At 60.2% G+C, this 57,671-nt stretch carries 46 protein-coding genes, 6 tRNA genes and 1 pseudogene (1 of these 53 running past the window's edge); 15 read left to right on the top strand and 38 right to left on the bottom strand.

The window, feature by feature from the left end; translation table 11 throughout:
- From DXD56_RS01315 to DXD56_RS01290, 6 genes are all read right to left on the bottom strand, one after another.
- A protein-coding gene (locus DXD56_RS01315; protein ID WP_199411523.1) for a DNA-directed RNA polymerase subunit beta' crosses the window boundary here: on the bottom strand, positions 1-3,805 show its 5' portion. Its footprint begins 671 nt before the window's first position; only the first 3,805 of its 4,476 coding nucleotides appear in the window; its start codon is at positions 3,803-3,805; its stop codon lies beyond the left edge, outside the window.
- A 6-nt stretch (positions 3,806-3,811) separates the two neighbouring features.
- Positions 3,812-7,240 carry a DNA-directed RNA polymerase subunit beta gene (locus DXD56_RS01310; protein WP_233524902.1) on the bottom strand — a complete coding sequence of 1,143 codons (3,429 nt, stop codon included), beginning with the start codon at positions 7,238-7,240 and terminating at the stop codon, positions 3,812-3,814.
- A gap of 572 nt (positions 7,241-7,812) precedes the next feature.
- Complete coding sequence (locus tag DXD56_RS01305; protein WP_117639561.1) at positions 7,813-8,721, bottom strand: UTP--glucose-1-phosphate uridylyltransferase; 909 nt, start codon at positions 8,719-8,721, stop codon at positions 7,813-7,815.
- Positions 8,722-9,035: 314 nt separating this feature from the next.
- On the bottom strand, positions 9,036-9,413 hold the full coding sequence (gene rplL / locus DXD56_RS01300; RefSeq protein ID WP_006235005.1) for a 50S ribosomal protein L7/L12: 378 nt from the start codon (positions 9,411-9,413) through the stop codon (positions 9,036-9,038).
- Between the two features lie 102 nt (positions 9,414-9,515).
- Positions 9,516-10,037 carry a 50S ribosomal protein L10 gene (gene rplJ / locus DXD56_RS01295; protein ID WP_117639559.1) on the bottom strand — a complete coding sequence of 174 codons (522 nt, stop codon included), beginning with the start codon at positions 10,035-10,037 and terminating at the stop codon, positions 9,516-9,518.
- Between the two features lie 505 nt (positions 10,038-10,542).
- Positions 10,543-11,679, bottom strand: coding sequence for a pyridoxal phosphate-dependent aminotransferase (locus DXD56_RS01290; protein ID WP_117639557.1), 1,137 nt, complete (start codon positions 11,677-11,679; stop codon positions 10,543-10,545).
- 93 nt (positions 11,680-11,772) lie between these two features.
- On the opposite strand from DXD56_RS01290, the gene DXD56_RS01285 reads away from it, so the two are divergent.
- On the top strand, positions 11,773-12,444 hold the full coding sequence (locus tag DXD56_RS01285) for a hypothetical protein (protein WP_117639555.1): 672 nt from the start codon (positions 11,773-11,775) through the stop codon (positions 12,442-12,444).
- A gap of 1 nt (position 12,445) precedes the next feature.
- Here the strand turns inward: DXD56_RS01285 and DXD56_RS01280 are convergent, their stop codons facing one another.
- The 5 genes from DXD56_RS01280 to DXD56_RS01260 form a co-directional block, all read right to left on the bottom strand.
- The gene (locus DXD56_RS01280) at positions 12,446-13,009 is read right to left on the bottom strand and encodes a DNA-deoxyinosine glycosylase (protein WP_117639553.1); all 564 of its coding nucleotides are present in this window, start codon (positions 13,007-13,009) and stop codon (positions 12,446-12,448) included.
- A 3-nt stretch (positions 13,010-13,012) separates the two neighbouring features.
- A complete protein-coding gene (locus DXD56_RS01275) occupies positions 13,013-14,389 on the bottom strand; it encodes an alpha-amylase family glycosyl hydrolase (protein WP_117639551.1) in 1,377 nt (458 codons plus the stop codon).
- Positions 14,390-14,543: 154 nt separating this feature from the next.
- Positions 14,544-15,740, bottom strand: a complete 1,197-nt coding sequence (locus tag DXD56_RS01270) for an MFS transporter (RefSeq protein WP_117639549.1) — start codon at positions 15,738-15,740, stop codon at positions 14,544-14,546.
- A gap of 121 nt (positions 15,741-15,861) precedes the next feature.
- Complete coding sequence (gene feoB / locus DXD56_RS01265; RefSeq protein ID WP_117639547.1) at positions 15,862-18,222, bottom strand: ferrous iron transport protein B; 2,361 nt, start codon at positions 18,220-18,222, stop codon at positions 15,862-15,864.
- A gap of 184 nt (positions 18,223-18,406) precedes the next feature.
- Positions 18,407-19,309 carry an alpha/beta hydrolase gene (locus DXD56_RS01260; RefSeq protein ID WP_117639545.1) on the bottom strand — a complete coding sequence of 301 codons (903 nt, stop codon included), beginning with the start codon at positions 19,307-19,309 and terminating at the stop codon, positions 18,407-18,409.
- 244 nt (positions 19,310-19,553) lie between these two features.
- On the opposite strand from DXD56_RS01260, the gene DXD56_RS01255 reads away from it, so the two are divergent.
- From DXD56_RS01255 to DXD56_RS01205, 11 genes are all read left to right on the top strand, one after another.
- Positions 19,554-20,117, top strand: coding sequence for a PTS glucose transporter subunit IIA (locus DXD56_RS01255; protein ID WP_233524900.1), 564 nt, complete (start codon positions 19,554-19,556; stop codon positions 20,115-20,117).
- 181 nt (positions 20,118-20,298) lie between these two features.
- On the top strand, positions 20,299-21,702 hold the full coding sequence (gene asnS, locus DXD56_RS01250; RefSeq protein WP_117639543.1) for an asparagine--tRNA ligase: 1,404 nt from the start codon (positions 20,299-20,301) through the stop codon (positions 21,700-21,702).
- Positions 21,703-21,960: 258 nt separating this feature from the next.
- The gene (locus DXD56_RS01245) at positions 21,961-22,743 is read left to right on the top strand and encodes a hypothetical protein (protein WP_117639541.1); all 783 of its coding nucleotides are present in this window, start codon (positions 21,961-21,963) and stop codon (positions 22,741-22,743) included.
- A 160-nt stretch (positions 22,744-22,903) separates the two neighbouring features.
- Positions 22,904-23,884 (top strand): ABC transporter substrate-binding protein, encoded by a 981-nt coding sequence (locus tag DXD56_RS01240; RefSeq protein WP_117639539.1) that lies wholly within the window; start codon positions 22,904-22,906, stop codon positions 23,882-23,884.
- Positions 23,885-24,088: 204 nt separating this feature from the next.
- Positions 24,089-25,012, top strand: coding sequence for an ABC transporter permease (locus DXD56_RS01235; protein WP_117639537.1), 924 nt, complete (start codon positions 24,089-24,091; stop codon positions 25,010-25,012).
- Positions 25,005-25,799 (top strand): ABC transporter ATP-binding protein, encoded by a 795-nt coding sequence (locus DXD56_RS01230; RefSeq protein WP_022093887.1) that lies wholly within the window; start codon positions 25,005-25,007, stop codon positions 25,797-25,799. Before DXD56_RS01235 ends, DXD56_RS01230 begins: the two co-directional genes overlap by 8 nt.
- Before the next feature lie 149 nt (positions 25,800-25,948).
- A complete protein-coding gene (locus DXD56_RS01225; RefSeq protein WP_117639535.1) occupies positions 25,949-26,716 on the top strand; it encodes a mechanosensitive ion channel family protein in 768 nt (255 codons plus the stop codon).
- 94 nt (positions 26,717-26,810) lie between these two features.
- Complete coding sequence (locus DXD56_RS01220) at positions 26,811-28,730, top strand: BMP family ABC transporter substrate-binding protein (protein WP_117639533.1); 1,920 nt, start codon at positions 26,811-26,813, stop codon at positions 28,728-28,730.
- A complete protein-coding gene (locus tag DXD56_RS01215) occupies positions 28,727-29,437 on the top strand; it encodes a metallophosphoesterase (RefSeq protein WP_117639531.1) in 711 nt (236 codons plus the stop codon). The genes DXD56_RS01220 and DXD56_RS01215 overlap by 4 nt, the downstream gene beginning before the upstream one ends.
- A 231-nt stretch (positions 29,438-29,668) precedes the next feature.
- A complete protein-coding gene (locus DXD56_RS01210) occupies positions 29,669-30,229 on the top strand; it encodes an RNA polymerase sigma factor (RefSeq protein WP_117583099.1) in 561 nt (186 codons plus the stop codon).
- Positions 30,210-31,340 carry a DUF4179 domain-containing protein gene (locus DXD56_RS01205; RefSeq protein ID WP_117639529.1) on the top strand — a complete coding sequence of 377 codons (1,131 nt, stop codon included), beginning with the start codon at positions 30,210-30,212 and terminating at the stop codon, positions 31,338-31,340. The genes DXD56_RS01210 and DXD56_RS01205 overlap by 20 nt, the downstream gene beginning before the upstream one ends.
- A gap of 351 nt (positions 31,341-31,691) precedes the next feature.
- On the opposite strand, the gene DXD56_RS01200 is transcribed toward DXD56_RS01205, so the two are convergent.
- The 19 genes and pseudogenes from DXD56_RS01200 to disA all read right to left on the bottom strand — a co-directional run bounded on the left by DXD56_RS01200 (position 31,692) and on the right by disA (position 44,231).
- Positions 31,692-32,342, bottom strand: coding sequence for an isocitrate/isopropylmalate family dehydrogenase (locus DXD56_RS01200; RefSeq protein WP_233502585.1), 651 nt, complete (start codon positions 32,340-32,342; stop codon positions 31,692-31,694).
- Positions 32,266-32,832 (bottom strand): annotated as a pseudogene (locus DXD56_RS01195) (hypothetical protein). The gene DXD56_RS01200 and the pseudogene DXD56_RS01195 overlap by 77 nt, the downstream one beginning before the upstream one ends.
- 463 nt (positions 32,833-33,295) lie before the next feature.
- A complete protein-coding gene (rplA, locus tag DXD56_RS01190) occupies positions 33,296-34,003 on the bottom strand; it encodes a 50S ribosomal protein L1 (RefSeq protein WP_089572518.1) in 708 nt (235 codons plus the stop codon).
- 117 nt (positions 34,004-34,120) lie between these two features.
- On the bottom strand, positions 34,121-34,549 hold the full coding sequence (gene rplK / locus DXD56_RS01185) for a 50S ribosomal protein L11 (protein ID WP_022093893.1): 429 nt from the start codon (positions 34,547-34,549) through the stop codon (positions 34,121-34,123).
- A gap of 120 nt (positions 34,550-34,669) precedes the next feature.
- The gene (gene nusG / locus DXD56_RS01180; RefSeq protein ID WP_117639527.1) at positions 34,670-35,206 is read right to left on the bottom strand and encodes a transcription termination/antitermination protein NusG; all 537 of its coding nucleotides are present in this window, start codon (positions 35,204-35,206) and stop codon (positions 34,670-34,672) included.
- A gap of 3 nt (positions 35,207-35,209) precedes the next feature.
- The gene (secE, locus tag DXD56_RS01175; protein ID WP_089572519.1) at positions 35,210-35,548 is read right to left on the bottom strand and encodes a preprotein translocase subunit SecE; all 339 of its coding nucleotides are present in this window, start codon (positions 35,546-35,548) and stop codon (positions 35,210-35,212) included.
- A 76-nt stretch (positions 35,549-35,624) separates the two neighbouring features.
- Positions 35,625-35,700 (bottom strand) — tRNA-Trp (locus tag DXD56_RS01170).
- Between the two features lie 13 nt (positions 35,701-35,713).
- Positions 35,714-35,863, bottom strand: a complete 150-nt coding sequence (gene rpmG, locus DXD56_RS01165; RefSeq protein ID WP_022093895.1) for a 50S ribosomal protein L33 — start codon at positions 35,861-35,863, stop codon at positions 35,714-35,716.
- Positions 35,864-36,142: 279 nt separating this feature from the next.
- Complete coding sequence (tuf, locus tag DXD56_RS01160; RefSeq protein WP_089572520.1) at positions 36,143-37,333, bottom strand: elongation factor Tu; 1,191 nt, start codon at positions 37,331-37,333, stop codon at positions 36,143-36,145.
- Between the two features lie 96 nt (positions 37,334-37,429).
- Positions 37,430-37,506, bottom strand: a tRNA-Met gene (locus DXD56_RS01155).
- A 3-nt stretch (positions 37,507-37,509) separates the two neighbouring features.
- Positions 37,510-37,585 (bottom strand) — tRNA-Thr (locus DXD56_RS01150).
- Between the two features lie 10 nt (positions 37,586-37,595).
- Positions 37,596-37,677, bottom strand: a tRNA-Tyr gene (locus DXD56_RS01145).
- A 793-nt stretch (positions 37,678-38,470) separates the two neighbouring features.
- Positions 38,471-38,545: transfer RNA gene (locus DXD56_RS01140), tRNA-Thr, on the bottom strand.
- Positions 38,546-38,769: 224 nt separating this feature from the next.
- Positions 38,770-39,447, bottom strand: a complete 678-nt coding sequence (locus DXD56_RS01135) for an NYN domain-containing protein (protein WP_055309418.1) — start codon at positions 39,445-39,447, stop codon at positions 38,770-38,772.
- Positions 39,448-39,450: 3 nt separating this feature from the next.
- Positions 39,451-40,365, bottom strand: coding sequence for a 23S rRNA (guanosine(2251)-2'-O)-methyltransferase RlmB (rlmB, locus tag DXD56_RS01130; protein ID WP_117639525.1), 915 nt, complete (start codon positions 40,363-40,365; stop codon positions 39,451-39,453).
- A 143-nt stretch (positions 40,366-40,508) separates the two neighbouring features.
- Entirely contained in the window at positions 40,509-41,975 is a 1,467-nt protein-coding gene (gene cysS / locus DXD56_RS01125; RefSeq protein WP_089572522.1) for a cysteine--tRNA ligase, read from the bottom strand.
- A gap of 3 nt (positions 41,976-41,978) precedes the next feature.
- Positions 41,979-42,473, bottom strand: a complete 495-nt coding sequence (ispF, locus tag DXD56_RS01120; protein ID WP_006234975.1) for a 2-C-methyl-D-erythritol 2,4-cyclodiphosphate synthase — start codon at positions 42,471-42,473, stop codon at positions 41,979-41,981.
- Entirely contained in the window at positions 42,463-43,191 is a 729-nt protein-coding gene (gene ispD, locus DXD56_RS01115; protein WP_117639523.1) for a 2-C-methyl-D-erythritol 4-phosphate cytidylyltransferase, read from the bottom strand. The genes ispF and ispD overlap by 11 nt, the downstream gene beginning before the upstream one ends.
- The gene (gene disA, locus DXD56_RS01110; protein WP_369831362.1) at positions 43,191-44,231 is read right to left on the bottom strand and encodes a DNA integrity scanning diadenylate cyclase DisA; all 1,041 of its coding nucleotides are present in this window, start codon (positions 44,229-44,231) and stop codon (positions 43,191-43,193) included. The genes ispD and disA overlap by 1 nt, the downstream gene beginning before the upstream one ends.
- A 374-nt stretch (positions 44,232-44,605) precedes the next feature.
- Here disA and DXD56_RS01105 point away from each other — a divergent pair, with 374 nt between their 5' ends.
- The 3 genes from DXD56_RS01105 (at position 44,606) to DXD56_RS01095 (ending at position 47,048) form a co-directional block, all read left to right on the top strand.
- The gene (locus tag DXD56_RS01105; protein ID WP_117639521.1) at positions 44,606-45,184 is read left to right on the top strand and encodes a manganese efflux pump MntP family protein; all 579 of its coding nucleotides are present in this window, start codon (positions 44,606-44,608) and stop codon (positions 45,182-45,184) included.
- A gap of 127 nt (positions 45,185-45,311) precedes the next feature.
- Positions 45,312-45,743: a helix-turn-helix domain-containing protein gene (locus DXD56_RS01100; protein ID WP_158549257.1), complete on the top strand. Its 432-nt coding sequence runs from the start codon at positions 45,312-45,314 to the stop codon at positions 45,741-45,743.
- On the top strand, positions 45,744-47,048 hold the full coding sequence (locus DXD56_RS01095; RefSeq protein ID WP_117639517.1) for a type II toxin-antitoxin system HipA family toxin: 1,305 nt from the start codon (positions 45,744-45,746) through the stop codon (positions 47,046-47,048).
- Positions 47,049-47,173: 125 nt separating this feature from the next.
- Here DXD56_RS01095 and DXD56_RS01090 read toward each other — a convergent pair whose 3' ends face one another.
- The 8 genes from DXD56_RS01090 to DXD56_RS01055 form a co-directional block, all read right to left on the bottom strand.
- Entirely contained in the window at positions 47,174-48,631 is a 1,458-nt protein-coding gene (locus DXD56_RS01090; protein ID WP_117563799.1) for an aminoacyl-histidine dipeptidase, read from the bottom strand.
- 214 nt (positions 48,632-48,845) lie between these two features.
- Entirely contained in the window at positions 48,846-51,488 is a 2,643-nt protein-coding gene (locus DXD56_RS01085; RefSeq protein WP_117639515.1) for an ATP-dependent Clp protease ATP-binding subunit, read from the bottom strand.
- A 186-nt stretch (positions 51,489-51,674) separates the two neighbouring features.
- Positions 51,675-52,268: a DUF2798 domain-containing protein gene (locus tag DXD56_RS01080; protein WP_117639661.1), complete on the bottom strand. Its 594-nt coding sequence runs from the start codon at positions 52,266-52,268 to the stop codon at positions 51,675-51,677.
- Between the two features lie 314 nt (positions 52,269-52,582).
- Positions 52,583-54,151, bottom strand: coding sequence for a threonine/serine exporter ThrE family protein (locus tag DXD56_RS01075; protein WP_199411521.1), 1,569 nt, complete (start codon positions 54,149-54,151; stop codon positions 52,583-52,585).
- 320 nt (positions 54,152-54,471) lie between these two features.
- Positions 54,472-56,436, bottom strand: a complete 1,965-nt coding sequence (gene lysS / locus DXD56_RS01070; protein WP_117639513.1) for a lysine--tRNA ligase — start codon at positions 56,434-56,436, stop codon at positions 54,472-54,474.
- A 79-nt stretch (positions 56,437-56,515) separates the two neighbouring features.
- On the bottom strand, positions 56,516-56,986 hold the full coding sequence (greA, locus tag DXD56_RS01065) for a transcription elongation factor GreA (protein ID WP_006234960.1): 471 nt from the start codon (positions 56,984-56,986) through the stop codon (positions 56,516-56,518).
- Positions 56,987-57,092: 106 nt separating this feature from the next.
- The gene (gene tatA, locus DXD56_RS01060; protein ID WP_022094895.1) at positions 57,093-57,368 is read right to left on the bottom strand and encodes a twin-arginine translocase TatA/TatE family subunit; all 276 of its coding nucleotides are present in this window, start codon (positions 57,366-57,368) and stop codon (positions 57,093-57,095) included.
- A 112-nt stretch (positions 57,369-57,480) separates the two neighbouring features.
- Positions 57,481-57,557 (bottom strand) — tRNA-Pro (locus tag DXD56_RS01055).
- Positions 57,558-57,671 lie beyond the last annotated feature (114 nt).

The raw sequence follows: 57,671 nt of genomic DNA, 5'->3' as shown, positions 1-57,671 counted from the left end.
GCTTGGCGTTGGCGTACGGCTTGAGGCCGGTACCAGCCGGGATCTTCTTACCGACGATGACGTTGGACTTAAGGTCGAGCAGGTGATCGACCTTGCCCTCAATGGCAGCCTCGGTAAGGACGCCAGCGGTACGGATGAACGAAGCGCTCGACAGCCAGGAGTCGATGTTGGACGCGACCTTGAGCGTACCCAAGATGACGGGCTCGGCCACAGGAGCCTGACCGCCCAGACGGGCAACGCGCTCGACCTCGTCGGCGAACTCGTAGCGATCGACGTACTGACCAAGCAGGTACTTGGAGTCGCCGGGGTTGGTGATCTGAACGCGACGCAGCATCTGACGTGCGAGCACCTCAATGTGCTTGTCGTTCAGGTCGACGCCCTGGCTGGTGTAGACGTCCTTGACGCTCTCGACGAAGGTGTGCATCGTCGACTCGATGTCGGTCAGCTTGCGCAGGTTGCGGAAGTTGACGAAGCCCTTGGTGATCTGGTCGCCGGCGCGAACCTCGCAGCCGTCCTCGATCTCGGGCATAAAGCGCACCGATGCGGGGACACGACGCTCGTCGAGGACACGGGTGTGATCCTCGGAGTCGGTGAGCGTCAGCACGTACTCGGACTTCTCGGGCTTAATCGAGAGGTGGCCGGAGTACGGAGCCAGCTCGGCCTCGCGACCCAGGATCTTCTCGTTGACGTTGCCGACGATATCGAACATACGGCTGACCGTAGGCAGACCCTGCGTAATATCGTCGACGCCAGCGACGCCACCGGAGTGAATGGTACGCATCGTAAGCTGCGTACCGGGCTCGCCGATGGACTGGGCGGCAATAATGCCGACCGCGGTACCGATGGCGACCGGACGACGGGTGGAAAGATCCCAGCCGTAGCACTTCTGGCACACGCCGTACTTGGAGCGGCAGGTGAGCAGCGCGCGAAGCTTGACCTTCTTAAGGCCGGCATCGACCATCTTCTGGATGTCGGCGACCTTCTCGATGTAGCCGTCCTGCTCAAAGAGCACGGTGCCATCGGGGGCCACGACGTCCTCAATGAAGCAACGGCCGACGAGGTCGGTGTTGAGGTCGGTGGTGCCGGGGATGATGAGGTTGTAGGTAACGCCCTCATGCGTACCGCAGTCCTCCTCACGGACGATGACGTCCTGGGCCACGTCGACCAGACGACGGGTCAGGTAACCAGAGTCCGAGGTGTGGGATGCAGTATCGACCAGGCCCTTACGGGCGCCGTAGGTCGAAATGAAGTACTCGAGCGGCAGCAGGCCCTCGCGGAAGTTCGCCTTAATGGGAAGGTCGATCGTCTCGCCGGACATGTCTGCCATCAGGCCACGCATGCCACCGAGCTGACGCAGCTGGGTCTTAGAACCACGGGCGCCGGAGTCGGCCATCATGTAGAGCGGGTTCTCCTCGTCGAACATGTCGAGCATGAGCGCTGCGACCTTGTCGGTACAAGCGGTCCACTCGTTAACGACTTCGATGTGGCGCTCCGTCTCGTTGATGAAGCCCTCCTCGAAGTACTCGTTGATCTGGTCGACGTTGGCCTGGGCGCGATCGAGCAGTTCCTGCTTCTCGGCAGGGATGAGAGCGTCCCATACCGAGATGGTGAGGCCGGCGCGGGTAGCGTAGTGGAAGCCGGAGTACTTGATGGCGTCGAGAATCGGGCCGACTTTGGCCTCGGGATAACGATCGCAGCAGTCGGCAACCAGCTTGGCCACATCGCCCTTGGCCATCTTGTAGTTCATGAACTCGTAGTCTTCGGGCAGGCACTGGCGGTTGAAGATGATGCGGCCGATAGAGGTCTCAAAGCGCGCGGTCTTGTTGCCGGTGACGTCGTAGTCGACAAACTCGTTCTTGCCGTTCTTGACGCGGAAGATACGGGTGCCGTCCTCGTTGATGACGTTGGCGTTCTCGGCGGACACGCGGACCTGGATCTTGGCCTGCATGTCGACCTCGGAGCGGCAGTCATAGGCGTGCAGCGCGTCGTCGAAGCTGGCGAACACGCGGTTCTCGCCGGGCAGGCCGTCGCGGACCTGGGTGAGGTAGTACACACCGATGATCATGTCCTGCGAGGGGATGTTAACCGGCTTGCCGGATGCCGGCGAGCGCAGGTTGTTCGCAGAGAGCATGAGCACGCGAGCCTCGGCCTGGGCCTGGCTGGACAGCGGCACGTGGACAGACATCTGGTCGCCGTCGAAGTCGGCGTTGAAGGGTGAGCAGACCAGCGGGTGCAGGTGGATAGCCTTGCCCTCGACCAGCACCGGCTCAAAAGCCTGGATGGACAGACGGTGCAGGGTCGGTGCACGGTTGAGCAGCACGACGCGGCCGTCGATGACCTCTTCGAGGATATCCCACACAAAGGTGGCACCGCGGTCGATAGCACGCTTGGCGCCCTTGATGTTCTCGACCTTGCCAAGCTCGACCAGGCGCTTCATGACGAAGGGCTTGAAGAGCTCCAGCGCCATGGTCTTAGGCAGACCGCACTGGTGCAGCAGCAGCTTGGGGTCGGTAACGATGACCGAACGGCCGGAGTAGTCGACACGCTTGCCCAGCAGGTTCTGACGGAAACGACCCTGCTTGCCCTTGAGGGCCTCGGCGAGCGACTTGAGCGGGCGACCGCCACGGCCAGAGACCGGGCGACCACGACGGCCGTTGTCGAACAGGGCGTCCACGGACTCCTGGAGCATGCGCTTCTCGTTGTTCACGATGATCGCAGGGGCGTCCAGGTCGAGCAGGCGCTTGAGTCGGTTGTTACGGTTGATCACGCGACGATACAGGTCGTTGAGGTCGGACGCGGCGAAGCGGCCGCCGTCGAGCTGGACCATCGGGCGCAGATCGGGCGGAATGACCGGGATGACGTCCAGGATCATGTTCGCGGGGCTGTTGCCGCCCTTCAGGAAGGCGTCAACGACCTCGAGGCGCTTAACGGCCTTCTCGCGCTTCTGCTTCTGGGAGTCCTCGTCGGCGATGATGGCCTTGAGCTTCTCGGCCTCGGAGGGCAGATCGATGGCGGCGAGCAGGTCGCGGACGGCCTCGGCACCCATGCCACCCTTAAAGTACATGGAGTAGTAGCGGGTCATCTCGCGGAACAGTGGCTCATCGGAGATGAGGTCGCGCTCGGTGAGCTTCATGAAGGCGTTGAAGGCGTCCGTGCGGAGCTGCTTCTCGTCCTTGCACTCTTCCTCGATGTCGACGATACCAGAGGCGATCTCCTCGGGGGTCAGCGGCTCCTCGTCGGAGAACTCGTCAAAGTTCTCGGGGTTGCCCTGCTCCTTGAGGGACTCGATCTGGCGGGCGCACTCGGCATCGATCTCTTCCAGATCGGCGGCGAGCTCCTCGCGCAGGTCGTCAGCGTCGGCCTCGCGGGCCTCGTAGTCGACCTCGGTGATGATGTAGCTGGCAAAGTACAGAACCTTCTCGAGGTCCTTGGACTTGATGTCGAGCATACGGCTCATCGGGAAGCTCGTGGGGCTCTTGAAATACCAGATGTGGGACACGGGAGCGGCGAGCTCGATGTGGCCCATGCGGTCGCGACGCACCTTGGCCGAGGTGACCTCGACGCCGCAGCGCTCGCAGACGATGCCCTTAAAGCGGATGCCCTTGTACTTGCCGCAGGAGCACTCCCAGTCCTTGGCGGGACCGAAGATCTTCTCGCAGAACAGGCCGTCCTTCTCGGGCTTGAGGGTACGGTAATTGATGGTCTCCGGCTTCTTGACCTCACCGTGCGACCAGGAACGGATCTGGTCGGCGGAGGCAAGGGAGATCTTTACCGAGTCAAAATCAGTAGCTTCGAAATCTGCCACAGTCAACTACTCCTTATCAGTGGTCGTGGCGGCGACAGCCTCGGGTGCCTCGGCGGTCTCGGCATCCTGGGCCTCGGCGTCGGCGTCAACGCCGGCGAGCGCAGCCAGGTCGTCGAGAGCAGAGGTCTCCTCGGCGGTCACAGGGGCGGAGGCGTCCTCGTCGGCATCGTGCATGGGCTCGATGTCCAGTGCGAGGGAGCGGATCTCCTTGACGAGAACCTTGAAGGACTCGGGGATACCCGGAACCGGGACGTTCTCGCCCTTGACGATGGACTCGTAGGTCTTGACGCGGCCCACGGTATCGTCGGACTTGACGGTCAGGATCTCCTGCAGGACGTTGGAAGCACCGTATGCATACAGTGCCCAAACTTCCATCTCGCCGAAGCGCTGGCCGCCGAACTGAGCCTTGCCGCCCAGCGGCTGCTGGGTAACCAGGCTGTAAGGGCCGGTCGAACGGGCGTGGATCTTGTCGTCGACCATGTGGCCGAGCTTGAGGATGTAAGACGTACCCACGGTAATGGGCTCGCGGAACTCCTCACCGGTGCGGCCGTCGAACAGGCGGGTCTTGCCGCGCTCGTCAAGCTGGGTAACAAACTCGGGGCGCATGTGATCGCCAAAGGCAGCGGTGGCCTTGTTGAGCATGTTCTTGTTGGCGCGACGGATGACCTCGGCGATCTCGTCCTCCTTGGCGCCGTCAAAGACGGGCGTCGCGGTGAAGAACGGACCGGGGACGTACTTGTCGGAGTCGGCCTGCTCGGTATCCCAACCGCAGGCAGCAGCCCAGCCAAGGTGGCACTCGAGCAGCTGGCCGACGTTCATACGCGAAGGAACGCCCAGCGGGTTGAGGATAACGTCGATCGGGGTACCGTCAGCCATGTAGGGCATGTCCTCGACCGGCAGAACGTTACAGATAACGCCCTTGTTGCCGTGGCGGCCGGCGATCTTATCGCCCTGCTGGATCTTACGACGCTGGGCGACGTAGACGCGCACCTGCTCGTTAACGCCGGGGGCCAGGTCGTCGCCGTTCTCGCGGCTAAAGCGGACGACGTCGATGACGCGGCCGTAAGCGCCGTGAGGCATCTTAAGGGAGGTGTCACGAACGTCGTGCGCCTTGGCACCGAAGATGGCGCGCAGCAGGCGCTCCTCGGCAGTCAGAGCACTCTCGCCCTTAGGCGTGACCTTGCCGACCAGGATGTCGCCAGGGCCGACCTCGGCGCCGATGCGGATGATGCCGTCCTCGTCAAGGTTGGCAAGCATGTCCTCGGAGAGGTTCGGGATCTCGCGGGTGATCTCCTCGGGGCCGAGCTTGGTGTCGCGGGCGTCGATCTCGTGACGGGTGATATTGATGGTCGTCAGCAGGTCCTCGGCCACCAGGCGCTCGGACACGACGATACCGTCCTCGTAGTTGAAGCCTTCCCACGGCATGTATGCCACGGTGAGGTTCTGGCCCAGTGCGAGCTCGCCATGATCGGTCGAAGGACCATCGGCCAGAGGCTCGCCCTGCTCAACGGTGTCACCGACGCGCACGAGCGGACGGTGGTTGATGCAGGTGGACTGGTTGGAACGCTGGTACTTGGCCAGGTGATACTCGTCCATGCCGCCAGCGTGCTTGACGATAATCTTGGAGGCGTCGGCAAAGATGACCTCGCCGGCGTTCTTGGCCAGGGTGACCTCGCCGGAGTCCAGGGCGGCGCGACGCTCCATGCCGGTACCGACATAGGGAGCGGCGGGGTGAACCAGCGGCACGGCCTGACGCTGCATGTTGGCGCCCATGAGCGTACGCTTGGCGTCGTCGTGCTCAAGGAACGGGATCAGCGTGGCTGCGACGGAGAGCATCTGACGCGGCGAGACGTCCATGTAGTCGACGTCCTCGACGGGCACGTCAGCGGGAGCGCCGAAGGAGCCGTCGAAGTCGCGGGTACGGGCGATCACGGTGTGCGGACGAACGATCTTGCCCTCGGCATCGGTCGTGATGAACTCGTTGGTCTTGGGATCGAGCGGCGTGTTGGCCGGCGCGATGACGTGCTTCTCTTCCTCGTCAGCGGTCATCCAGTCGATCTGGTCGGTGGCAACGCCGTTCTCGACGCGACGGAACGGGGCCTCGATGAAGCCGTACTCGTTGACGCGGGCGTAGAGGGCGAGCGAGCCGATCAGGCCGATGTTGGGGCCTTCGGGGGTCTCGATCGGGCACATGCGGCTGTAGTGCGAGTTGTGAACGTCGCGGACGGCCGTCGGCACGTTGGTGCGGCGGCTGGAGCCGGACTTGTGGCCGGCAAGACCGCCAGGGCCGAGTGCGGACAGACGGCGCTTGTGGGTCAGACCGGCCAGGGGGTTCGCCTGGTCCATGAACTGCGAGAGCTGCGAGGAACCGAAGAACTCCTTGATGGAGGCCACGATCGGACGGATGTTGATGAGCGACTGCGGGGTGATCTCGTCGATGTCCTGGGAGCTCATGCGCTCACGGACGACGCGCTCCATACGGCTCATGCCGATACGGAACTGGTTGGCGACGAGTTCGCCGACGGTGCGGATGCGGCGGTTGCCGAAGTGGTCGATGTCGTCGACCTTGAAGCCCTGCTCGCCGGCAGCGAGGGACAGGAGGTAGCGCAGCGTCGCGACGATATCCTCGTCGGTGAGCACCGTGACCTCTTCCTCGGTGGTGAGGTTGAGCTTCTTGTTGACCTTGTAACGACCGACGCGGGCCAGATCGTAGCGCTGCGGGTTAAAGAGCAGGCCCTCGAGCAGGCTGCGGGAAGCGTCCACGGTGGGAGGCTCGCCCGGGCGCAGGCGACGGTAGATCTCGATGAGGGCGTCCTCGCGGGTGAGGGCGGTGTCGCGCTCCAGGGTGCGCTTGATCACATCGGAGTTGCCGAGCAGCTCGATGATGTCGTCGTTGGTGACGGCGATGCCAAGGGCGCGCAGGAACATCGTGGCGCTCTGCTTGCGCTTACGGTCGATGGAGACCATGAGCTGGTCGCGCTTGTCGACCTCAAACTCAAGCCAGGCACCGCGGGACGGGATGATCTGGGCCTTGTAGATCTGCTTGCCCGAATCCATCTCGGAGCTGTAGTACACGCCCGGGGAGCGGACGAGCTGCGAGACGACGATACGCTCGGTACCGTTGATGATGAAGGTGCCCTGATCGGTCATCATGGGGAAGTCGCCCATGAAGACGAGCTGCTCCTTGATCTCGCCGGTCTCCTTGTTGGTGAGACGGACGTCGGTCAGAAGCGGAGCCTGATAGGTCATATCCTTCTCGCGGCACTCCTCGACGGTGTGCGCGGGGTCGCCGAACTGATGCTCGCCGAAGGTAACCTCGAGAACATGGTTCTGGCTCTGGATGGGGCTGGATTCCTTGAACGCCTCACGAAGGCCCTCGTCCTTAAAACGCTCAAAGGATTCCCTTTGAACAGAGATAAGGTTGGGGAGCTCCATGGCCTCCGGGATTTTCCCGAAGCTGACGCGCTTGCGCTCAGTGGCAGTGTATGCGTAGGTCACCAGGTTTTTCCTCCTTCACGGAAATGCTCGGTGGGTTGGCGAGGCATAGCTTCGCCAGTTATCGCAACCTAATAGTTTATCAGGTACCGACCGTTGGGCAAGAAAAGCCTTGACGCGATTGAGTTTTTGGAGTAGCAAAGTTTTTCGAAAGAAAACACGCAGGTAGATGTATGTATATCGAACATCTGTTCATATATTTTCTGTGAACAGAGCTGCTGATGCGCGCCGCTGAACGGCGAAATGACGGCGAGGGTTGGTCAGGCGGAAAGTGCGTCCCGTTTTGAGGCCTCAAACTGGGTCGCAGTTTCCGGTTGAGCACTGTTTGGGAAAGCATATCCCGTTCTGAGCCGAAATTCCGGGTCGCAGTTTCCGCTAGGGGTTCCAACCGGAAAGCGCGTTCCAGAATTCGACCAAATTGTGGGTCGCACTTTCCGGAGCCAAGCTGTAGCTCGAATAAAAAAACGGGTGCAGACCGAAGTCCGCACCCGTAAATGTCGATGCCCGAAGGCTTACTTGCGCATCAATCCGCCGCGCTCGTCGATGGCGTTCCAGAAGGCATCGGCAAAGCGGGGGTCGTTTGCAGCCATGAGGGCGTTAGTGGCCATCCAACCAGAGGGAGTGCCAGTGTCGTAGCCCGACAGCGGGTCGATGACGACGGCGTACATGGCCTCGCGGTCGAGCGAACGGGCCATGGCGTCGGTGAGCTGGATCTCGCCGCCCTTGCCGGCCTGCTGATCTGCCAGCAAGTCCATGACCAGCGGGCTCAGCAGGTAGCGACCGACGATGTACAGGTTGGACGGAGCAGCCTCGGGAGCGGGCTTCTCAACCAGACCGCCGATACGCCAGACAGCGCCCGGCTCGGCATCGGCAACGTCCTCGGCGCCCTCGAGCGAACCGACGCGCTCGCCGGCGATAACACCGTAGCGGCTGACTTCCTCGGGCGAGCAAGCAGCGACGGCGATAACCGAAGCGCCACCGTGCTCCTTGGAAACGGCGAGCATCTTGTCGCAGATGTCGCGGTTAGGTACAACGTAGTCGCCCAGAAGAACCAGGAAGTTCTCCCCTGCCACGGCGTCGGCAGCAGAGCGAATAGCATGGCCGAGGCCCTTGGGCTCGTACTGATAACGGAAGTCGACCGGCATACCGCCAGCGTGGGCGACAGCATCGGCATAGGCGTTCTTGCCGCGCTCGCGCAGCAGGTTCTCGAGCGAGCGATCAGGCTGGAAGTAGTTCAGTAGCTCGGGCTTACCGGGAGAAGTAACGATGATGGCATCGTCGACCTCCTCGGGGTCGAGGGCCTCCTCGACGACATACTGGATGACCGGCTTGTCGAGCACCGGCAGCATCTCTTTGGGCGTGCACTTGGTACCAGGCAGAAAACGCGTGCCAAGACCGGCGGCGGGGATGATTGCCTTCATGTTATTCAAAGATCCTTTCGCAGGCGCAAAAGCGCCCCATGCGTGCGGCACACAGCCGCAGACCAAATTGCGATACCCAAGCATCTTACCGCTGGAACTATATGTCGCTACAAGGCAGAGACAATTCTTCAGCAGGTCAACGCAAATTATTGCTCGAATGGTGCAATTTTATTGCCCAACGGCAGGGCACCCGATACGACGCAAATCACAGAACATGGCAGATTGAGCAACCGATGCCGAGGGACCGAAAAACAAAAAAGACGGGGCTCGCAATGCGAACCCCGTCTGCAAAGGAATCTGGCGAGAAAGCCTGATTACTTGAGGGTGACAGCAGCGCCAGCAGCCTCGAGCTTCTCCTTGGCAGCCTCGGCGTCCTCCTTCTTGGCACCCTCGAGAACAGCCTTGGGAGCGCCCTCGACGACCTCCTTGGCCTCCTTCAGGCCAAGGTTGGTGAGCTCACGGACGGCCTTGATGACCTGGATCTTGTTGTCGCCGAAGCCCTCGAGCACGACGTCAAACTCGGTCTTCTCCTCGGCCTCAGCAGCGCCAGCAGCGGGAGCGGCGACAACAGCAGCAGGAGCAGCGGCGGAAACGCCGAAGGTGTCCTCGATAGCCTTAACGAGCTCGGAAGCCTCGAGAAGGGTCATTTCCTTAAGAGCATCGATGATCTCATCGGTGGTAAGCTTAGCCATTTCTAAGTCCTTTCGGTTTCCGTGCGGATGCACGGAGATCAGTTAAAACACGGCGCGAATGCGCCAGGGGTGCGGCGTTGCCGCCGCGGGTGAAAACAGCAACTAGGCTGCCTTCTGCTCGGAGACCTGCTGGATCGAACGAGCGAGACCAGAGGAAACGCCGTTGACGCAGACAGCGATGTCGCGAGCGAAACCGGAGATGAGACCGGCGATCTGGCCGAGAAGCTGATCCTTGGTGGGCAGCTCGGCGATAGCCTTAACATCATCGGCGGAAACGGCCTTGCCGTCGGAGATACCGCCCTTGATCTCAAGGACGCCCTTGGACTTAGCGGAGAAGTCCTTAAGGGCCTTAGCGGCCTCGACCGGCTCGGTCTCGTAGAACACATAAGCGACGGGGCCGGCGAGGATATCGTCGATCTCAGGCTGCTCCTGGTTCTTGAGAGCGATCTTGACCAGGTTGTTCTTGTAGACCTTCATCTCGGCGCCGCACTCGCGAAGCTGATGACGCAGCTCCTGAGCCTGCTTAACCGTCAGACCGTTGTAGTTGACGACGAACAGACCGGCGTTCTCGGCGATACGGGACTCGATCTCTGCAACCTTGTCGATTTTGTACTGCTGGGGCATGAATTACACCTCCTCGAATTCTTTCCGGGCACGGTCCGCCACAAGGACGTGACGGGGGCATGTCCAAAAAGAAAGCCCCCGCGCTGCATGAGCGACGGGGGCGAGAAGACATATCTACTCGACCACCTCGGCTGGCGGGATATCCCATTAAGCTCGCGGGCGATGCCCGTTTGCACCGGCTGTCTCTGGCAGCGGATTCGTGCGTGAACCGAAAGTATTATGGCGGGGACCCCGGCGTCGGTCAACGGGAAACCGGGCTGCACACAATTCCACCATCCGGCCGCGCCGCCGAAGGCCAGGCGCAAGGTTTTCGCTCGGTCAGGTCCTGGGCTCGCACGAAGAGCACATTAAGTGCTCTTCGGCTCGTGCGGAATCTACGAAAACCTTGCGCCTGGCCTTCGGCGGCGCGGCCTGCGGTGACTTTGGGGCAGCCCGGTTTCCCGTTGGCCGGCGCCCCCACTCATAAGCCTTAAGTCGGTGGGCTGATATGTTGCGTCCCTGATGGCTACAAGGTTGAAAGGAAGGTGGACAGGCGGCGGAGGCCTTCGTCCAGGTCTTTATCGGAAACGCAATAGCTGAGGCGGACGTGGCCTTCGGTGCCGAAGCAGTCGCCCGGGACTAGGGCTACGTTTGCCTCTTCGATGGCTTTGATGCAGAAGTCTTCGCTGGTTAGGCCGAACTTTTTGATGCTCGGGAAAGTGTAGAAGGCTCCTGCGGGCTCTACTACGTCGAGGCCCATGGCGTTTAAGGCTGCGAGTACGCGTTCGCGGCGGGCTCGGTAGACTTTGAGCATGGGGGTTGGGTCGACGGTCAGGGCTCGGGCTGCGGCGTCCATTTCGAAGGAGACAGCACTCGATACTAAGTATTGGTGAGCCTTTGCGATCTCGGCGATGACGGGGGCTGCGGCTGCGAGCCAGCCCAAGCGCCAGCCGGTCATGGCCCAGGGCTTGGAGAAGCTCTCGATGACCACCGTCTGGTCGCGCAGCTCCGGATGGCGCTGGGCAAAGCGCTCGTAGCCATCCACATAGACCAGACGGTTGTATACGTCGTCGCAGACTACGTAGATGCCCGCCTGCTCTGCCACGCGCGCCACGACGTCGAGCGATGCCGCGTTGAGAATGCAGCCCGTGGGATTGTTGGGCGAGCAGATAACGACGGCCTTGGTCGCCGGGGTCACACAGGCGCGAAGCGCATCCTCGTCAATCTGGAATTGCGCAGGCTCCGTATCCAAGAAGACCGCCTTGGCGTGGTTGGCCACGACGATGCTCTCGTACAGGCCAAAGGCGGGCGTGGGGATAATGACCTCGTCGCCGGGGTTGAGCATAGCCATAAATGTTGCCGACAGGGCCTCGGTCGCGCCGTCGGTCAGGATGACCTCATCGGCGGAAAACGCCAGACCCGCGTCACCCATATATTCGGACAGTGCCTCGCGCAGGGCGGGGCGGCCGTTGTTGGGCGGATAGTGCGTGTCGCCGCGGTCCAACGAAGCAGTCACCTCGGCGCTAACCACATCGGGCGTGGGAAAATCGGGCTCACCGAGCGCAAGCGCAATGCATCCCGGATGCTGCGCGGCGAGTGCGTTAATCCGACGGATGCCGGAGGGCTTGAGCGTGGCAAGCGAGGTATTCATGGGCAGACGCATGGCATTCCTTTCGTGAGGGTTGCACTAGGATAGCGCGGCGGAGCGCCGTCATACGGTGTAACCTAAACGGAAACCGACCGGAAAGGAGGCGGCATGGAGACGACCGCACGCGGCGATGTACCAAAAACACTGCATAACATCGCGTTTGTCAGTATTTCCGAGAGCGCCGATCTTGAGTTTTTGCTCTGGGACCTGCAGGATGCCATCGCCGCCTATGCACAGCTTTCCGGCACTGTGCTCCCCCACCCGGTCGTTTTGGAGGCGGATGATTCCGGCAGCGTTGCCGGTGCCGCCGATGGCATTGTGTTCGCCATTGAAGATGCACCCAATGATGAAGCGATGGCGCCCATTAAGCAGATGCTCGACCGCTTTGGCGGCGCAGGGACGCGTGCCTATGTTGTTGTCCAGGCCGACGTCGGCGGCCTCGAGCGAGCACACGGGCTCGTCGTGCGTCTGCGAGCGACGTGCGACCTTCGTGGGCTGTCATGGTGCGGCGGCGTTGTCGTCTGTACCGGCAGCGGCTTCGCGGCGCTTCGTCACTCACCGCGCATGGGACTCTTGCGGCGACCGTTTTCGGAAGCGATGGACAAGCTCGTAGGCGCCGTTCGTATGGGCTGTTCGGTTGAGCATGCGCAGCGACTTGGTGGTGGTAATGCCGAGGACGTCGACGCCGACGGCATGATTTGCACCGAGCCAGCCGTGCCCGCGCCGATCTGGCGAGGCGTTCTGAAACGTCTGGGCGCCCACGCTCAAACAAAAATCTAAATTAAATAACAGCCCAGTCAACGGCTTCACTCCAACGCTCGACAAGCCGCTCCAAACGCCACGCCGCGTTGGCAGGACTCGTCGACGGCAGCACGATGGCGGGTAGCCCCGTCCGCTCTTGTAGATAGCGTTTGTAGAGCCGCCCGGCCGCGCCGCCGTTGCAGATAACGACCTCAATCGGCGTGACATCGGTAATGCGCTCGACATGCGCCGGAACGACGTTTTTGATGCTCGCGTCGCTTGAGCCCTTGATGTCACAGCTCTCGATCACGTCCCACAGGGCCACGCCGCCGTTGAGCAGCATAGCCCGCTTGGCAGCAACCGAGGCGTCGAGCGTCGCGGGCTCGCCGCTCGCCAAAGAGTCTCCCTCGTTGGGCGGCACGGGCACACCGAGGCACGCGGCCATCACACGCCAAAAGCGATTCTGAGGGTTGCCGTAATAAAAGGCGTTGGCGCGCGAAAGCACCGAGGGAAACGATCCGAGCACCAAAACGCGCGAGTGCTGGTCGAACACGGGCTCAAACCCATGCTCAATATGTTGATAGCCCTCATCGGACGCAGCCATGGCCTAGGCCCTCAACAGATAGCGCACCTCGTAGGGTGCAAGCTCAAGGGCACCCGTTAGCTCGACTGTGGGCGCGCCGTCGGCAAGTAGGTCGGCAAAGGAGCCGTTGAGCTCGCCGGCTCCAAAGGTATAGGGCTCGTTCACGGCATTGACCGCCACGAGCACCGTCGCGTCGTCGCAGGCGCGCTCGAACAGTAGCTGCTTGTTCTGGATCACCACGTTGCGATAGGCACCATAGTTGAGGGCACGGGCCGCCGCGTCGTCTGCCGAGCGCAGGTGCGCGAGCTGCTTGATGAACGCCGTCAGCTCGTTGGGCGCAGGCTCATCGAGCGCGGGTCGCAGCGCCCAGTCACCATCGGGGCCGCCCTTTTCGCCAGGAATCCCCCACTCGCTGCCATAGTAGACGCACGGAATGCCCGGCATGCCAAAGAGCATGCCATAAGCGGGACGCAGGCACGACTTGTCGGTGAGGATGCTTGCCAGGCGCGGCACGTCGTGGTTGTCGACAAACGACAGCAGGTGTTTGCCGCGGTAGATGCACCACGGATCGCCGCCAAACTGGCGATGCAGCGAATGGGCAATCTCGAACATGTTGACCGAGTTAAAGCTGGAGTACAGGCCCTTGTAGCACTCGTAGTTGGTGCAGGAGTCAAGCATCTCGTCGTTGACGATCTGGTTGTAGTCGCCGTGGAGCGTCTCGCCGATCAGCACAAAATCGGGCTTGAGCTCGCGGGTAAAGGTATGCAGACGACGCATGAAGTCGCGGTCGAGCATATAGGCAACGTCCAGGCGCAGGCCGTCGATGCCAAAGACCTCGGCCCAGTGACGCACGGACTCAAGCAGGTAATCAACCACAGCGGGGTTTTGCAGGTTGAGCTTCACAAGCTCAAAATGGCCCTCCCAGCCCTCGTACCAAAAGCCGTCGCCGTAGCACGAGTCACCGTCGAAGCTGATGTGGAACCAGTCCTTGTACGGCGAATCCCACTTGCGCTCCTGCACATCACGGAAGGCCCAAAAGCCGCGACCGACGTGGTTGAAGACGGCTTCGAGCACCACACGGATGCCGTGGGCATGCAGCGTCTCACACACGGCGGCAAAGTCGGCATCCCTACCCAGGCGGCGGTCAATATGGCGCAGGCTGCGCGTGTCGTAGCCGTGGCTATCGGACTCGAGCGGCGGGTTGATGAGCACGGCGCCAACGCCGAGTTCCTGCAGGTAGTCGGCCCATTGGGCGATCTTCATGATGGGAGCGTCGGGATTGGGCGCGGCGTTGGCAACCTGGGCGAGCTCGTCCTCGGCAACGGGCGCGGCATTCTCGTGCGGAGCTCCGCAAAAGCCCAGAGGATAGATCTGATAGAACGTCGTCTCGTATGCCCACATAACAGCCTCCCAGAAATCCTTCACGCAACGCCACCCATTGTATGCCCAGCTTGTATCCTCTTCCCCAAAATAAGTTGCGGTGGAATAGTTCCTGCTTGGGTCTTCAGAGGCCTTAAACAAGAACTATTCCACCGCAACTGATGAGGGGACGTGATTAGGCGACGGGCTTGGCGCGGCGTATGGCCGGGAACAGCACCGTAATGGCGAGGATGACGCCCACGACGGCGATCGCCCCGCCCGCAAAGCCGATCCAAGCGATACCGGGACCCGAAACCACGGCGCCGCCGATCGCGGTGCCCGTGCCAATACCGAGATTGAACAGGCCCGAGAAGATCGACATGGCGACAGCCGACGAATCCGCGGGCGTGTACTTGATGAGCTCGGCTTGAAACGCCACATTAAAGGCCGTGGCGCAGCAGCCCCACAGCGCGCAGACGGCAAGCACTGCCGCGAGCGACGATGCGGCCGGACCCATGAGCAGCAGGGCCGCCGGCACGCCGGAGAGCGTAATTGCAAGGAACGGGAAGCGATGCCCATCGAACAGGCGGCCAAACAGCCAGCTTCCGAGCAGACCAGAGCAGCCGAACGCCGTCAGCGTCATAGTGATGGCGCTTGCGTCGACATGCGCGACCTGAGCCAGGAAAGGCTCGATATAGCTATAGCCCGCGTAATAGCCGGTCGCCATGAACACCGTGACCACATAGAGTGCGATGAGGAACGGGTTCTTGAGCAGCTCGGGCAGCTGCTTTAGCGTAAAACGCTCGCCCGCTGGCATGGCAGGAAACACCGTGGCCTGGTAGACGACCGCGACAGCAGACAGCGCTCCGACCACAGCAAACGTCATACGCCAGCCCACGGCCAGGCCAATGGCGCGGCCGAGCGGCAGGCCGAAGATCTGTGCGATGGAAGAGCCCGTGGCGATCATGCTGATGGCGAGCGCCCCATGGCGGGTGTCGACCAGGCGCGACGCCATGATCGAGGCGACCGACCAGAACACGGCGTGCGCGCAGGCAACCACCAGGCGCGCGCAGACTAAGATGGGATAGGTCGGCGCCAAGGCGGACAGGAACTGGCCCAGCGAGAACACGGCAAGCACGCCCAGCAGCATCCGCTTGAACTCGAAACGCGAAGCGAACACCATGAGCGGCAACGACAGCAGCATGACGCCCCAGGCATAGACCGAGATCATGATCCCCGCCTGGGCCTCGGTGAGCGAGAACGACGCAGCAATATCAGTCAGAAGGCCGATGGGCATGAACTCCGACGTGTTGAACACGAACGCACAGCAGGTGAGCCCGACGAGCGGGAGCCATTGCCTGAGCGTGATGCCGTCTTGCCTTGCCTGACTCATATATAACGTCTCCAATCATTTTGAGCGGAGGCGATTATATAGCAACGGCCCCGCATCCGTCAGCAACAGATGCGGGGCCGAAAACAATTCGATACACAGAGGTTGCGCCGTCAATAAATAACTAAGCCAACCCCAGCAATATGCCCGCCGAATGCACGACAAACGCCACGATCCAGGCGACCGTCACTTGAAACGCGAACACGGCAACGGCGTAGCGCGCGCCCAGCTCGCTCTTGACGGCGCCGATCGCAGCCACGCACGGCGGGTACAGCAACGTAAAGACCAGGAACACGTAGGCGGTGAACGGCGAAAACATGGTCGACAGTGCCGCGGGCGAGGTCGCGCCCAAAAGTACCGTGAGGGTCGAGATGACGCTCTCCTTGGCGATAAATCCGGTGACGAGCGCCGTGGATGCACGCCAGTCGCCAAACCCAAGCGACGTCAGCACCGGCGCGATGATGCTGCCGAGGCCCGCAAGCAGACTCTGCGACTGATCGGCGACCACATTAAAGCGAATGTCGAACGTCTGAAGGAACCAGATGACCACGGTAGCGGCAAAGATAATGGTAAAAGCCTTGGTAATAAAGTCCTTGGCCTTATCCCATGCCAGCATCACCGTCGTCTTGACGCTCGGCAGGCGGTAATTGGGAAGCTCCATGATAAACGGCACCGGGTCGCCCTTAAATGCCGTGCGGTTGAGCAACAAAGCCGCGATGCAACCGACCGCAATGCCAATCAAATAGAGCGAGACCATGGCGGGAACTGTCGCCTGCGGGAAAAACGCCCCGCACAGCAGACCGTAGACCGGCAACTTAGCCGAACAGCTCATGAACGGCGTGAGCATGACCGTCATCTTGCGGTCGTGCTCGGATGGGAGCGTACGGGTCGACATGATAGCCGGCACGGTGCAGCCAAAACCGACGAGCATAGGCACGAAGCTGCGGCCTGACAGGCCAAAGCGACGCAGCACTTTATCCATGACAAAGGCCACGCGCGCCATGTAGCCGGAGTCTTCCAGAATGGAGAGGAACAAGAAGAGCACAACGATAATCGGCAGGAAGGTCAGCACACTACCCACACCCGTGAGCACGCCGTCGACAGCCAGCGAGCGCACCACGTCGTTGGTTCCGAACGCCTTGAGACCCGCATCGGCCGAGGCGATGATGACCGCGATACCGTCCTCCATGAGTCCCTGCAACGCCGCACCGATCACGCCAAACGTCAGCCAAAAGACAAGGCCCATAATCACCAGGAACGCCGGAATGGCCGTGTAGCGACCCGTCAGGATGCGGTCGATCTTAACGGAGCGCACGTGCTCGCGGCTCTCGTGCGGTTTGACGACGCAGCGCCCACACACGTCGCCGATAAAGCTAAAGCGCATATCGGCCAGCGCGGACAGGCGGTCGGTGCCGGCCTCGCCCTCCATCTGGGTAATGATGTGCTCGATAGCGTCGAGCTCGTTGCGATCCAGGTGAAGTGCCTCGGTCACCAGCTCGTCGCCCTCAACCAGCTTGGTCGCCGCAAAACGCACGGGAATGTGCGCCGTCGCGGCATGGTCCTCGATAAGGTTGGCGATGCCGTGAATGCAGCGATGCAGCGCGCCGCCGTCTGGACCATCGGGCGCACAGAAGTCCAGGCGACCGGGGCGTTCGCGGAACCGTGCCACGTGCAGGGCATGATCCACCAGCTCGCCGATACCCTCGTTGCGGGCAGCGCTAATGGGGACAACGGGCACGCCCAACAGGCTCTCAAGCAGGTTGACGTCCACGGCGCCGCCGTTGGCCGTCACCTCGTCCATCATGTTGAGCGCGATGACCATGGGGCAGTCGAGCTCCATAAGCTGCAGCGTCAGGTACAGATTGCGCTCGATGTTGGTGGCGTCAATGATATCGATGATGGCGTCGGGATGCTCATCCAGGATAAACTGGCGGCTCACGATCTCCTCACCCGTGTACGGCGACAGAGAGTAAATGCCGGGCAGGTCGGTAACGCTCGCCTCGGGGTGGTTACGAATGGTACCGTCTTTGCGGTCGACCGTTACGCCGGGAAAGTTGCCGACGTGCTGGTTGGAGCCCGTAAGCTGGTTGAACAGCGTGGTCTTACCGCAGTTTTGGTTGCCGGCGAGGGCAAAATGCAGCGGCGCGCCCTCAGGCACGGCCGTCTTCGCGGCGCGGGGCGAATACGTCCCCTCGCCCAGGGCCGGATGCTCCGTCGTGCCGATTGCGGCGTTAGCGCGCGGACCCGCATCGGTGTCGTGAACACCCACGAGCTCGATGCGAGCGGCATCGTCCTTGCGCAGCGTCAACTCGTAGCCACGCAGGCGGATCTCGAGCGGGTCACCCATGGGGGCGTACTTCATCATGGTAACTTCGGTGCCCGGCGTTAGACCCATGTCCAAAATATGCTGTCGAAGCGCCTGATCGTCGGATGTCACCGATGCGACAACGGCGTCCTTTCCAATCTCGAGCGTATCGAGTCTCACGTCCGCGTTCCTCCCCCGGCGCCCACAGGGCGTTGCATTTTGTTTATCTTGGCTAACCGTTTGCCATGGCTAACCATTTAACCACGCATGATAGCGCGAACACACACCGATGTTCAATCGACAGATTGCCACCCTGGCGGGCTTGCAGCGTCGAGTGGTTACGGCGTTTGGTAAAACGCCGTAACTAAAACCCGTGGCGTTCCAGGAAGCGGAAGGCTAGGCGAATCCAAGGACGGACCGCCACCTGCTTGTCCTCGTTGTCGACCGCGGTGTTGGCGTTGCCGAGCGAAAGGCCGTGACCACCTTGGTCAAAGACGTGCATCTCGCATACGACGCCTTCCTCGGCCATGCGCTGCGCAAACGGATAGACCTGCGCGATCGGCGCCGTTTTATCGTCGGACACGCCCCACACAAAGGTCGGGGGCATCTGGCGCGAAACGTGTGTGGTGGGGCAGATGTCGGCCAGATGCTCGTCAGTTGCCTCGTCACCCGTCACCATCGACAGGTAGTCGTTGAGCAGATCGCGCCCCGTCTTGCCGCCCGTCTTGGGCACGCGCAGGTCGATGCGCGGGTCGCGCGTCTGCATGTCGCGCACATAGGCAAAGTCGAGCAGCGGATAGCCCAGCACCACGGCATCGGGACGAATGTCGTCCGGACGCGCCCCTGCCAGGCCCGCGAAGGGACCAGTCTTCCATTGCGTTGCCAGCGAAGCGCAGATCATGCCGCCCGCCGAGAACCCCACGACGCACACGCGCTTGGGATCGACATGCCACTCGTCGGCGTTGGCGCGCACCGTGGTGACCATCTTGGCAAGGTCTGCCTGCGGGTGCGGAAAGCTCACATCGCCCGTGTCACTCGTGACATAGTTGAGCACAAAGGCCTGGTAACCGTGATCCAAAAACGCAAACGCCACGGGATCCTGCTCATGCAGAGCGATATGCGTAAACGCACCTCCGCCGCAGATAATCACAGCAGGGCGGCGGCCATTCGGCTTATCGGGCAGCGGCTCGGCACCCAAATACGTAAACGTCGCCGGATATTCCTCGGTCGGTTCCTCGCCCCACAGCGCATGGTTCTCGACAATCATATGGGCTCCCTTCGCGCAAATTATGCGCCCTTGTTTTTCGCCTTCAAGCGTACCCCACTTGAACCCGTGGCGCAGAAACACTCCAGCAATAAGTTTCCCTTCAACTGATATATCACATAATCCCAGCTCAGAGGTATCGCTGAGCAGCGTAAAATAGGGGGCGTTGACCAAGCCGCGAAACATATATGAAACGTTTCCGGCAAACCAAGCGCGCGATATGCGCCTATTTAAGTTGGAGGCAACTATGGGTCTGCTCGATTCGTTTAAGTCCACCTTCACCTCGACGGGCGAGGCGTCCGTTCCGCCCGCAGCAAGCTTCGCCACCCGCGAAGGCGTCATCTATGCCCCCGTCAACGGCGTGCTCGTCAACCTGGACGAGGTCCCTGACGAGACGATCGCCTCGGGCATGCTTGGCCAGGGCTATGGCATCGAGCCCATTACCGGCACCATCTATGCGCCCGCCAACGGCCGCATCGGTGCCACCACCGTCACCAACCACTCCATCGGCATGATTACCGAAGACGGCCTGCGCGTGTTCATCCATGTCGGCCTGGGCACCGTGGAAATGAACGGCAAAGGTTTTGCCCGCTTTGTCGAGATGGGCGATGTGGTCAAGGCAGGCCAGCCGCTCATCAGCTTCGACCGCGAGGCCATCAAGGCCGCCGGTCACGAGGACATCGTGACCGTCATCGTCTCCGAGCTCGATCGTCTTAAGAGCATCGACCATGTCGGCGAGTCTGGAACGCTTATCGGCGGCAACCCGCTCGTCAAGCTTGGCGACCCGCTGCTGGTTGCCAAGACCAAGTAGCCAGGCCCCGCGCCACACAGCCAAAAGGCACCTCGTCAAGCGCCCGCGACCATTTGGCCGCGGGCGCTTTTCGTTTGAAAAACCATCCCGCCAATGCCTTATCTGTATAGCCCAAATGAGCCGAGCTGCTAGAATATCGAACTGTATGGATAACTATCATTCAACCGTTATGGGAGGATACGTGAACCGCACCAAAATCGCGCAGCTCTACGCCGATGCCGAGTCGCTCGGCGGCCAGACTGTCACCGTCGCCGGCTGGGTCAAGTCCGTCCGCGACATGAAGAACTTTGGCTTTGTTACGCTCAACGACGGCAGCTGCTTCCGCGACCTGCAGGTCGTCATGAACCGCGAGGCGCTCGACAACTACGACGAGATCGCCCACCAAAACGTCTCGGCCGCCCTCATCTGCACCGGCACCGTCAAGCTGACCCCCGATGCGCCCCAGCCTTTCGAGCTTTCTGCCACCTCCATCGAGGTCGAGGGCGTCAGCGCCCCGGATTACCCGCTGCAGAAGAAGCGCGCAACCGTCGAGTTCCTGCGCACCCAGCAGCACCTGCGCCCGCGCACCAACCTATTCCGTGCCGTGTTCCGCATCCGCTCTGTCGCGGCTGCCGCCATCCACCGCTTCTTCCAGGAGCAGGGCTTTGTCTACGTCAACACCCCCATCATCACCACGAGTGACTGCGAGGGCGCCGGCGAGATGTTCCGCGTGACCACGCTCGACCCCAAAAATCCGCCCCTCACCGAGGCCGGCGAGGTCGACTGGAGCCAGGACTTCTTTGGCAAGCACGCGAGCCTTACCGTGTCCGGCCAGCTCAATGCCGAGAACTTTGCCATGGCCTTTGGCGACGTGTACACCTTTGGCCCCACCTTCCGCGCCGAAAACTCCAACACCACGCGCCACGCCGCCGAGTTTTGGATGATCGAGCCCGAGATGGCCTTTGCCGACCTCAACGACTACATGGACAATGCCGAGGCCATGCTCAAGTATGTCCTTAAGGACGTTATGGCCACCTGCCCCGATGAGCTCAACATGCTCAACAAGTTTGTGGACAAGGGCCTGATCGAGCGCCTGAACCACGTGGCAAACTCCGATTTTGCCCGCGTCACCTACACCGAGGCCGTCGAGATCTTGGAGCAGGCCGTCGCCGCCGGCCACAAGTTCGATTACCCCGTCAGCTGGGGCATCGACCTGCAGACCGAGCACGAGCGTTTCCTGACCGAGGAGCACTTTAAGCGCCCGACCTTCGTGACCGACTACCCGGCCGAGATCAAGGCGTTCTACATGCGCATGAACGAGGACGGCAAGACCGTCGCCGCCGCCGACTGCCTGGTGCCGGGCATCGGCGAGATTATCGGCGGCTCCCAGCGCGAGGAGCGCCTAGACCTGCTCGAGGCCCGTATCAAGGACCTGGGCATGAATCCCGAGCAGTACAAGTACTATCTGGACCTGCGCCGCTACGGTTCCTGCAAGCACGCCGGCTATGGCTTGGGCTTCGAGCGCCTGGTCATGTATCTGACCGGCGTGGGCAACATCCGCGACGTCCTGCCGCACCCGCGCACCGTGGGCAACGCCGACTTCTAATCGTCGGACGCTAGCTCGCGTCGCCACACGCCAACGCTCATCGCACAAGCGTCTCTCGACATCGGTCGAGAGACGCTTTTTTCAACAGCATCCGTCAAACTTTTGGCAAGTTTTTGGTCAGTCGAGCAGGGCTGTTGAAAACTCGAACTGCCGTTTGCCGACGACTACCGACCGCCCAGAGCGCCCTGCGCCCCTGGGAAAACCCCGCGCCCTAGGCTCCATACCGTCGCCACCCAAAACGGAAAGGACGTGGGCGCCATGACCGAAGCCGCTGTTGAAACCTACGACACCACAACGAGAGGCGCCGCCTCGATGGCTGCCTATCGCGCCGTTCGCATCCTGCAACTATTAAGCGAGAACACCGGCGAGGACAAGGCCATGCTTTCCGATGAGTTGATCCGGCGCCTCGCCCATCCCGACGACCCCGCCCGCATGCCCATCTCGGCGGCGCGGCGCAGCATCTACACCGCCATCTCCGCACTTCGCCATGCCGGATACGAAATTGAGTACAAGCGCGGCGTGGGGTATCGGCTCTTGACCCGCCCGCTCACCGACGAGGAAATCATCCGGCTCCACGGCATGGTCATGCGCAACCGCTCTACGCCCATCGCCATTCGAAAAAGCATGGCGCAGCACTTGGTCGCTATGGCGAGCGCCGACGTTCGCGGCTACCTCGATGCACCCGAGCCTGCTCCAAGTGCCGGCAGCAAATCCACCAAGGCCACGCGCACGCCCGTCAAGCGCATCGACACCTGCGAGCTCATCGAGCAGGCCATCGACCACGGAACAACTGTCAGCTTTGATATCTCAAACGTCCTGACCCGAGGCGAAACCGAGGTGGTGCGGATGACGGTCCGGCCCTTTGCCATCAAGCAACGAGACGGCATCTCGTATTTGCTGGGAACGGTCTATGACGCCCGAGGCGCCGATGACACGTTGCGTACCGTAGAGATCGGCCGCATGAAAAACGTCAGCACGCGCTTGCTCGACGGCAAAAAACTCTTTGCCGCGCTAGACGATGAGAACGCCTCCGCCGCATAAGAACCTCCGCCGTCCATTCGACTACCCGTACCGCCCATCCGGTTCTGTATTAAAAAACCCGCCAGGTTATTGTAAAAATGGACATCCGCGCTACTATAGTTCCACTTGCACTTTGTTTGAGTGCAGTGTTTCCAGCCATTTCTATACTGGGGGTAACGATATGAAGGATATCACCATCAGCCGCAGGAGCCTTCTGGTCTCTGCTGGCCTGCTCGCGCTCGCTCCGCTCGCCGGATGCGGCGGCAACTCTGGTTCCGGCTCTGCTGCCGCCGGTTCCGACTACACCGTCGGCGTTCTGCAGCTCACCGAGCACTCCGCACTCGACGCCGCCAACGACGGCTTTGTCAAGGCCATCAAGAAGAGCGGTCTTAAGGTCAAGATCGATCAGAAGAACGCCCAGAACGACCAGTCCACGTGTAAGTCCATCGCCGACAAGTTCGTGGGCGATGGCGTCGACCTGATCTATGCCATCGCTACGCCCGCCGCGCAGGCCGCCGCCGGCGCCACCGCCGATATCCCCATCGTGGGCTGCGCCATCACCGACTACGCTGCCTCGGGCCTGGTCCAGGACAACGACAAGCCCGGCACCAACGTCACCGGCGCCTCCGACCTCACCCCGGTCGCCGAGCAGCTCGAGATGATGCAGAAGGTCCTGCCCGACGTAAAGAAGGTCGGCCTGCTCTACTGCACCGCCGAGTCCAACTCCGACGTCCAGATCAAGGCCGCCAAGAAGGAACTCGACAAGCTGGGCCTGGAGTACACCGACTTCACCGTCTCGAGCTCCAACGAGATCCAGTCCGTCGTCGAATCTGCCGTGGGCAAGGTCGACGCGCTGTACTCCCCCACCGATAACACCATCGCCGCGGGCGCCTCGCAGGTGGGCCAGATCTGCAAGGAGAACAAGCTTCCCTACGTGACCGGCGAGGAGGGTATGTGCATGGCTGGCGGCCTGTTCACTCTCTCCATCAACTATGAGGACCTGGGCTACGCCGCGGGCGAGATGGCCGTCAAGATTTTGAAGGGCGAGGCCAAGCCCGAGGATATGCCGATCAAGCATCTCTCGAGCAAGGACCTGGTCGTCGTCAAGAACGACGAGATGGCCGAGGCTCTGGGCATCGATCTTTCCGCTCTGGACGAGTAACGCCATGCGCGGTAGCGCGTCTAGGGCACGCACTCGTGCCGTTGCCGTGTTATTCAATATGTGAGCCACAGGGGCGAACGCCAAAGACCGGCGTTCGCCCTGCTTGTTACGGATGAGACAAAACATCCGGCCGCAGCTCTTTTATGCATTGTTACCGCTATCATGGTGACTCACGTGTCCACCCTATCCTAGGAGGTATGAAGCATGCTTATTGCATTGCAGGGCGCCGTTTCGCAGGGCGTCCTCTGGGGCATTATGGTGCTTGGCGTGTTTATCACGTTCCGCCTGCTCGACATCCCCGATATGACCTGCGACGGCAGCTTTGCCCTCGGCGGCTGCGTCTGCGCCGTGCTCATCGTCAATAATAATGTCGACCCGCTGCTCGCTGTTTTGGCCGGCATGTGTGCCGGTGCCATCGCGGGCGCCATCACGGGCATTTTGACCACCGTCTTTGAGATTCCCGCGATCCTCGCCGGAATCCTCACCCAGATCAGCCTGTGGTCCATCAACCTGCGCATCATGGGCAAATCCAATACGCCCATCCTTGCCAAGGGCACCATCTTCTCGTCTGTCAGCAACATGACGGGCCTGCCGCAGTCCACCGTCGCCATCATCCTGGGCATCTTGCTCGCTGTGGCTATCGTCGCCATCCTGTATTGGTTCTTTGGCACCGAGATCGGCTCGGCACTGCGCGCCACCGGCAACAACGAATACATGATCCGCGCTCTGGGCGTCAACACCAACTCCACCAAGATGATTGCCCTCGTGCTCTCCAACGCCCTCATTGGCCTTTCGGGCGCGCTCATCTGCCAGAGCCAGAAGTACGCCGACATTGGCATGGGCACTGGTGCCATCGTTATCGGTCTTGCCGCCATTGTTATCGGCGAGGTGCTCGGCCGCCTGCTGCCCGGCGGTCTCACGCAGTTTAGTGTCCGTCTTGCCTCCGCCGTTTTTGGCTCCGTAGTGTACTTCCTTATCCGCGCCATCGTGCTGCAGTTGGGCATGGACGCCAACGACATGAAGCTGCTCTCCGCCGTAATCGTCGCCGTGGCCCTGTGCGTGCCCGTGGTTTGGGAGCGCTATAAGCTCCGCAGCTCCTACACGAAGGGGGATGAGGCAGATGCTTAAGCTCTCACACGTCAAGAAGACCTTTAACAAGGGCACCGTCACCGAGAAGCGTGCTCTTACCGGCGTCGACCTTACCCTCAACGATGGCGACTTTGTAACCGTAATCGGCGGCAACGGCGCCGGCAAATCCACGCTGCTCAACATGATCGCCGGCGTATATCCGCTCGATTCGGGCGTTATCGAGCTCGACGGCACCGATATCTCGCGCCTGAGCGAGTCGCAGCGTGCCAAGTACCTGGGCCGCGTGTTCCAGGACCCCATGCGCGGCACCGCAGCCGACATGCAGATCGCCGAGAACCTGGCCCTCGCCAAGCGCCGCGGCCAGCGTCGCGGTCTTTCGTGGGGCGTCACCAAGGCCGAGAAGGACGAGTACGTTGAGCTGCTCAAGCGCCTGGACCTTGGTCTGGACACGCGCCTCAACGCCAAGGTCGGCCTGCTTTCGGGTGGCCAGCGCCAGGCACTCACCCTGCTCATGGCAACGCTCACCAAGCCGCGCCTGCTGCTGCTCGACGAGCACACCGCGGCCCTCGACCCCAAGACGGCCTCTAAGGTGCTCAATCTGACCGAGGAGATTGTCGACGAGAACCACCTGACCACGCTCATGGTCACGCACAACATGAACGACGCCATCCGTCTGGGCAATCGTCTGATCATGATGCACGAGGGCCACGTAATCTACGACGTGGCGGGCGATGAGAAGAAATCGCTCACCGTGGCCGACCTGCTGCAGAAGTTCGAGGAGGTCTCGGGCGGCGAGCTCGCCAACGACCGCATGCTGCTGAGCTAACGACCTAGAAAACCACCACAAAGGGGACAGGCACCTTTGTGGTGGTTTTCGTTAACCCTTATATCGAGCGCAGAAGCCCGTCCGAATTTGATCGGACGGGCTTTTTGGTGGGTATCATGGTTGAATGATCATTAGGAGGTTTTCCCTACATGGAATTGTTTGAGCCGATTCTTCATTTTTTTGAGCAACGGTGGGTCCACAACATCATCTGGGCCGTCATCTTGGCGATAGGCACCGCCGTCGCCGCCAAGGTTGCATCCAAGACCCTGCATCATCTGCTTAACCGAGACGATAACCCGCTTCCGGCATCGAGTATCTTCATCAACATCGCGCGCGCCGTCATCTGGATGATCGGCGGCAGCTTTATCCTCGACAACTGTTTTGGCATTAACGCAAACGCGCTCGTCGCCGCTCTTGGCGTCGGCGGCATCGCCATCTCGCTGGGCTTTCAGGATACGCTGTCAAACCTTATCGGCGGCATGCAGGTGACCTTTATGGGCATCATCAAGCCTGGCGACAACATCGAGGTCGGTGGCGTATCAGGCGTGGTCCAGGACATCACCTGGCGCCACACGACCATCGAAGATGCCTGCGGGCAGACTATCATCGTCCCCAACTCCAACATCTCCAAGAACACGCTCGTGCATTTGATGCCCTTTGGGCGCGTAGCCGTCCCCGTCGCGGTGAAAGACCCCTCAAAATGGGCTTCGCTCGACGCACTGGCAGACGAGCTGACCAGCGCCACTAAAACGGCTGTCTCGCCCATCTCGGGTTTTGACAAGGAGCCGTATGTGCTCTTTAGCGAGATCGGCGACTTTGGCATTAAGGGCAAGATCATCTTTATCGTCAGTGACGACAGCACCACCTTTACGGCAGCCGACGCCTGCATCCGCGCCATCGCCCCCATCATCGCCTAAAACCACCGCAAAGGGGACAGGCACCTTTGTGGTGGTTTCGCATCGTGGTACCATGGTTCATATCGTTGTTTAAACGACTAAGGGAGTAGACACCATGGAAGAGGCCTATCGTCAAGCGCGCAAGCGCGGCGAACAGGGACGCCGTCGCGCCATCAGCCAAAGCGAGCATCCATATCTTACGGACCTCGACAGCTTGGTCGCCCAGCTTCCCTGCGGGCAGCGCGAGAACATCGGCCTGCGGGACATTCCGCTCGAAATGGTCGTCGGCACGGTTACCAAAGGTCGCCAGTCCGCCTTTTCGTGTAACTTTATGCCGCTGCTCCCCTGGAATACCGAATTCGCCCGCAAATGGTCCAACCTCTACGATATCCAAATCTCCAAGGGCTACCGCGACCCCATCATCGTCACCGAGTTCATGCACCGCTTTTACGTCCAAGAGGGCAACAAGCGTGTCAGCGTCCTCAAATTCCTTGACGCTCCGACGGTTTCGGCCAAGGTGACGCGTCTGTACCCCGGTAAGTGGGATTCCGTCGAGAGCCGCCTGTACGGTGAGTTTTGCGCCTTTTGGTACGTATGCCCCCTGTACGAGATTGAGTTTTCGCGCGAGGGCAGCTACGAGATGCTTGCCAAAATGCTCGGCCAAGATCTTGTCGAAAAATGGCCTCAAAAGAAGGTCGACTACCTACGTCACACCTTCCTGCTCTTTAAGCGCGCCTATCTTCGCGCGGGCGGCGACCACTTGGACATTACGCCTGCCGATGCCATGCTCGTCTACCTCAATGTGTACAACCAGGACCGTCTGCTGGATACGCCGACGGATATCGTCGTCAACCGTCTGTGCAAGATTTGGCGCGAGCTTGTCATTGCCGGCAAAAGCGACGAGGACAAAGTCGATCTTGTCGAAGCGCCGCAGCCCAACGAGAAAGAGGGCGCACCGACAAAAGCTACCTCGGGCGTGCTCAACTTCTTTATGAGCAAGACCGTCTACTCCACTGCCAATCCCATGCGAATCGCCTTTATCCACGAGTTTCCCTGTGCCACGTCGAGCTGGGACAGTCTACACGACCAGGGCCGCCGGTATCTTGATGAGCACTTTGGCGGCATCGTGCGCACCGAGGCGTTCGAGGACTGCCACGATTCGGACGTGTTCTACGCCGCCGTCGAGACAGCCGTAAAGCACGGGGCGAACGTCATCTTCTCGACCTCACACCGGCTCATGGAATACACGCTCAGGGCGTCAGTCGAGTATCCCCAGGTGCGGTTCCTTAACTGCTCAATCGGCCTTCCCCACCAAAGCGTCCGCTCGTACTTTGGAAAGATGTACGAGGCCAAGTTCCTACTGGGCGCCCTTGCCGCCAGCATGGCCGACAACCACCGTATTGGCTACCATGCGTCGGTCTTCGCCTCGGGCGCGCTGAGCGAAATCAACGCCTTTGCGATTGGCGCCTCGCTGCTCGACCCCCGTGCGCAAATTATCCTGACCTGGGGCGATGTGCCCGCCGGAGGCCTTGCCGAGGCCATGTGCCGCGAAGGTGTAAGCGTCATGACCGGCGCCGACATGTCAAAGTCGCTCGAAGACCCCACGGCCTACGGACTTCACCGCCTGGTCGATGGCAAGGTTACCGGCATTGCCATGCCGGTATGGAACTGGGGCCGATACTACGAGCTTATCGTGCGAAGCCTGCTGCATGGCACCTGGGATGAGACCAGTGACGCCAGCCAGGTTCGTGCCGTCAACTACTGGTACGGCATGAGCTCGGGCGTTATCGATATTCGCTACGCTCCGGGCCTACCCTATCAGACGCGTAAACTTGTGCAGCTGCTTCGCAACGGCATTGTCGAGGGCTCCATCAACCCATTTGGCGGCGAGCTCCACAGCCAGGACGGCGTGGTTCAGATTGAGGGCTTCCCTCCCCTGCCGAGTACGCAGATTGTCGAGATGAACTGGCTGGCTGACAACGTTATAGGCTCGATTCCGCAGCTCGATAACGAGCCGGAGGTCCGTGCCCTATGAATATCCTAGCCATTGCCGATGTAGAGGAGCGCTGCCTGTGGGAATGTTTTCGCAAGGAGCGCTTTGAGGACGTTGACCTGATTCTATCCGCAGGCGACCTGGATCCGGACTATCTTGAGTTTTTGGTCACTGTCATCAACAAACCGCTTGTGTACGTTCGTGGCAACCACGACGACCGCTACGCGCGCCATGCACCGGGCGGGTGCATTTGTGTTGAGGACAGCGTATATGTGTACCGAGGTATTCGCATTGCGGGTCTGGGCGGTTCCATGCGCTACCGCGACGGCGCGAACATGTATACCGAGCGCGAGATGGCAAAACGCATGCGCAAGCTATCGCGAAAAATCGCACTGGTAGACGGATGCGATATTCTACTTACCCATGCACCCGTCGCAGGCATGGGCGACCTGGACGACCTGCCGCATCGAGGATTCGAGTGCTTTAATGCGGCTCTTGAGTCTTGGGGTCCCGACTATATGATTCACGGGCATGTGCACCAAAGCTACGGCCCCAACTTTCAACGCGAGCGCCAACACCCATGCGGAACGAAGATTGTCAACGCCTGCGGCTATACCAAGATCGAAATTGACGAGGCGCGCTACCCCACGCGCGGTTGGAAGGCCGCTTGGCTCAACTCGCAAACCATGCGCCGCGAGCTCAAACGCCACGAAGCAATCGAGTCTTCAACCGCCAGAACCCCCTGGTAACTGCCAACAACCACCACGAAGGGGATAGGCACCTTTATGGTGGTTTTGCTGACTCGTCCGACCTGTCCATCACGGTGCTTGTGTAATTAACGAGAACACTCATTGTTTTGTAAGGACGGCGCTCACGTGCCGTCTTTTTTGTCAACTTATGCAGTCTCGACCGTGTTGTATGTAGAGGGACCTCGCGAGACGCCTTCCCTATATCCACCACGACCAATTGGAGGTGACACTATGCCTGCACGCCGTAACCGCAATAGCACGCTCCGATGCGATGCCGATCAGATCGAGCGGGAAGCAAAGCGCTTGGTCGACACGTATTCCGACCTCATCCTTCGATTGTGCTATTCGGCCCTTGGATCCGCTGACGACGCTCAAGACATCTGCCAGGACACGCTGATCAAGATTCTCCAACGCACTCAACCGTTCGACTCGCTCGAACACGAACGTGCTTGGGTGATCCGAGTCGCACTGAACGCATGTCGCGATATCGGCCGTACGCACGCGAATCACCCGGTTGTCGACCTCGATTCGCTCCCCGATTTCTGCGCACCCGTAACACATACCGAGCAAGAATTCGCGCAACGCGACTGCGCCATTCTTTCCGCTGTCACGGCCCTGCCTCAAGCACAGCGCATCGCCATCTTTTTGCACTACTACGCAGGCATGAGCATCAGGGAAATCGCAGACGCCGTTCACGCGACGCCAGCTGCAACCGCCCAGCACCTTAGCCGCGGACGTGCGTCACTTCGGCTTTCCTTGAAAGGAGACCACAATGACTACGAATTCGAATGACTATCGCCACGCCCTGGAGCACATTTCGTTTACCGATAATGCGAAGCAGCACATGGCAAACTCGATTGCTCAGTCCGTCGCCTCAAGCGATGCGGCGACCGCTCAAAGCAACTTTAATGGCACGCGACGCAAGCCGCGCATCGCCCGCCATCCCGTAAAAACAGTCGCTCGCATTGCCGCTGTAACGGCAGTCCTCGCTATCGTCATTGGAGGCGCTGGCACGGCTATGGCAACAGGCGTCCTGCCGCTTCCTTCTGACATGCTTTCCGACATCTTTGACGGACCTGCTTCTCAAACCGAGATCATCGACCGTATTGGCCGGCCCGTCGGTGCTAGCTGCTCCAACAACGGAGTCACCGTGACCGCCGACGCCATCATGGGCGACAAGGATATGGTTACCATCGCCTATACGCTTACGTTCGACGATCCCGCTGCCCTGAAAAAGCTTTCCGAGCCGGGCGAGAACGGAACTATCGCCGGAAGTGTCGATGGAAACGTATACGTTGATGGCGAGCATGGCGGCCAAGGCCAATCATGGCTCATTGACAAGAACCCCAATGACTCCAGCATTCAATACTTTGCACAGTTCAGCGTTGAATCACCCGGCCTTATGGGCAGGACCGTCCGCACGCATATCAACTCTCTCGTTGTGCCACGTGCTGGCAAAGAGCTTCCCGAGTATAAGAAAATACTTACGGGCCCATGGGATCTTAAGTTCCAGCTGAATTACGAAGATACATCCGTTACGATTCCCGCGCCCAAATCGGTCAACTTTAACGGCACCAAGGCGACGATTCAAGAGGCCACCGTATCCTGCGTTGGCGTTTCAGTCCGCTACAACATAGATCGTTCCATCGAACACGACAACAACAGCGGCAAGATGTCTCAAAACATGGAGGAGTCTATGGATGCCGTTGGCAACATACCCCTCATCGTGACGTTCAAAGACGGTCATGTTGAGGACGCAACCAGCCACAGCGGCTATTTCGCAAATAAACTGGATAACGGCACCACTGATGTCCACAAGACCTGGCCGTTCTCGCAAGTTTGTGACACAGACAAGATTGCAAGCGTACAAATTGGCGATACGGTCATTCCCATGAATTCGTAACGCTACGCGGCTCGTATATGCACCCGGTTCCGCACTTCGCGTCTAAAGATGCGCTGTCATCGAGCAGCGTGAGCGCAAGGCCGCCCGTATGGTCGGCTGGGAACACCTCGTTGCGCTAAAAACCACCACGAAGGGGACCGGCACCTTTGTGGTGGTTTTGCTGACTCGTCCGACCTGTCCCAACGGTTTGTCTCAATCTGTAACAGGTAGGGCCCAAATAATCGGTTAGCTGTTACAGATCGAGACAGACCACGGATGCTCGGCCGAAAATCTCAATCTGTAACAGGTAGGAACGATTTTGCCCCTTAGATGTTACAGATTGAGATATTTGACAGCTTGAATCGGCATCGCCTACAGCGCGGCGACGACCTTGTCGCCCATCGTCGTGGTGCCGAGGATCTTATCTGCCGGGGTGTTGACATCGGCGATGTCACGGGTGCGCCAGCCCTCGTCGAGCACGCGCGCCACGGCGCTCTCGATCCACGCGGCTTGCTCGCCCATGTCGAGCGCGTAGGTCAGCAGCATCGCCACCGACAAGATTTGAGCCAGCGGATTGGCCACGCCGAGCCCCGCGATGTCAGGAGCGCTGCCAGCGCTCGGCCCAAACAGCGATACGCCATCATCCAGCGAGGCAGAGGCAAGCATACCGAGCGATCCGGTAATCTGAGCCGCCTCATCGGACAGGATGTCGCCGAACATGTTCTCCGTCACCACGACGTCAAAGTCTGCCGGTCGACTGATGAGCTGCATGGCGGCGTTGTCGACGAGCAGGTCCTCAAGCTCCACGTCGGAGTACTCCTCGTCTTGCACGCGATGCACGATCTCGCGCCACATGCGGCTCGTCTCCAGCACGTTGCGCTTATCAACGCTCGTCACCTTGCCGCGACGTTTGCGCGCCGCCTCAAATGCCTGGCGCGCAATGCGCTCAATCTCGTACTCGCGATACTCCATCACGTCGACCGCACGCTGACCGGCCGCACCCGCAGCGCCCGCGCAGGTCACGGATGCGGGCGCCAAAGTCCCACGGCATGTTGTAGCCCATCGTATCGGGGATGTTCACGACCGTGGCACCGGCCTTTACGGCCGCCTCGATAATGCGCACCAGAAACTCCTGATCGGAGCGGCCGGCATCCTCGGCATAAAACTCAACATCGTCAACGAACTTGCGAGCATGTTTGACGGCATGGATCGCTCACTCAATTGCCCTTTCCTCAGTCATATGGAGCTTGTCGCGCAGGTGACTGGTGCTCACACCCAGCCCTGTATGGATACGGGGCCTCTGGGCCGTTTTGAGCGCCTCTGCAGCCACTTCGATATCCCTGTCGACAGCGCGCGTCAGGCCGCATACCGTGCATCGGTCGCCCGCAATCTTGCCAATCTCCTGTACGGAGCGAAAGTCACCAGGACTCGAGATGGGAAAGCCCGCCTCGATAACGTCCACGTTCATGCGCACCAGCTGGCGGGCGATGAAGAGCTTTTCCTCGGTATTCATGCTGGCGCCCGGCGACTGCTCACCGTCGCACAGGGTGGCGTCAAAGATTGTGATTTTGCGGCTTATATGTTCCTCCTGATTGACCGTTTTATGACAGATGGCTTTCAGGAGAGAGAAGGCCTAGAGATAGAAAAATACCCGTGTCGCTCATCACGCCTGAAAGCGGCAGACGATAGCGCACCCGGGTACAACAAATCGTTATAGCGAGATTACAACCCTAGCGCGCTATCCAATCTAGTAGCGCTAGGCCTAGGAGCTGTTGCGTGTTCTTAAACATGTTGGGCTCCCTTCGGCCTCGGGTAGTACTACATCGCGCTAAAGTACAACACAAGTAAAACCACCACAAGGGTGCCTGTCCCCTTCGTGGTGGTTTCGTTGACTCAAAAGCAAGAGACCCGGTCCTGCACGAGGCAGAACCGGGTCTCTTTAGCAATGCTTGCTTTGCTCAGGCAGTAACTGTTAGTTACTCAGCCAGGAAGTCGCGCTGGATAGCGGGATCGACCTTGACGCCAGGGCCCATGGTGGAAGACACGGAGATGGACTTGACGTACTTGCCCTTAGCAGAAGAGGGCTTGACGCGCAGGATCTCGGTGTACAGGGCAGCATAGTTCTCGACGAGCTGCTGCTCGGAGAAGGACTTCTTGCCCAGGGGCACGTGGCAGATGCCGTAGCGGTCGGCGCGATACTCAACGCGGCCGGCCTTGAGCTCGGAGACCATCTTGGCGACGTCCATGGTCACGGTGCCGAGCTTGGGGTTCGGCATGAGGCCACGGGGACCAAGGATCTTACCAATGCGGCCAACCTTGGCCATCATGTTCGGCGTAGCGATAGCGGCGTCGAAGTTGATCTCGCCCTTCTGGATCTGGGCGACGAGCTCGTCGGAACCGATGATGTCGGCGCCGGCAGCCTCGGCCTCGCGGGCCTTCTCGCCCTCGGCGAAGACAGCAACACGAACGGTCTTGCCGGTGCCGTGAGGCAGGGAGATGGAACCACGGATGTTCTGGTCAGCCTTACGAGTATCGATGCCCAGACGGAAGTGGGCCTCGACGGTCTCGTCGAACTTGGCGGTGTCGAGCTCCTTGATGAGCTTGGCAGCCTGAAGGGGGGTGTAGAGCGTGGCGCGGTCGATCTTCTCGGCAGCGGCGTTATAGCTCTTACCATGCTTAGCCATGTGCATTACCTCCTGTGGTTAAACGGGCGTGAGCCCTCCCACATCGTATCGTGTGCCCTATTGCACACATATAACGGGCGCCCCGGTCGGAGCACCCGTCATTACCTAAAGAAATCGCTACTCAGCGATGGTGACGCCCATGGAACGGGCGGTACCGGCGATGATCTTCTTGGCGGCGTCAATGTCGTTGGCATTGAGGTCCGGCATCTTGATCTCGGCGATCTTGGTGAGCTGCTCCTGAGAGAGCTGACCAACCTTGTCGGCCTGGGGCTTAGCGGAACCAGACTTGAGGTTCAGCTCCTTCTTGATGAGGTGAGCCGCCGGCGGGGTCTTGGTGATGAAGGAGAAGGACTTGTCCTCGTAGACAGAAATCTCAACGGGGATGATGTCGCCCTTCTTGTCCTGCGTCTCGGCGTTAAAGGCCTGGCAGAACTGCATGATGTTCACGCCAGCAGCGCCCAGGGCGGGGCCGACGGGAGGAGCGGGGTTAGCTGCACCAGCAGGAATCTGGAGCTTAATGACGTTGGCAACCTTCTTCTCAGCCATGGTCATTCCTTTCGAATCACGAGTGTGAAGTACTTGCTATATCGTAAGCACGCACGTGTTAGAAGCACTCCTGAGATGAGCAGTCACAGAAGAAGCACGCTCGCGCGAACGTACGAAAACTTAAGCGATGACAGCGACCTGGTTAAAGTCGAGCTCGACCGGCGTCTCGCGGCCAAAGATCATCAGCGTGACCTTGAGCTTGCCAGCCTCGGTGTTAACCTCGGAGACCTTGCCATCAAAGTCGGTAAGCGGGCCATCGGTGACGCGGACGGACGTGCCGACCTGAATATCAACCGAGGTGCGCTTGGACGAATCGCCCTTACCGGGACGACGAGTCATCTTGTTGTACTCGTCGCGGGAAAGCGGAGCGGGCTTGCCGTTGCCGCCCAGGAAACCGGTGACGCCAGGCGTGTTACGAACGCACGTCCAAGCATCGTCATCCATCTCCATGCGGACCAGGACATAACCCGGGAAGATCTTGGAATCCTTGGTCTCACGCTTGCCACCCTCTTTAATCTCGGTGACGCGCTCCATAGGAATCTCGATATCAAAGATACGGTCCTGCATGCCCATAGTCTCGATGCGATGCTCGAGATCGGACTTAACGCGGTTCTCGTATCCAGAGTAAGTGTGAACGACGTACCAACGCTTAGACATGGTTTAGCCCCTCAATCCAGAGAACAGAGCAAGAGCCTCGCCAAAGCCAGCATCGAGCAGAGCGATGACGACGCCGACGACGATCAGAGAAGCGCAAACGACGACCGAGTAGTTCACGAGCTCCTTCTTATCGGGCCACGTGACACGCTTCATCTCGGACTTCACCGAAGCGAAATACTTCTTGGTGCGGGCGAAGAAACCAGGCTTCTCGTTCTTCTTAGACTTCGCAGCCTTCTCGCTCTTCTTGGCAACGGCCTTCTTGGCCTCAACCTTGGAGTTGGCGGCAGCGTTGTTGGCAGGCGCCTGCTGCTGTGCCTTCTTCTTGTTCTTCTTGTTGGCCATTTGGGTTACCTCCGCGCAATGCGCTTATACATGAGTAAACCGTAAGCCCCCAAGTGGGAGCTTACGGAATAATGACTGGCACGCCAGGAAGGACTCGAACCCTCAACACTCGGTTTTGGAGACCGATGCTCTACCAATTGAACTACTGGCGTATATGACTAGAGACTAGCGAGTCTCTTTGTGCAGCGTGTGGTGACGGCACCAGGGGCAATACTTCTTGATCTCCATACGATCAGGCATGGTCGACTTGTTCTTGGTGGTCGTATAGTTGCGGCGCTTGCACTCAGTGCACGCAAGAGTAACTAGAGTACGCATGTATCCTGAACCTTTCATTTCCGCCCCGTACGGGCACGAGTTGTTACTTTATCAGCTCCACGTAAGTGCTGTCAATGAAAACCTCGAGTCAATTGGTTCTCGGTGGATCCATTCATATTTGGAACACATCAATGAAGCCATCGAGATCTAATCGACGGTGCATCCAGGACCATTATCGATCCTCTCGACACCAGCAACGGCTCAATATCCATTGCAGAAAAGAACCCGGCACCCAAATAAGTGCCGGGTTCTCTAAGTCAGCTATATCAAAGAGCTAATTTACTCAATGATCGTGGAGACGATGCCCGAACCGACGGTGTGGCCACCCTCGCGGATAGCGAAGCGCAGGCCCTCCTCCATGGCGATCGGGTGGATGAGGTCGCCCTCGATGGTGATGTGGTCACCAGGCATAGCCATCTCGGTGCCCTCGGGGAGCTTGACCGTACCGGTAACGTCGGTGGTACGGAAGTAGAACTGAGGACGATAACCATCGAAGAACGGGGTATGACGGCCGCCCTCCTCCTTGGTCAGAACGTAGATCTCACCGGTGAACTTGGTGTGCGGGGTAACCGAACCGGGCTTGCAGAGAACCTGGCCGCGCTCGATGTCCTCGCGCTTGATGCCGCGGAGCAGCAGACCGACGTTGTCGCCAGCCTCGCAGAAGTCCATGGACTTACGGAACATCTCGATACCGGTAACGACGGTGTTCTGGGTATCCTTGATGCCGACGATCTCGACGGGCTCGTTGAGCTTGAGCTCACCGCGCTCGACACGGCCGGTAGCAACGGTACCACGGCCGGAGATGGTCATAACGTCCTCAACGGCCATCAGGAACGGGAGGTCGTTGTTACGAGCAGGCGTCGGGATGTACTCGTCGACGGCGTTCATGAGCTCGCGGATAGCGTCCATCCACTTGGCGTCGCCCTCGAGAGCGCCCAGAGCGGAACCACGGATGACGGGGATGTCGTCGCCGGGGAAATCGTACTCGGAGAGGAGCTCACGGGTCTCCATCTCGACGAGGTCGATAAGCTCGTCATCGTCGACCATGTCGCACTTGTTCAGGAAGACGACGATGTAGGGAACGCCGACCTGACGGGCGAGCAGGATGTGCTCGCGAGTCTGAGCCATGGGGCCGTCGGTAGCAGCGATGACCAAGATAGCGCCGTCCATCTGAGCAGCGCCGGAGATCATGTTCTTGACGTAGTCAGCGTGGCCCGGGCAGTCAACGTGAGCGTAGTGACGGGAAGCGGTCTCGTACTCGACGTGGGAGACGGAGATCGTAATGCCGCGCTCGCGCTCCTCGGGAGCCTTGTCGATGTTCTCGAACGCAGTGAAGTCAGCCTTGCAGCCCTCGGTCTCGGAGAGAACCTTGGTGATGGCAGCGGTCAGCGTGGTCTTGCCGTGGTCGACATGACCAATGGTGCCGATGTTAACATGCGGCTTAGTGCGCTCAAACTTCTCTTTGGCCATAAAGCCCTCCTCTTAACAGGTCGTCCCCGGACGGGACTTTGCCTTTATACCATAGTGGCCTCTCAACATACTATTGAGAAGCCACCGTGTTACCTATGGTAGCGGTGACTGGATTCGAACCAGTGACGCCACGGGTATGAACCGTGTGCTCTAACCAACTGAGCTACACCGCCGGATGGAGCCTGCAACCAGACTTGAACTGGTGACCTCTTCGTTACCAACGAAGTGCTCTACCGACTGAGCTATACAGGCACTTGACGGGTGGGAGCTATAGGATTCGAACCTATGTAGGCAGAGCCAACGGGTTTACAGCCCGTCCCCATTAACCACTCGGGCAAACTCCCAATCGTTCAAGTATCCGCAGGTCCTTTGGTCTTTTGGACCGCCGCCCCCGCGAACGAAAAAGATAATACGATGCAACCTTGGGGGCTGTCAACGAAAACCTCTAGATACACGGTTCCGGGCGTATCTATATAGCCGTGACCTGCGGTTTTGTTGAGTTTGGATGTGAAGGACGGTGGTTTTGGATACAGCGGTGACGTTTCCCAAGGTAACACTTTGGTGTAGTGGAGTACACCTTCAGGATCGAACTTCGATAACAGCCTATTTGCACCTATATATAGGTCGAGATCGGGCTTCCGCGGCAGATTCGAGCGTGGATTTTCTTCCGTTTGAAATCGAGCGTAGACAATCTCCCACTATTGGCGTGCCCCCAAGGCCAAAGTGGCGGATTATCCACGATCATTCACTAAGCGGGAGATTTTCCACGCTCGTACGTTCGATAATCCACGCTCAGGGGGGGGCAGCCGAGCTCGACACGGCTTTTGTCTCGATCTGTAACATATAGAGAACATTTTCTCCCCTATCTGTTACAGGTCGAGATATTACGCAGAGACCTCCGCTTACGTCTCATTCTGTAACAGTAAGAACGGTTTTCAGCTTCTTCGTGTTACAGATCGAGATGTTATCGGCCGTCCCTTGGCAATGTCTCGATCTGTAACTATAAGGAGGGTTTTCAGCCCGCCCGTGTTATAGATCGAGACAAACCTGAAGCTTGGTGGGAGTCAAACCCGCTGACCTGTCAACATAAATAGAAACGGGCCCTGTCCCACAAGGGAACAGAGCCCGAAACTCTCATGGAGCCAGTGACAGGAATCGAACCCGCAACCCACTGATTACAAATCAGTTGCGCTACCGTTGCGCCACACTGGCACACTTGGCGCTTTCGCGCGAAGCCTGTTAAGGATAAAGGAATTGAGGATGGGGCGCAACAGGCCCTTCGACCGACCACATCTCAAAACTATTCGCCAGAACGAATAGTTTCGTCTGTTCGCCAAAACAAAAAACTATTCGTTTTGGCGATGGCAAGTCCACAATCCAATAACTACAAGCCAGTGAATTGACCAGCCGAGTAGCTGGTCTCTACAGATACTCCCCTACCGGCCACGAAGGGCCTTGAGCTTGGCCAGGGCATCGGGGCTCAGGCGACTGCCCAGAGTCATCTTGATCTGCGGGGCTTCCTCTGCCTCGTGAACGTCGTTATCGATCTGTTTGATCTCGTCCACCAGCATGCGGCTCGAGATGCGCGTGACGCCCTTGCCCATGACGACGGCCTGAATCGTACCGTCGCTCGATACCACGGAGCACGCGCGGCCTTCCTCGCGTGCCTCGATGCAGAGCTTCTGCACCACGGTATCGGCAGAGACGCCCGTCGGCGAGAACTCGATGCGCACGCCGCGGGCCGGTAGGTTGGGGCGCTCGTTGGAGATGTTGCCCGCGCCGTCGAACACGATCACGGCCTCGTAACGGCCCTGGGCAAACGCCGCAACATCGTTGATGAGCGCGGTGCGCGCCATATCGTGGACGTCGCTGGAATATGGATCGTCGGAATGGTCGTAGACGAGCTTTTCGTAGCGCGGCGTGCAGTGGATCACGTTGTAACCGTCGACCACCAGCAGCTCGGGCTTGTTGGAGTGCACCGTCGAGACTGGGTCGGCGATAGCCTGCGCAAACGCATTGCCGCCCACGCCGTAGGTCGCGGCCGAAACAATCGGCTTGGCCGAGCCCTCGCCAAAGCGCTTGGCCTTGGACTTGGCGCGGTTCTTCTTGGACATGCGCTACTCCTCCCCCATGAGCTCGCCGGCATTGCGGCGCAGCCACTCAAAGCACAGCGCGGTGGTCGCCTGGGCCACATTGAGACTCTCGGTCATGCCGCGCTGGGGAAGCTTGGTCAAAAAGTCGCATTTCTCGAGCACCAGGCGCGAGATGCCGTCGCCCTCGGAGCCCATGACGAGCGCAACGCGGCCCTCAAAGGGAGCATCCCAGCAGCTGCCCTCGGCGTGCTCGGAAGCACCGCCCACCCAAAAGCCAGCAGCCTTGAGGTCGTCGAGCGCTCGAGCGATGTTGGGAACCTGTGCGATGGGCAGATGCATAACGGCACCAGCAGAGGTTTTGTAGCTGCCCACGGTCACACCGGCGGCGCGCTTGTTGGCAATGATGACGCCCGCCGCGCCCACGACCTCGGCAGAGCGCACGATGGCACCAAAGTTACCGTCGTCGGTCACATGGTCGAGTACGACGACGAGCGCCGGGCCGTCACCCGCGCGGTCAAGGATATCGGCGACGTCCGCATAGGGGAAATTACCCACCTCGAGCGCAATGCCCTGATGAGCGCCATGGCTCGACAGCGCATCGAGCTGCGCGCGCGGCACATACTTAATGCGGACGTCCGCGGCGTTGAGATCGTCGACCAGGCGCGACAAGGCAGCATCGCGCTCCCCGCCCTCGGCGATGAGCGCGCACTTGACGGGAAAGCCGGTACGCAGTGCCTCGGCGGCAGCACGACGGCCTTCGATAAACTCGCCCTTGGGGACCTGAATGTTGTCGCGGTTGCGATCGCGCTGCGGACGTGCGGCCTGGGTGCGCTCGCGCTGGCCCTTGGGAGTGGCAGCGCGGTCGTTGCGGCGAATCGGACGCGAGCCAGAAGCAGCCTGTTTGCCACCACGAGGCGCACGCTTGCGATTGTCGGCCATAAGACGGCCTCCTTAAATAGAAAACGAACAAGAATCGACCGTCCGAGCCACGGCACCTTGCCTTTCAATCGTCGGGCATGACCACCAGGTCTATGCCCTCCTCTTTCAAGGCAATCTGCCGCACCTCGAACGGTCGACAAATACTAGAGACTCTTAATACGAGTACCCGCGGCCGTATCTTCAATCGTCAGGCCCAGGTCCTTGAGCTGGTCGCGGATGGCGTCGGCCAGATCCCAGTTCTTGGCGGCACGGGCCTCGGCACGGGCCTCGAGAATCTTGGCAGCGGCCTCGTCCACGTCGTCGCCCGTGTAGGCGACCAGGCCGGCGGCAACGCCCAGCAGGCCCAGCGGCAGCTCGACCTTGGGCTCGGGGAGCTCGACGCCAAACGTATCGAGCAGCTCGACCAGCGTATCGGCAGCAGCAAGCGCAGCGGCCTTGTCGGCAGCATCGCCCGCCTGCTCCAGGTACTGGTTGCACTCGGTCACAAAGCCAAAGACAGCACCCATGGCACCGGCAGTGTTAAAGTCGTCGTCCATGCACTCCTTAAAGGCGGCACGGGTCTCGGCGGCCTTGGCGGCAAACGCCTCAGATGCTGCCTCATCGGCATCGGCCGCCGCATGGTTCGCGGCCCAGCGCAGGTTCTCGACCGTACCGGCGATACGCGTAAGCGAGTTCTCGGCACCCTCCAGGCGCTCCCAAGAAAAGTCGAGCGGCGAGCGATAGCTCGTCTGCAGCATCAGCAGGCGCAGGGCCGCGGCAGAGTGCTGTTCGAGCACCTCGGCCAGCGTAAAGAAGTTGCCGAGCGACTTGGACATCTTCTCGCCGTCTACCAGCAGCATGCCCGTGTGCATCCAGGTGTTGGAGAAACCCTGGTGCCAGGCGCAGGTGGCCTGGGCACACTCGTTCTCGTGATGCGGGAAGGCAAGGTCGGAGCCGCCGCCGTGGATGTCGATCGGGGTGCCCAGGTAGCGATGCACCATGGCGGCGCACTCGGTGTGCCAACCGGGACGGCCTTCGCCCCAAGGGCTCGGCCAGCTGGGCTCGCCGGGCTTGGCGGCCTTCCACAGGGCAAAGTCGAGCGGGTCGTTCTTGTCCTCGTTCTCCTCGATGCGCGCGCCAACCATAAGGTCGTCGATGTTGCGGCCCGAGACCTGACCATAGTTGGGATCGCTGCGCACGGCAAAGTACACATCGCCGTTATCGGCTGCGTAAGCGTGGCCCTGCTCGATAAGCGTCTTGATCATGGCGATCATGGGGCCGATCTCCTTGGTGGCGCGAGGGCGCACATCGGGATCGAGCACGTTGGCGGCGCGCATGACGCCGATGAACTTGTCGGAGAACTCCGTCGCGACCTCGGCGGCCGTACGGCCCTGCTCGTTGGCGCGCTTGATGATCTTGTCGTCGACATCGGTGAGGTTCTGGGCGAACGTGACCTCGTAACCGCTCGCGATGAGCCAGCGGCGAATCACGTCAAAGCTGATGAACGTGCGGGCGTTGCCGATATGGATGTTGTCGTAGACCGTGGGGCCGCACACGTACATGCGAACCTTGCCGGACTCGATGGGCTGGAACTCTTCCTTTTTATGGGTAGCGCTGTTGTAGATACGCATTCGTTACTCCTTAACGGTTTTCTGTAGCAGGCAGACGGCCCAGGCACCGATTCCCTCGCCCTGGCCTTCCCAACCGAGCTTTTCGGTCGTAGTGGCGGCGACGCCCACGTTTTCCACGTCGACGCCCAGGGCATGGGCAAGGTTGGCGCGCATGGCATCGCGGTGCGGAGTGATCTTGGGTTGCTGACAGGCAATGGTGCAATCGGCATCGACAAACTCAAAGCCCAGCTCGCGCGCATAGTCCATCACGCGGGCGAGCAGCACCATCGAATCGGCACCCTCGTAGGCGGGATCGGTGTCGGGGAATAGCTTGCCGATATCTCCCCCGCGGCAGGCGCCCAGAATGGCGTCGGCCAAGGCGTGCGCGAGCACATCGGCATCCGAGTGGCCCAGCAGGCCGCGCTCGTAGGGGATGTCGACCCCGCCGATGATACATCGACGCCCCTCCACCAAACGGTGAACGTCGTAGCCATGGCCAATGCGCAGGTTACTGAACATGGGGAAGGTCCTCTCCCTCGGCCATGCGGCCAAGCAGAATCGCGGTTACGGGACGCAGGTCCTCGGGCACCGTCACCTTAAGGTTATCGCGCGGGCTCTGGACGCAGCGGACGCGCCCGCCCATGCGCTCGACCAGTGACGAATCGTCCGTGCCGATAAAGCCCTCGGCAATCGCCGCGGCATGGGCGCGCTTCATGGCGTCGACACTAAAAATCTGCGGCGTCTGCGCGGCCCAGTACAGCTCGCGCGGCGGCGTCTCGACGATGTTGTCGCCATCGACGATTTTGAGTGTGTCGATGGCAGGCTGGCCGCACACGACACCGTCGAGGGCACGGTCGCTCACGAGCACGTCGATAGCGTGGTCGATAGCCTCGGTCGTAATGAGCGGACGGGCGCCATCGTGGATGGCGACGTATTCAAAGCCCGCCGGCACCGCGTGCACGCCTGCGCGGGTGGAATCCTGGCGAGCCTCGCCGGCATCGGCAAAGCTGATGGGCGTGTTATACGAATACGGGTCGATGGCCAGGCGGCGCATCTCGGCACGACGCTCGGCAGGACACACCACCACGATGTGGCCGACCTTATCGCTACGGCCAAATGCGCGGATGGACCAGCTCATAAGCGGACGGCCCGCTACATTGACGAGCTGCTTGCCACCGGGGTTACCAAAGCGCTGGCCGCTGCCACCGGCAACGACCACGGCACATACGGGCGCCATTATGCGTTCCCCTGTTTGGTGCCCTTCATGCGGTACAGGGAGTCCGCAAGAATGGCAGGGTTGTTAACGCCAAAGTCGCCCAGGCGCTCCGGATCCTCGCTGATGTCGTCCATGAGCTCCTGTAGCGATCCATACTCGTCGACGATCTTCTCGGCCACGCCGTCGCGCACGACGGACACGCGCGAAAGCGTGCGCAGGCCCAGCGGTGTCATGACGGAGTCCTCGTCCAGGTCGTCGTAACCCAGAACTGCCGCCACGTGCTGCGGGTCGGACAGGTCCTTAGGCGTCATACGGCTCAGGTTGGCGCGGATCTTTTCGGCATTGGCCTCGGAGGAATCGCTCGCATAGTCGCGAATCATCAGGTCGTACTCGGTATCCATGCTGGAGCCGGCGAGCTGCTCGAGCTGCATCTGCACGAGCTTGCCCTGGTTGCCCAGCTTGACAATGCAATCCTTAAGCTCAGTCTTTGCCTGCTGCATGATCTCGAAACTCGAGAAAATGCCGGTGATATCGGCGAGCGTAACGTAGTCATCGAGCTCAAGGGCCGTCAGGCGCAGCAGGGAGCGATCGAGCGACTGACGGGTAGTCTGGAGCGTGGCGACGAGCTGGTTGACCGAGCTCATGATGGTGGTGACGGGCTGGATCTCATAGCTCTTGCCGTGAACGTACACGTTGACGACGGCACGACGAGCCGAAACCGAGATCACGATGGCGTCGGTGAGCACCGACATGCGAGCGGCAGTACGGTGACGCATGCCCGTTTCACTCGTGGCGAGCGAGGGATCGGGATTGAGGTGGAAGTTGGCGCGCAGGATCTGGGTGAGGTCGCCATCGATGACGATGGCGCCGTCCATCTTGGAAAGCTCGAACAGGCGGTTCGAGGTAAACGAAATGTTGAGCGGGAAGCCGTCGTTACCGGCAGCGAGTACGTTTTCGGTGTCGCCGACGCAGATAAGGGCACCCAGGTGACCAGCAATGATCATGTCGAGGGCGGTGCGGATCGGCTGGCCGGGGGCAGTCAGGCGAATAGCCTGTTCCATACGCTTTTGCAGCTCGTTCTTATCCAAGGCATCGCTCCCATCGTATACGCTCCATAAACGTCAATAAGTTTCTCACGGTTTGCCTCTGTGACGCCCGCAAAATCCGATGCTTACAGAATGAGCGAACACAGCTGAGAGCCCCAATCCAAATGAGCTGCTTATGTGGTAGCATCGGGATTCGCATAAATGAGGGAGTAGTCGCGTGATCGGGTTCGCCTCCGGTGGCGCGGCAAGTCAACACACTGGCCGATGCGGCCTGGCTTGCCTTAATGAACGAGACTCGTGGCCGTGCGCGCAACGCGTACGCCACGGGTCTTTTTTGTTACTCCCCCAAGAGGTACACGCGGGCCCGCCCGCAGAGAGGGAGCCAGACTATGGGACTCGCAGAGCTCGTGCTGCTCGCCGTTGGCCTTTCGATGGACGCCTTTGCCGTATCCATCTGCAAGGGCCTTGGCATGAAGAAGATCAACCTTAAAGTCGCCGCGGTGCTCGGCCTGTTCTTTGGCGGCTTTCAGGCCGGCATGCCCGTAATCGGATGGGCGCTTGGCAGTCAATTCATGGGCATCATCGGACCCATCGACCACTGGATCGCCTTTATTCTGCTCGCCTTCATCGGCGGCAAAATGCTGTGGGAGGCCTTTACCGAGGACGAGAATGAAGGCGACGGCAAGGATGCCGAAAAGATTGACCTGGGCGAGTACCTGATCCTCGCCATCGCCACCTCAATCGACGCCCTAGCCGTAGGCATCTCATTTGCGGCGCTCTCGGTTGACATCGTTCCCGCTGTATCGCTTATCGGCGTCACAACGTTTATCTTCTCCGTCGCCGGCGTAGCGATCGGCCACACCTTTGGCGCGCGCTACGAAAAACCTGCCACCATCGTGGGCGGCATCGTGCTCATCCTCATCGGACTTAAGATCTTGCTTGAGCATCTGGGGATTTTGGCGCTGTAACGCCAAACACAATCGCTCAAAACTCAACGCCAGTACAAGGCCTCATGCAAAGTTTTGCATGAGGCCTTTTCGTGCAGACTTTTGCATGTCATACTGATATGCAAAAGTCTGCATGTTGGAGATCGCCATGGATACCCTTCCCATCACCACACCACGCCAAGCTGGCATCTACGTGCGCCAGGCACGCGAGGCTCAGGGTCTCACCCGTGCCGCCCTCGCCAAAACGGCCAGTGTTTCGGAGCGCCTGCTCGCATCGCTCGAGCTAGGAGACGCCACCGGCATTCGACTCGACAAGTTGCTGTCCGTCTTTAACGCACTCGGCATAGGTCTCTTTGCGCAAAGCGATAACGACTCCATCGCATCGCCCTCCGAACATCCGACGACGAAAGCGGACCTCCCTATCGCGAACTCGAATGCCCTGCCAAAGCCAAGCGTAGGCAGACGACCCGCTCGACAGGGAACGCCATCTTCCTATGGTGCCTTGCTGGCCCAAATCGCAGCCGAGCAAGGCCTTTCCGACACTTCAGACCTCTCCTTTGGCTGTAAGGTTGTGAAATAAATGGCAGAGATGGAGCTTGCGACCCTCATTTGTGGCGAAATCGCAGGCACTCTCCGGCAAGACGAGCATGGACTCTGCAGCTTTGTATACGCCCCAACCTATCGCGGAGCACCACTATCGCTTACAATGCCGCTTTCCAATCGCACGTATGGCCATAACATCGTCCGCCCGTTCCTATTTGGCCTTTTGCCCGACAGCCAAGAGCAGCGCCGCGCTATTGCCGCCGAGCATGACGTTGCATCCAACAACCCCGTCGCCCTCTTGTGCCATATCGGTCTTGACTGCGCAGGGGCCGTTCAGTTTTGTCGAACCGATCAATTAGGCGCCGCCCGCGGCAGGGTCTCGGCATACCGCCCGCTTACCAATTCTCAAATCGCTCACAAGCTCAAAGCAATTCGCGATGACGAAAGAGAGACATGGATGGGCTCCAACGAAAGCTGGTCCCTGGGCGGCAACCAAGGCAAATTTGCACTAGCTTGGCATGATGGCCAATGGTGCGAATGTCTAGGGTCATCCCCCACTACCCATATCTTCAAAAATGGTGTCGTTGGGTTCAAACATCAGGCCTTAAACGAATTCGTCTGCATGAAAACGGCTCGGCGTGTTGGCATTCCAACTGCCAACGTCTCCTATTGCACATTTGAAGACGAAGCCGCGCTCGTCGTTGAACGGTACGACAGAATGGTCAATAGCAGCGGAAATATCGAAAGGCTGCATCAGGAGGACTTTTGCCAGGCGCTCGGTGTATTGCCAAGCCAGAAATACACCGCCGACGGAGGACCAACCACACGAGACATCCAAGAACGACTGATTAACACAGTCCCCCACCACATGAATCTTGTGCTTTTTACCTATATGTTGTTCTATAACGCCATTATCGGAGCGCCTGACGCACACGCTAAAAACTACTCGCTCATCCTAGGTAAAGGCACAAACGCAGCGCTCGCACCCATGTACGATGTCGCATCGGGCTTGGCGTACGAGCGTATGCGCCGCCGGGCGCGCCTTGCCATGAGCGTTGGCGGCGAAAATCGAGTGGGGCGCATCGGTCCAGGCGCTATCCGCCGATACCACGGTATGGGCGACCCCGCGCTGGAGGCGGCGCTCACCGATGCCGGGCTATCCGAGAAGTTTTGCTTTGCGACCATGATGGACCTCGCCTACGAGGTGCCCATTTGCATGGAAGAGATCATGGACGAATACGCCGACCTGCCCGGCATGGCGGACCTGCGCGAGCACATGCTCGGCCCCGTCCGCGAAAACTGCCAGCGCACCCTCGACCTCATCAAGGCGGATATGGGCTAGGCGCCAATCAATCCACATTTCTTAAAAGAAGAGGGGGGCACCCGTCGCAAAAGTTCGGATGCCCCCTCTCGTAATGTCATTTGCAATCCGCTAGCACGTGGCTCGAACTGCTGCTAGCGCGACCCTTACGCGGCAAGGCGCTTGAGGACGTCGATGAGCAGCTCGTAGAAGCGCTCGGCAGAAGCGAGCTCCATGCTCTCGTCCGGGGTGTGGACATCGGAGAGCGTCGGGCCCACGGCGATGGCGTCCAGGCCGTGCAGGGCCTCAGCAAACAGGCCGCACTCAAGGCCAGCGTGAATGGACTCGATGCGCAGCTCGGAGCCAAAGAGCTCGCGATAGCTCTCGACAAAAACGTCGCGGACCGGCGAATGCTCGGCATAGCTCCAGCCGGGATACTCGAACTCGAACTTGGCGTCGAAGCCCAAGACATCGGCCAGCGTCTGCAGGCGGTCCTTGAACTCGTTCTGCAGCGAGGTGATCGAGGAGCGCGGGGACAGCATGATCTTGACCTGGTCGTCGGAAGTGGCGACCACGCCGATGTTGGAGGAAACCTCGACGGAGCCGTCAGTGGCGACGTTGCGGCGAATCACGCCGTTAGGGGCAAGACGCAGGGCGCGGATGAGGGCAAGCGCGGACTTCTGATCCATGGCCTCGACCTCGGCGTCGTCGGCAATCTCGACGGTGCAGGTAAAGCCGGGGTCGAAGACCTCGAGCTCGGCAGTGACGTCGGCGATGATGTCCTTTGCGATCTGGGCCGCGGCCTCGGCGGCAGCGTGGTCGGCGTAAACCAGCTCGGCCTTGCACTCACGGTTGATGGCGTTGTCCTTAGTGCCGCCGTTAAAGCTAACGATGGCGGGCTCGCCGGCGACCATCAGGCGGTCGATGATGCGGGCCATGATGAGGTTGCCGTTGCCGCGCTCCAGGTTGATATCGTTGCCGGAATGACCACCCAGTAGGCCGGAGATGTCGAGCGTGAGGGTGCTGCCGGTCTTGTGCTCGCGCACGATGGGGCAGGTGTAGGTAACAACGACGCCGCCGGCGCAGCTGACGGTGGCAACGCCCTCTTCCTCGGAGTCAAGGTTAATCATGGTGCGGGCGCTAATCTGGGACTTGTCGAGCGTCTCGGCGCCGACCAGGCCAGTCTCCTCGTCGGTGGTGAATACGCACTCGAGGGCGGGGTGAGCAATCGAATCGTCGTTGAGCACAGTAAGCATCAGAGCAACAGCAATACCGTTGTCGGCGCCCAGGGTGGTGCCGTTAGCGGTGAGGACGCCGTCTTTCACGACCAGGTCGATACCGTCGGTCGTAAAGTCGTGCTCAACAGAGCCCAACTTGTCGCACACCATATCGATGTGGCCCTGCAGCATCACGGTCGGGGCATTCTCAGCGCCGGCAGAAGCGGGCTTGCGAATGATGACGTTGTAGACCTCGTCCTGGTACACATCGAGGCCGCGCTCCTTGGCAAACGCAACCAGGAAATCGCTGATGCCCTTCTCGTTGCCAGACCCACGGGGGATCGCGCTGACCTCCTCAAAGAAATGGAACAGCTGGGCGGGCTCGTAGCCGGTGATCTTGTAATCCATGGTGCCTCCTTGGCGCAACTGATTAGACAGTAAGACATGCGCCTTGTATATTCCCAGACTTTGCGTGCATAAACCAGTCGAAAACGCCGAGCGCCCTTACATCATCGGCTAACGGCGGACCGTATAGCGTAACGGTCACAACTTCCGCAGCTCTACAAATCGAGGCGCCCTTTCCGGAGCGCCTCGATTGCGCGTATCAAATTGTCGCCACGCCTTACAGCGCGCCGGAACCGGCTTGCATCATGCCGCCGGGGCCCGAGGTCACGCCGCCGCTCACGGGCGCGGCGTTGCCAGTGCGCGGTGCCGCCGGGGCGGTATCACCACCGAGCGTGCCCGCCGGACGCGGTGCCGGGATCTCGCCCGTGCCGTGGCTAAAGACAAACTTGCCATCGGCCACGTCGCACAGGACGGTATCGCCCTCGCCCCACTCGCCGGCCAGCAGCTCCTCGGACAGCGGGTCCTCGATGAGCTTTTGAATAGCACGGCGCAGCGGACGCGCACCGTTGGTGAGGTCGGTGCCCTCGGCCACGATCTTGTCATAGGCCGCATCGGTGAGCTTGATGTTCATGCCGTTGGCAATCAGACGCTGGCGCAGGTCGTCCACCAGCAGGTGCGCGATCTTGGTGAGATTCTCGCCCGAGAGCTTCTGGAACACCACGATGTCGTCGATACGGTTGAGCAGCTCGGGGCGGAACAGGCGCTTGAGCTCGCCCATCGCGCGACCACGGATCTCACTCGACGTGAGACCCTGCTCGCCGGTGGTGCCAAAGCCCACGCTCGCATCCTGCGCAATCTCGCGGGCGCCCACATTGGACGTCATGATGATCACGGTGTTGCGGAAGTCGACCGTCTTGCCCTGGCTATCGGTCAGGCGGCCCTCCTCCAGCACCTGCAGCAAGATGTTGAAGATATCGGGGTGCGCCTTCTCGATCTCGTCGAACAGCACGACCGAGTACGGGTGGCGACGAACGGCCTTGGTGAGCTGGCCGCCCTCATCGTGACCGACGTAACCCGGAGGGCTGCCGATGAGCTTGGAGACCTCGAACTCGCTACCGAACTCGGACATGTCGAAGCTGATGAGTGCGTCCTTGCTGCCAAAGAGGTACTCGGCGAGCGTCTTGGCGAGCTCGGTCTTGCCCGTGCCGGTGGGACCCAGGAAGATAAAGCTGCCGCCGGGGCGACGCGGATCCTTGAGCGGCGAGCGGCTGCGGCGCACGGCCTTGGCAACTGCCTCGACAGCCTCATCCTGACCGATGATACGTGTCTTGAGCACGCTTTCGGCCTGCAGCAGGCGCCGGCTCTCGCTCTCGGTAAGCGAGGACACCGGCACGCCCGAGGTCACGGACACGATATCGGCGATCTGGGAGACATCGATGGTGAGCGGGCTGGCGTCGAGCTCGGCCGTCCAGGCAGCCTTGGCCTCGGCGAGTTCAATCTCGGCAGCCTTCTGCTGCTCGGTGATCTCGGCGGCCTTGTTCATGTCATCGCTCTCGGTGGCCTCCTGCGCGGCGGCCTTGAGCTCCTCGATACGATGCTCGGCCTCGCGCACCGGCTCGGGCGCGCGATTCGCGGCGATGCGAGCGCGGGCACCGGCCTCGTCGATGAGGTCGATTGCCTTATCGGGCAGGAAGCGATCCTGGATGTAGCGGTTGGAGAGGTTCGCGGCGGCCTCGATGGCACCCTGCGTGTAACGCACGTGGTGGTGCTCCTCGTAGCGTGGCTTGAGCGCAGTCAGAATCTTGACGGTGTCCTCGACACTCGGCTCCTCGACATCGATGGTCTGGAAGCGACGCTCGAAGGCCGGGTCCTTGGTGAGGTACTTGCGGAATTCCTCGGCCGTGGTGGCGCCGATAATCTGGAAGGCACCGCGCGCGAGCACAGGCTTGAGCATGGAGCTCGCGTCGATGGAGCCCTCGGCAGAACCGGCACCGATGATGGTGTGCATCTCGTCGATAAACAGGATGACGTCGTCGGCTTCGGTTGCCTCCTGGATTACGTTCTTGAGGCGCTCCTCAAACTCACCGCGATACTTGGCGCCCGCCACGAGGCCCGGCAAGTCGAGCGTCCAGATGTTCTGGTTCATAAGGTTCTCGGGCACGTTGCCGGCTGCAATCTGCTGAGCCAGACCCTCGACGATGGCCGTCTTGCCCACGCCGGGATCGCCCAAGATAAGCGGATTGTTCTTGGTGCGGCGCGAAAGGATCTCCATCATGCGCCGGACTTCCTTTTCGCGGCCAATCACGGGATCGAGCTCGCCGTCGCGCGCCTTCTGCGTAAGGTCGGTCGCGAACTGCTTAAGTGTATCGGTGCCGCTCCCCTTTTGCTGGGAGGCATCCGAGCCGCTAAAGAACGGCAGGCCCGTACCGGGACGACCAGCACCGGCGCCAGCGAGCGGGCGCTTCTTATCCTGGTCCTTGGCGGTGAGTTTCTCGATAGCCTTTTTGATGGAGGCGGACGACACACCCAGGCGCATGAGGATGTCCATGGCCATGCCGTTGCCCTCTTCGACGATGCCGATCAGCAAGTGCTCGGTCGACACGTAGGTCTGGTTGTTTTCACGCGCCACGCGGAATGAACGCTCCATCACGCTAATGACGAGCGGCGTAAAGGCGAGCTTGGCCGCCTCGGTCTCCTCACTGGGCTCGGGAACCGTGGTCTGGACCTCTTTAAGAGTATCCATGATGTCGTCGTAGGAGATATCGAGCGAACGCAGTGCCTCGGCGGCAATGCCCTCGTCCTCCTTGGCGAGTGCGAGCAGCAGGTGCTCGGTACCCACCTTATTTGAGTGAAGATCGAGCGCTTCTTGCTTGGCCATGGACATGACCTTGCGCGCGCGATCGGTAAAACGGTCTAACATGCTAGTTCCTCTTAGACGAGCTAGTTTTTTCAAACGCAAAGCGCCGCCCGCGGCAGCGCTTTGGTCTCTTTACCCATATGGAGTATATGTTAACCGTTGGGACCTTTCCTGCCCGTAGCCGCGCGACAACGTCTACAAAAAAGGAATTGCTCGGGTCCGTTTGGCGGTTTGGTTTTGAGCTGCTGTCTAGCAGGCGGGCTCGGCGTCCATGCTCTCGGCAACGTCATTGACGGCATCGGCAACGGGAGCGCCCGGCATGCGCACGAGCTCCATGTGCGGCTCGGCAAAGACCGTGCCCATGGGGAAGGCGCGGCGGAAGACAAAGCGAGCAACCGGACCGGCCACCAGCAGGTTCCAGGGCAGGGCCATGATAAAGTTGCGCGGAATGTTAACGAGCCACATCATCGGCAGCAGCTGCAGGTTGGCGAGCGGGCCGCCGGGCATGTGGAACAGGCCCTCGCACGCACCGTAGAGCGACATGATGATGACCATAGGAACGACCATGCAGGAGCTGACGGCGAGCGTCATGGCAATCGGCGAGCTCTTGCCCGGCGTGACCAGGAATTTAAAGGCGAAACCCTTGGCGAGCGGGCTGGCGACAAACCAGTCGCAGCACATGGCAAAAACGTAGGCAACGGGGAAGCCGAGCCACGCGGCGGCAACAACCTCGCCGTTGATGGCCCCATGCTGCAGGGCAACGTTGTAGATGCTCATCCAGAGCACCATGCAAAAGCACATGATAAAGGTGAACAGCAGGCTCTCTCGTTTGTTGATAGGCATAAAGGGCATGGTCCTTTCTGTGTTACGCCGCTACGCCACGCAACAAAAACGGGCGGGCAAGATGGAGCTGTTGGGACTTCATCTCGCCCGCCCGTGATACGTGCGTCTGCGACTACTTATGTGGTGGAACCAGCCTAGCACGAAAACCCCGCGCTTCGTAAGCGTTGAGTTTATGGAGATGCAGGGCACCAATAATCCCCCGACCCCATAAGTTGCGGTGGAATACGGACTGTTTTGACCCTTTAAGCAGCAATTCAGTCCCTATTTCACCGCAACTCATTTGGTGCAAAGTAACCTGCCCCCCCTTGCACCAATTAGCTGGTGTGGCGCCAGCGAGAGTCGGTGAGGGTTCTCGCCACGCCCAGGCCAACGGGCAGAAACGCCACAATGAGCACTGCACGCACAAACCAGCCGAGCATATTGACCGTGTCGAAGGTGCACATGTAATACATCGAGCGATACAGATACAAGCCCGGCACCATAATGACAATCGATGGCACCGTGAGGGCGATACGTGGGTAGGTGAGCTTGATTTCGGCTAAGCTCGCGAGCAGCCCCGATACCAGCGCGCCGATAAACGCTGCCGCCTCGGGAGGCATACCTACGCTCAGGCCCAGAAAGGGAAACAGCATCGGCGCATCGACGAGCGTAAGGCGCAAGGTATTGGACACGGCGCCGATCAGCCCAGCTGCCGCGGCCATCTTTACCGGGCTGTTGAACATCACCGAGAAGCCGAATACGCCAACAAAGCTCATCACCACGCGCAGGAGCGTAAGGGCAAGCGGCGAAAGGCCGAGCGGGGCAAAATCATCCGGTGCCAGCCCCACACACTCGGCAACCATCCAGCCCACAAGGGTCGCCATCACAATAATCGACACGGCATACGAAAGACGCTCAATGCCGCTTCGCATATCGAGCTTAGCGATGTCGAGGCCTGCCGTAATGAGGGGAAAGCCGGGAATCACAAAGAGCATGGCGCCGATATAGCCTTCTTGGTGCGACATTGCCCCCGGTACGACCTGGCCAAGGCCGAGCAATGCCAGCAGATACGAAACGCAAGCGAGCGCAACGCCAATCGTCAGCGCGCTAAACTGGCCAAGACCCTGCTTGAGAATATGAGAGCGAGCAAAGTTGCCAACACCAGCGCCTACGAATGCGCAGGCCATCTCGATAGGGCCGCCGCCGAGCAAAAAGACGAAGGCGCCGCAAGCACAAGCTGCCGCAAGGCCCTGTTGCCAGGGAGAGTAATCGGGTTTTGAACTCTCAACGGTCTTGAGCATCTCGTGGTATTCGTGCACGGTAAACCGGCGCCCATACGTCTCGATTTCCTTTAGGAAGCTCTCCATCATCCAAATGCGATGGGTATTGACTCCCGTTGTGGGCAGGCTGACAACCTCGTTAAAGCAGTGGCCATCTTCGATGCAGGTGCACTCAAACGACAGAAGACTTAAGTCAACGTGGACGGTGACACCGAGTACGGCGGCAACGCGATTCATGGTATCGCGTACACGCCAGGCACCCGTTCCGCTCGCGAGCATAAGCATACCGGTGCGGCAGATGATGGATGACTTATCGGTGAGCGGCGCATCGACGGCAAGCTCATCGCCTGCCGTCACGATCTGGTGCCAGTCTGTTTTCATATGGAGTGCGCCGGCACGAACACCGTGGTGCATGGGGGCTCTCGAAAGCAGCGAGTCAAGGCGCGAAGACTGTGGGGGCTCCGTTGATTCGTCCTCAACCTCATCAGTCTCTTCATCGACCAGATCAAATGAGTCAAGCGATGCCGGCTCGCGACGATCGATTAGCTCCTCATCCTCATCGTCAAAGTAATTGAACTGATCGAGCATGTCCTCTTCGATTGCACGCTCGCTCGCGTCGTCCATATAGACGCTCCCTTCCTACCGACTAACCCCCATCCTAGGCAGCGACGGCTAAAGGAAACATAAAAGAGACGGCTGCCATGCGAGCCATGTGCTCAATAGCCGTTGGGTAGTCGTTTAAGAACGTCCCCAATGACTATTGACGGCCAAGGCAACGCCGATGTATTGGCAACGTCAGCGAGCGGGCCGCATTTGAGACAAGGTGACGTGAAACGAAAGGGCGCTGACCTTCTGGTCGCGCCCTTGAAATTGAACGTCAGATTGTCCAAATGCGGCCCGCGCAGCGTCGGCCGGTCCGCCGTTCGGTAGAACGGCGGAACCAATTAGTACATCTTTGCGCCGGCGGGGATGGAGGCGTCGAGCTGGATCAGGTTGAGACGCTCCTCACCATCCTCCTCGTGGATAGCGCTGATGAGCATGCCGCAGCTGGGAATGCCCATCATCTTGCGCGGCGGCAGATTGGTGATGGCGAGCAAGGTCTTGCCGACCAGGTCCTCGGGCTCATAATAACCGTGAATGCCGGAGAGGATGGTGCGGTCGGTGCCAGTGCCGTCGTCGAGCGTAAAGTTCAGCAGCTTCTTGGACTTCTTGACGGCCTCGCACGCCTTGACCTTCACAGCGCGGAAATCGCTCTTGGAGAAGGTATCAAAGTCGACGAACTCCTCAAACAGCGGCTCGACGGCGATCTTGGAGTAATCAACCGTGGGCTTGAGCGGCTTGACGAACGGGCTCGCGGTGTTGCCGGCCTCGGCAGCCTTGGCGGCAGCGGCACCGGACTGGAAACCCTTCTCGGGCTTCATGTGCGGGAACAGTAGCACGTCGCGGATGGAAGCCTGGTTGGTGAGCAGCATGACCACGCGGTCGATACCGATGCCGATGCCGCCCGCGGGAGGCATACCGTACTCGAGGGCGCGCACGTAGTCCTCGTCGTACTCCATGGCCTCGTCGTCGCCGCCAGCCTTCTCGGCCATCTGGGCGGCAAAGCGCTCGGCCTGGTCGACCGGGTCGTTGAGCTCGGAGAACGCGTTGGCGTACTCATGACCGGCGATAACCAGCTCAAAGCGGTGCGTCAGGCGCGGGTCGTCCTCAAAGCGCTTGGCAAGCGGGCTGACCTCGATGGGGTAATCGCAAACGAACGTGGGGTTGACAATGGTGTCCTCGCCCAGCTCATCGTAGATCTCGGCGATAATCTTGCCGGCGGTCCACTCGGGCTTAATCTCCAGGCCCTTCTCGCGCGCGGCGGCAGCAAGCTCCTCGACCGGCGTATCGATGGTGACCTGTTTGCCGAGCACGTCGGAGACGATGTCGGTCATGGGACGGCTGGCCCACTCACCAGAAAGGTCGATGGTCTGGCCCTGGTACTCGATGACCTCGGGGTTGCCGATGGCCTTGTTAGCCGCCTTAATGACACCCTGGGCGAGCGCCTTCATGCCCTCGAGGTCGGAGAAGGCACGATAGGCCTCCATCGTGGTGAACTCGGGGTTGTGGGTAAGGTCCATGCCCTCGTTACGGAAGATACGGCCGATCTCGAACACGCGCTCAAAACCGCCGACGATGCAGCGCTTGAGGTGCAGCTCGGTAGCAATGCGCAGGTAGCACTCCTGATCGAGCGCGTTGAAGTGCGTGATGAACGGCTTGGCAGTAGCGCCGCCCTGGATGGTCTGCAGGATGGGGGTCTCGACCTCCATGTAGCCGTCGGACTCCATAAAGCGACGGAAGGTGGAGAGGATCTGCGAACGCTTACGGAAGGTCTCGCGAACGTCGTCGTTGGCGATCAGGTCGACATAGCGCTGGCGATAGCGGGTCTCCTTGTCGGAAAGACCGTGGAACTTCTCGGGCAGCGGACGAACGGCCTTGGCAAGCAGGGTCGCGCTCTTAGGGGCAACGGAAAGCTGGCCGCGCTGGGTGCGCACGACCACGCCGGTCACGCCCAGGATGTCGCCCAGGTCGAGGGACTTGAGCGTATTCCAGGCAGCCTCGTCCATGTCGTTGATTCGGCAGAACAGCTGAATCTCGGCAGTCGCATCGCGCACGACGATGAACATGATCTTGCCCTGACCGCGCTTGGCAACCACACGGCCGGCGATCTTCACGACGTCCTCGGTGTCCTCGCCATCGGCAAGCTCGGCGTACTTAGTCTCGATATCGGCAACGTAGTCCTCAAGCTCAGAGTGCTCGGGATAGGGGTTCTGGCCCGCCTCGAACAGGGCGGCGCGCTTGGCCAGGCGGGTGGCGCGCTCGTCGTTGAGCGTCGATGCCTGATCTGCGGCGTTCTGGTTCTCTGCCATAAGTTAGCTCCTCAAACTAAAACGCTCCCCAGGATTCGGTCCCAGGGAGCGAAAACATACCTTTACGCGGGACCGTGGTCTAGCGTGCAATCTTGGCGATGGTGTAGACGCGGGTCTTGCCGGAAGGCGTAACGACCTCGACGGAGTCGCCCTCGCCGTGACCGATGATGGCGTGGCCGACCGGAGACTCGTTGGAAATCTTGTGCTCGAGCGAGTTGGTCTCGGTGGTACCGACGAGCGTGACTTCCATGACCTCACCGTTGGGATCAATCAGAGAAACGGTGGAACCGATGGAGACGGTCAGATCACCTGTGGTGGCAGCAACCTGAGCGTTGGCAAGGATGGCCTGGATCTCGGCAATACGAGCGGCGTTCTGGGCCTGCTTGTCCTTGGCGGCATCGTACTCGGAGTTCTCCGAAAGGTCGCCGAACGCGCGGGCTTCCTTGATGTCCTCGACGATCTCCTTGGCGTAATCGCCCTCACGCCAAGCGAGCTCCTCGACGAGCTTCTGGCGGCCCTCAGCGGTCAGTACGATCTGGCTTGCGTCCATACGGATATCTCCCCAACTCTGATCAAACAATCAACTGTCAACAAAACGAAAAAGACCGGCTAGCCTGCGGGCAAGCCGGTCAGGTGCTCACCCCAAAGGGATGGGACTACTCTGCGTCCGCGTCGCTGTCCTCTGCCTGCTTCTTCTTGGCAGCAGCGAGCTTGGCCTCGAGCTCAGCGATCTCCTTGTCCTCCTCGGACTGCTCGACCACGACCTCCTCGGCCTGCTTGGTCTCGGCCTTATCGTCGCCCTCCATACCCTCACGGATATTCTTGACGGTAGAGCCGAGGGACTTGCCGAGCTTCGGCAGGTTCTTGGGCCCGAAGATAATCAGGACAACGACGAGAATAATGATGAGCTCAGGAGCCCTCAGTCCAAACATGTAGACCTCCACAATACAGCGAGACAAGCTCGAATGAGTATACCGCGGGTATCGCGGTATCACAACAATAGCTAAAAAAAGGGACCGCAAGAAGCGGTCCCTCCTCATGCTCTGGTCGGGTTGACTGGATTTGAACCAGCGACCCCTGCGTCCCGAACGCAGTGCTCTACCAAACTGAGCCACAACCCGTTAGCTCGACTATAGTAACAAAGATTTCCGTCGTGTGCTAGAGAAATTTTTACTTCTTTGGCACTTCGATGCGAACCCTTGATTATCGACTTTATCCGAACACCTCCCACATTC

The organism is Collinsella sp. TM06-3 (assembly GCF_003436395.1).
In the GTDB taxonomy this organism is placed as follows: domain Bacteria; phylum Actinomycetota; class Coriobacteriia; order Coriobacteriales; family Coriobacteriaceae; genus Collinsella.
Note: the sequence above shows the minus strand (reverse complement) of the source record. Positions and strands in the feature narration are given on the sequence as shown.

Coding starts and splice junctions, on each gene's coding strand:
- rpmG (WP_022093895.1), bottom strand. CDS start 35,863: ATGCGTACTCTAGTTACTCTTGCGTGCACTGAGTGCAAGCGCCGCAAC.
- lysS (WP_117639513.1), bottom strand. CDS start 56,436: ATGGCAGAGAACCAGAACGCCGCAGATCAGGCATCGACGCTCAACGAC.
- DXD56_RS01220 (WP_117639533.1), top strand. CDS start 26,811: ATGGAAGAGGCCTATCGTCAAGCGCGCAAGCGCGGCGAACAGGGACGC.
- DXD56_RS01095 (WP_117639517.1), top strand. CDS start 45,744: ATGGCAGAGATGGAGCTTGCGACCCTCATTTGTGGCGAAATCGCAGGC.
- DXD56_RS01305 (WP_117639561.1), bottom strand. CDS start 8,721: ATGAAGGCAATCATCCCCGCCGCCGGTCTTGGCACGCGTTTTCTGCCT.
- tatA (WP_022094895.1), bottom strand. CDS start 57,368: ATGTTTGGACTGAGGGCTCCTGAGCTCATCATTATTCTCGTCGTTGTC.
- DXD56_RS01280 (WP_117639553.1), bottom strand. CDS start 13,009: ATGGCTGCGTCCGATGAGGGCTATCAACATATTGAGCATGGGTTTGAG.
- rplL (WP_006235005.1), bottom strand. CDS start 9,413: ATGGCTAAGCTTACCACCGATGAGATCATCGATGCTCTTAAGGAAATG.
- DXD56_RS01240 (WP_117639539.1), top strand. CDS start 22,904: ATGAAGGATATCACCATCAGCCGCAGGAGCCTTCTGGTCTCTGCTGGC.
- DXD56_RS01290 (WP_117639557.1), bottom strand. CDS start 11,679: ATGCGTCTGCCCATGAATACCTCGCTTGCCACGCTCAAGCCCTCCGGC.
- rplA (WP_089572518.1), bottom strand. CDS start 34,003: ATGGCTAAGCATGGTAAGAGCTATAACGCCGCTGCCGAGAAGATCGAC.
- DXD56_RS01235 (WP_117639537.1), top strand. CDS start 24,089: ATGCTTATTGCATTGCAGGGCGCCGTTTCGCAGGGCGTCCTCTGGGGC.
- DXD56_RS01285 (WP_117639555.1), top strand. CDS start 11,773: ATGGAGACGACCGCACGCGGCGATGTACCAAAAACACTGCATAACATC.
- DXD56_RS01205 (WP_117639529.1), top strand. CDS start 30,210: ATGACTACGAATTCGAATGACTATCGCCACGCCCTGGAGCACATTTCG.
- DXD56_RS01075 (WP_199411521.1), bottom strand. CDS start 54,151: ATGGACGACGCGAGCGAGCGTGCAATCGAAGAGGACATGCTCGATCAG.
- DXD56_RS01260 (WP_117639545.1), bottom strand. CDS start 19,309: ATGATTGTCGAGAACCATGCGCTGTGGGGCGAGGAACCGACCGAGGAA.
- rplJ (WP_117639559.1), bottom strand. CDS start 10,037: ATGCCCCAGCAGTACAAAATCGACAAGGTTGCAGAGATCGAGTCCCGT.
- cysS (WP_089572522.1), bottom strand. CDS start 41,975: ATGCGTATCTACAACAGCGCTACCCATAAAAAGGAAGAGTTCCAGCCC.
- DXD56_RS01085 (WP_117639515.1), bottom strand. CDS start 51,488: ATGTTAGACCGTTTTACCGATCGCGCGCGCAAGGTCATGTCCATGGCC.
- DXD56_RS01105 (WP_117639521.1), top strand. CDS start 44,606: ATGGGACTCGCAGAGCTCGTGCTGCTCGCCGTTGGCCTTTCGATGGAC.
- DXD56_RS01090 (WP_117563799.1), bottom strand. CDS start 48,631: ATGGATTACAAGATCACCGGCTACGAGCCCGCCCAGCTGTTCCATTTC.
- DXD56_RS01310 (WP_233524902.1), bottom strand. CDS start 7,240: ATGGAGCTCCCCAACCTTATCTCTGTTCAAAGGGAATCCTTTGAGCGT.
- DXD56_RS01230 (WP_022093887.1), top strand. CDS start 25,005: ATGCTTAAGCTCTCACACGTCAAGAAGACCTTTAACAAGGGCACCGTC.
- greA (WP_006234960.1), bottom strand. CDS start 56,986: ATGGACGCAAGCCAGATCGTACTGACCGCTGAGGGCCGCCAGAAGCTC.
- DXD56_RS01275 (WP_117639551.1), bottom strand. CDS start 14,389: ATGTGGGCATACGAGACGACGTTCTATCAGATCTATCCTCTGGGCTTT.
- DXD56_RS01270 (WP_117639549.1), bottom strand. CDS start 15,740: ATGAGTCAGGCAAGGCAAGACGGCATCACGCTCAGGCAATGGCTCCCG.
- DXD56_RS01255 (WP_233524900.1), top strand. CDS start 19,554: ATGGGTCTGCTCGATTCGTTTAAGTCCACCTTCACCTCGACGGGCGAG.
- DXD56_RS01100 (WP_158549257.1), top strand. CDS start 45,312: ATGGATACCCTTCCCATCACCACACCACGCCAAGCTGGCATCTACGTG.
- nusG (WP_117639527.1), bottom strand. CDS start 35,206: ATGTCTAAGCGTTGGTACGTCGTTCACACTTACTCTGGATACGAGAAC.
- secE (WP_089572519.1), bottom strand. CDS start 35,548: ATGGCCAACAAGAAGAACAAGAAGAAGGCACAGCAGCAGGCGCCTGCC.
- rlmB (WP_117639525.1), bottom strand. CDS start 40,365: ATGGCCGACAATCGCAAGCGTGCGCCTCGTGGTGGCAAACAGGCTGCT.
- rplK (WP_022093893.1), bottom strand. CDS start 34,549: ATGGCTGAGAAGAAGGTTGCCAACGTCATTAAGCTCCAGATTCCTGCT.
- disA (WP_369831362.1), bottom strand. CDS start 44,231: ATGGAACAGGCTATTCGCCTGACTGCCCCCGGCCAGCCGATCCGCACC.
- DXD56_RS01215 (WP_117639531.1), top strand. CDS start 28,727: ATGAATATCCTAGCCATTGCCGATGTAGAGGAGCGCTGCCTGTGGGAA.
- DXD56_RS01210 (WP_117583099.1), top strand. CDS start 29,669: ATGCCTGCACGCCGTAACCGCAATAGCACGCTCCGATGCGATGCCGAT.
- ispD (WP_117639523.1), bottom strand. CDS start 43,191: ATGGCGCCCGTATGTGCCGTGGTCGTTGCCGGTGGCAGCGGCCAGCGC.
- DXD56_RS01245 (WP_117639541.1), top strand. CDS start 21,961: ATGACCGAAGCCGCTGTTGAAACCTACGACACCACAACGAGAGGCGCC.
- DXD56_RS01225 (WP_117639535.1), top strand. CDS start 25,949: ATGGAATTGTTTGAGCCGATTCTTCATTTTTTTGAGCAACGGTGGGTC.
- tuf (WP_089572520.1), bottom strand. CDS start 37,333: ATGGCCAAAGAGAAGTTTGAGCGCACTAAGCCGCATGTTAACATCGGC.
- DXD56_RS01080 (WP_117639661.1), bottom strand. CDS start 52,268: ATGCCTATCAACAAACGAGAGAGCCTGCTGTTCACCTTTATCATGTGC.
- ispF (WP_006234975.1), bottom strand. CDS start 42,473: ATGTTCAGTAACCTGCGCATTGGCCATGGCTACGACGTTCACCGTTTG.
- DXD56_RS01135 (WP_055309418.1), bottom strand. CDS start 39,447: ATGTCCAAGAAGAACCGCGCCAAGTCCAAGGCCAAGCGCTTTGGCGAG.